Source organism: Acinetobacter sp. CIP 64.2 (assembly GCF_000369645.1).
In the GTDB taxonomy this organism is placed as follows: domain Bacteria; phylum Pseudomonadota; class Gammaproteobacteria; order Pseudomonadales; family Moraxellaceae; genus Acinetobacter.
The window spans coordinates 1,298,956-1,356,626 of record NZ_KB850122.1; the positions used below are offsets into that span (position 1 = coordinate 1,298,956).

Below are 57,671 nucleotides of genomic sequence, written 5' to 3' on the forward strand. Positions count from 1 at the left end.
GTCAATGAGGTTCATGCACGTGTAGCAGTCCTCAACAGATTTACGGAATTAGGTCGACCACTTACCCAAGTTACGCCTTAAATTTGGCTCAATTAGGGGCGCTTTGCCTTTCAAATCTTTGTGCAACAAAGCCTTGCGAAACTAAAACACCAAATGGATTATTGCAGCTAGATTATGGCCATTTAAGTAAAAATGGCTCTATTTATATTGTAAAAAAATATATAAAAAATTTAATATAATTCTTTATCAATATCTAAAAAGGCAATTTTTTCTTTAAAATTGTCCTTTTTTTACATTTATCTTTTAAATATCTCTTCTAAATTAATTTTCTACTCACAACTTCTGACGGCGACTAGCCTTAATTTAAAACTTCATATGGTTAATTAAAATCATCTAGTATCAATGGATAACATTTTCTACATATATAAACTCAATAAAGCATCGGATCCTCTTTTTTATTAGATATAGTATTTAATTTTTAGATGTAAATTTATGTGGTATAGCCATATAGTTTTACAGCATGTTCTACACACTCATAAATAAAAAAAGACCTATAAGCCGCTGATTCGCTTATAAGCCTTTGATAAATCTTGGTAGGTATATCCAGACTCGAACTGGAGACCTCTACGATGTCAACGTAGCGCTCTAACCAACTGAGCTATACACCTAGAATGAGAAGCATAATATTCATTTTTTATGAGCTTCACAAGTTTTTTTACGACTGTTTTAATGCAATCGCACAGTCTTTAAGCAAGCGCTTAAATTCTTGAATATTTCCGCTATCTTTTTGCTCTAAAAAAACAATTTGTTGATATAACACAATCGTTTGTTCAAATACCTGTTTGTCTTGAACCTGATCTGCTAAACGCTGCATCCAGACCTGAAAAGTCTCTGCGGGTTGTTTATGCAAATGTTTAGGCAACTGCTTTTGAAACTTAAATACCGCTCTTTGATAATCTGCCTGCTGTCGCGTTTGTCTCCACCAATACCCCCCCACATAGATCACTAAAATCGTACCAGTGCCTGCAATCAAAACAATTACATAAGTATAACTTGAATCCAAACCGAGTCGGGACAACCAGTTTTTCTGCTTCTCTACATCGTAGCCTACGACTTTGCTTTGCCATTGATAGCTTAAGTAGTCACTCCAAACCCGCATATTTTTTAAAAACTTAAACTGTTGTAAACGCCAAGCCTTGCTTTCATTTCCCCATACCGTCTGGTCTTGTGCCAGATAATTTTGCATGCCTGTATCAATTCGTTGCGGCGCAATCATTGCGGTGGGGTCAATTCTTTTCCATTTACCATCAAGATAAACCTCACTCCATGCATGTGCATCTAACTGGCGTACTTCCCAACTCTGCCCATCAAGTGCTAATTGCCCACCTTGATAACCAATTACCACTCTTGCTGGAATGCCAGCGTAACGCATTAGCATGACAAAACTTGAGGCGTAGTGTTCACAAAAACCTTTGCGACTGGAAAACAAAAACTGATCAATACGATCGCCACCTAAAGTACCTGGTGTTAAGGTATACACAAAGCCACTTTTTCGGTACCAAGAAAGCACAGATTGTAGATATTTTTCAGGTTGCTTTTGGCTCTGTTCAAAAAGCTGATGTGCCAATTGCTGTGCTTTTTCATCACGATTCGAGTCAAATTTGAGATTTAACTCAAGTTGACGTGATTGTAGGGAAATTGCTTCCCCCGAGTTAGGTCCTAACCACAACATTTGTATCGGTACATTGCGCTTAACCAATTTAGTCGGGCGAATACTATTGTCTTGATACAACTGCAAATAGTGTTCCTGTGGAATCGAGTATTCCAACCCCATAATCCAGTTGGCTTGCTCATCTGCCGATAAATATTGATAAGGCACACTCCGTGGTGCGGACTGCACATTTTTAATCTGTTGATTAAAGTCACTACTGGTCCATGTACTGCCATCATATTGATCCAACACCAAAGCTCGCCAGTACAGCTCAGATCGATTTGGAAATTGCGACATATTAGCTACAATCCGAAAGGCCAAAGCCGAAGACTGTGATAATTGAGCAATATCTCCTGGTGACATGCGATCACTCATCCCTGTAGTGGCTTGATTACCTTGAATTGGAACCGCCCAGAGTGGTGGTAAACGAGGAAAAAAGATAAATAGAATTAGAAAGAAAGGAATTGCGATTCCAACAAATTTAAGAATTTGTTTAACATCTTGCTTCAGTTGACTGGATGACAATTTATTTTGATTAAATAATCCCGTCTGGATTCGATACAAGCCGACTAAACACATCACAAATGTAGCAAAGACAATCATAGCCATCCAAAATGCTTGGCTATGTAACAGCAAACTCGCACTGACGAATAAGGCAAAATTAAAGATGATTAATAAATCACGTGTGTTTTTCGCTTCTAAACATTTGGCAAATAAACAGGTGCTTAAAAAGGCGACGCCCGCTTCAACCCCAAAGATTGTTTGATAATTGATATAAACGACACCTAAACACAATAGAATAAAGATCATCAAAAACCATTTAGGAAAAGGTGCCCAGCTCTGTTTACGATATCTCCGAACCAATAGCAGCCAGATCACCGCCCATAATCCAGTTAAAGCAGCAGGTGCGAAAGCAGTCTGCCCAAGCAACGCCAGCGCCAAGACAGCTAAGACACAGAAATAGATTTGTTGCGTCATCATTAAGCCTGCGCCAATAAAAGTTTTGCTTTAATCAACTGAACCTGCCCTTGCCCACTTTCCAAACGTGCATGCGGTAAAATCAAGGCATAATCATCACCCAATTGTTCGCATTGTTCGACCAAGCCCATCATAAAACTTAATTTTTCTTCATGACCTTGTGCTGGAATCTGTTGATAATCAATTTCTAAATGTTGATGACTGGCCTGAGCCTCAAACATTTTGATCAAAAAACCCTGCCCACGCGCCACCTGTTTCCAAGCCACATTCTGATAAGAATCGCCTTGTTGAAAGCCTCTGAGCTCCTTAAATTCATCCAGACGATCATGTGCTGAAGTTGGTTGGCTTTTATGTTCTTTTTGCCAATCATAAGCTTTGGGTGCAATCCATATTTTTTGTTTTGGCGATAAATAAGTCCAAGCCCGCACTAAGCCCAAAGGGTAAGTCGAATAAATTTTAATGGTCTCAAATTCATAGTATCCACGTACCGCAACAACAACAGGCAGTTCAATACTGTGTTGAGTCTGGTCTAGATAAACAAGTTGCTCTTGAGTTTGCCACTGGATTCTCAAATAACGTGCTGAACTGACAGGCTGCTTAAATACGAGCTTTAAAATGAGTGTTTGATCGACTTGCCCAACCTCAGGTATCACAACATCGATTTGCAAAGCATGTAATTGTTTAAAGGTCAGATAAAAACTGATACACAAAATGGCGCTGATTAAAAAACAAAATCCTAAAATCAGGTTATTGGCATAGTTAATCCCTGCAATAAAGGTAATCAGAATCAGGATTAAATATAAAAAGCCTTGCTTATAGATAAAAACCAATACATCTTTTTGTCGTAGCGTTTTACTGACACCCACCTGAAAGCGTCTGGCAATCCATTGGCTAAGCTGCTGTTTGAATCCAGTTTGCATATGCCTATTACTCGCTTACAATGCTTCAACCGACTGCAAAAGTTGTTGTACCTCGGCTTCGCCCAAACTAATACGATGCGCCGTAACAGCGACAAATACGGTTTGCACATCATCAGTCGTGACAAAACTGCGCCCCTCAACCAAGGCATAGGCTTGCGCTGCAGCCTTCAGTGCAAGTACACCACGTGTAGACAGCCCATGACGTTGCTTACGTGTTTCCGCAGCGAGATCCAGAATATAGTTGAGTACTGCATCACTGAGGAAAACCTGCTTTGCTAACTCACGTAAATGTAAGATATCAGCTTGATTAAACACGGCATCTAATTGATGAATCAGCACTTGGCGAGAGCTTTGCTGCAACAGTAACTTTTCTGCCTGACGAGATGGATAGCCCAGTGACAAACGCATCAGGAAACGGTCAAGTTGAGACTCTGGCAATGCATAGGTTCCACTTTGAAACAGTGGGTTTTGCGTTGCCAGCACCCAGAAAGGTTGTGGTAACGCATAATGTAGCCCATCTACAGTCACCGCACCTTCTTCCATCGCTTCGAGTAACGCACTTTGGGTCTTAGGACTACAGCGGTTAATTTCATCCGCAAGTAAGATCTGAGTAAACACCGGTCCCTGCTTAAACTCAAACACATGTTCTTTTTGATTAAAAATATTGATGCCGATGACATCACTGGCCAACATATCATTGGTGAATTGAATCCGTTGAAAATGCAATCCTGCCAGACGTGCCAGAGCACTGGCCAAAGTGGTTTTACCCAATCCTGGTAGATCCTCAAACAGTACATGCCCACCTGCCAATAGACAGGTCAAAGCCAATTTAGTTTGCTGAGGTTTATCTAAAATCAGCTGATTCACTTCAATTAAAAAGTGCTCAATCTTCTGTGCAAAACTTTTAATATCTTGTTCTAATGACTGATTTTGCTGTTTTTTGTCCTGAACCGAAGTCTGACCCATGCCCCACATCATATTCTCCCCAAAATAAAACAGTGCATGCTTCAACATACACTGTTTTGCTTTTTTTTCAACGAAATCAATTGATTTCTAGCAAGGACATTTTTTCATATTGCCGCCCGCTGAAGGATAACGCGCATCGATACAATGACGATAAAAAGTCTTGGCATCCATGGGGGTTAGATCAGGATGATGTGCTTTCATATGCGCGACATAGGTTTCATAATCAGGCACACCAACCATGAGACGAAAACTTTGCTGTAAACGTTGCCACAGTACGGCGATACGTGACCAATTCTTCGGTGACAATAGCAAATGCTTCTGTGACATGATGGTGAATTTAATGATCTTCACAATCACTGAACCACCTTGTCGGGCAATTTTAAAGTCCATACTTACTCTCCTTTGATGCTATTCGCAGTCATCGGTGTTTCTGAATAAACTGCAGGCGCTTCATTGGCAGTAGGCGTTGGACTTGCCAAAGCACGGCGTACGATGCCAATCGAAGCAATCACCATCACGATTGCAACAATCATAAAGAACCCACACAACGCAGCGTTGATCTGGTTCGACATCACAATGGTCTGCATTTCAGCCACGGTTTTGGCTGGTGCAAGCACTTCACCACGCGCAATCGCATCCGAGAAACGGTTTGCTTGTGCCAAAAAGCCAATCTTCGGATTTTCATGGAAAATCTTCTGCCAGCCTGCAGTCATTGAGGTAATGAACAAGAAAATAGTCGGGACAATGGTGACCCACACATACTTCTCTTTCTTCATCTTAAATAGAATAACTGTCCCCAAAATCAACGCCATAGAGGCAAGAATCTGGTTACCGATACCGAATAATGGCCACAAGGAGTTAATCCCGCCTAATGGATCAACAACACCTTGATAGACAAAGAAACCCCAACCTGCAACGGCCACAAACGTTCCAATCAAATTACCCACAAATGAACTAGATTGTTTTACCGCTGGTACCACAATACCGACTGTATCTTGAACCATGAAACGACAGGCACGTGTTCCTGCATCTACCGCAGTTAAAATGAATAAGGCTTCAAATAGAATGGCAAAGTGATACCAGAATGCCATCATTGAACGGCTATTGAAAATTTCCGAAATGATGTGCGCCATACCAATCGCGAAAGTTGGTGCACCACCTGTGCGTGATAGAATTGAGCTCTCGCCCACTTCTTGCGCCAACAAGGTCAGCATTTCAGGACTAACGACAAAACCAAGGTTACGTACTGCTTCCGCAGCAGTATCAACCGTTGTGCCCAGAACTGCCGCAGGTGCATTAATCGCAAAATAGACACCTGGATCAAGTACCGTTGCACAGATCATGGCCATGATCCCGACAAAGGATTCCATCAACATCCCACCATAACCAATCATACGAATATTGACTTCGTTATCGACCAGTTTTGGCGTTGTCCCTGAAGCCACCAAGGCATGGAAGCCCGAGATGGCACCACAGGCAATGGTAATAAATAAGAAAGGAAATAAACTACCTGCAAATACAGGCCCTGTGCCATCAATGAAATGCGTCACCGCTGGCATTTTCAAATCAGGCATCGCAAAGATAATCCCGATCGCCAAACCTGCAATTACACCGATTTTTAGGAAAGTGGAAAGATAATCACGTGGTGCTAATAACAACCAAACAGGTAAAACTGACGCGATAAAACCATAAATAATCAAGGCCCATGTCAACTGGGTACCACTCAGGGTAAATAACTGGCCCCAATATGGATCTTTTGCAACATCACCCCCATAGACAATTGCAGCCATCATTAGTACAAAACCAATGATCGATACCTCTGCAATTTTTCCAGGGCGCAAATAACGCATGTAAATGCCCATGAATAGCGCGATTGGAATGGTAGCTGCAATACTAAATACCCCCCATGGGCTATGTGCCAGTGCCTTGACCACAACCAATGCAAGCACTGCAAGGATAATGATCATCACACCCAATGTACCAAGCATGACAATCACACCCGCAAAGGTACCTAGTTCCTGCTTAGCCATTTCTCCCAAAGAACGACCATCACGTCGTGTTGAAATAAATAGAACCAGAAAATCCTGCACCGCACCAGCAATCACCACCCCGACCAAAAGCCAGATCGTCCCGGGTAAATAACCCATTTGCGCTGCTAGAATCGGCCCAACCAAAGGACCAGCACCTGCAATCGCAGCAAAGTGATGTCCAAATAAAACGTATTTATTGGTTGGAACATAATCCAGACCATCGGCAAGACGATGAGCTGGTGTTAACCGTTTGGGATTTAATTCAAAAACTTTGTTTGCAATAAATAAACTATAGAACCGATATGCAATGCTATATACACAGACCGCAGCAAGGACTAACCAGACCGCATTAACATGCTCACCACGACTAACTGCCAAAATCCCAAATGAAATTGCCCCAACAATGGCAACCAAACTCCATAGGAGTTTTGAGGGAAGTGATGACTTTGCTTGTGTTGTCTCCATTCAAAAAACCTCTCAATACATAACGCGTGGCTAGGGTCTGTTGATATTTCACAGATGCATGCGACAGAGGACATTTTATAGATGGCACAAGGCATGTTTTATGCAATTTAGCTATTCTAAATAAATAAAATATAACGTAGTGGCATCAAAAAATGTCCCTGTCCCGTAGGGTTATGGCTAAAACTTCCCTAAACTGCGTTATGAAACTTGACAAGGGTATCACCATTGCCTGCGTTTCATGCCTTGTTTATCTCGTTTTAGCCGATAACGCATGCATGGTTGAAATGTCAACAAACCCTATTAGATTTCCCTTTCCATATTTTCTGTAGAAGAAATATCTTTGTAAGTTTACCTTCTAGCTACAATTATTTATCTAATACTTTGGCATAAAAAAAGGGATGATTGTTTAATCATCCCTTCGATAATTGTATATCTTGAGTAGCTCGGCCACTCATTCACAATTATGCACGCTCTAGGTAATCACCCGTACGCGTGTCTACACGAACACTTTCTTCTTGCTGTACGAATAATGGAACACGTACCACAGCACCTGTTTCAAGTTTCGCAGGCTTACCGCCACCGCCAGAAGTATCACCACGCACACCTGGATCAGTCTCAACAATTTTGAGTACAACGAAGTTCGGTGGGCTTACAGTTAAAGGTACGCCATTGAACAACATAATCGTACATTTTTCATTAGAATCATCTTTTAACCATTTCGCAGCATCACCCATTGCTGTTTTATCAGCAGCGATTTGCTCGAAAGATACAGGATCCATGAAGTTCCACATTTCGCCATCGTTGTAGAGGTAATCCATTTCAACTTCTACAATATCAGCTGCTTCTAAAGAGTCACCTGATTTAAATGTTTTTTCTAATACTTTACCAGAGCGAAGGTTACGTAATTTCACACGGTTAAATGCTTGACCTTTACCTGGTTTTACATATTCATTTTCCATGATTGAACATGGGTTACCATCAAGCATAACCTTAAGGCCTGCTTTAAAATCATTTGTAGAATAATAGGCCATGAAAGGCGCACTCCAAACTTAAAACTCAAATCTATTAATGCTAGACTAGGCACACAGCTGCGGCTAACACTATTTTTACGTATGGCATGATAAACTATTTACATCAAGAGCAAAACTGGCAATCACAACTCAGTGATCTAATTACCGATCCTTTAGAGCTGTTAAATCTGCTTGAGTTATCTACCGATCAGCTATTATCAGGTGCAATCCTCGCCTCTGAACAGTTTAAATTGCGCGTACCGCGTGCATTCGTCGGAAAAATGAGCACTGGCGATCCGCTTGACCCTTTATTGCTACAAGTATTACCACACCATCTGGAGCTGGAACAACATCCCGAGTTTGTCACCGACCCGCTCGGCGAAGAAGCGGCCAATCAAATGGCTGGGGTTTTACACAAGTATCAATCACGTTTTTTACTGACTTTAACCGGTGCATGTGCAATTCACTGCCGTTATTGTTTCCGCCGTCATTTTCCATATCAGGAGAATTTGCCTAAAAATGACGACTGGATCAACATCAAGCAATATATTGAGCAAAATCCACAAATCAATGAAGTGATTTTAAGTGGTGGTGATCCACTCACTTTGAATAATCGAAAAATTTCTTTATGGTTAGAACGTCTAGCATCTCTCCCTCAGATTAAGATATTGAGAATTCATTCACGCGTTCCGATTGTGATCCCGAATCGTATTGATGAAGAGCTAATTTCTATATTAAAAAACAGTAGGCTGCGCATTGTAGTAGTGGTACACTCAAATCACGCAGCTGAACTCGATGATTTCACCTGCTCGAAGTTATTGCAGTTATCACTTCACCATATAACCGTGCTGAATCAGGCGGTTCTACTCAAAGGTGTGAATGATTCTGCAGAAACGCTCAATGCCTTGAGTCTCCGTTTATTTGAAGCACGAGTAATGCCCTATTACCTTCATGTTTTAGATAAAGTCAAAGGTGCTCAGCATTTTGATTTAAGATCTTCAGAGATAGATCAGATATACAGTGATGTATTAGCGAGTTTACCTGGATATTTAGTTCCTAAACTTGTCAGGGAAATTGCGGGCGAAAAAAATAAAACACCGCTTTTTGGGGTTCAAACGTTCTGAGATTGATTACACAATGATGAATAATGCTTTTTCGGATATTTTTCAAATTCCAACAGTTTTGAGACGGGACAAACTCAGTTTCTGTGATACCAATTCAAAAAGTCTGAATGAATGGGTCTCAAACCTGTCGATTATGCAGTTAGGTGATACTTCGAAGGCTTTATTTGCCGCCTTATTGGAACTTAGTGAATTAGAATGTTCAGAAACCCTGCGCTTTGATTTAGTGCAGGTTCTACACCCGACTATTGAAAATGTTCTGGGCAGTCTGGAAAAAAACTTTTTTAATCAGGGTGTGATCAGTTCAGACCGTAATGAGCACATCATCGAGTTGGCGATGTTATTGCGTTGTTATTTTGCCGCCATCTATATCAATATTGTGCGCCGTAGTAACGATCAACTCGATCAGCAAAAGTTTTCTATTTTTGCTCTAAATCAAAAGAAGAACCTGCAAACGGCAAGAACACTTGCCACCTTTCAATCGCTGCAACAATTAACACAGCTACTCTATCAACAACATATGTTGTATAGCGAGCCTGTTGCAGGGCAATGGCTAATTGCACATCAACTCTATGATGCAGCAGTCATGCATAAATACCAGCATACCAACCTCGATCAAGCTCAGGGCAAACCAAGCGCGATTAGCAACATTAGCCAAGCTTATGCCCAATTGATTTTGATGGATATTTTTAATACCAATCAAATCCGTCAATCTGAAATTCAGGCTTTATTCCAGTGTAGTTTTGACTGGGCTAAAATGGTTCAAGTGTTATCTAAAGAAACAGATTTAACCAAATATGTCGTAGATACTACGAAAGACCATCCACCAATTTATAATAAAAAGCAAAGCTCAGGCTTTAATCCAAACATATTTATCAGTACCCATAGCCTGTTGGATCATGTCACGGCGACACTGCATAAAAATGCGGAATACATTTCCAAGAATGAAAAAATTTATTTAACTCCTGCACTAAAGTTCCATGTGCAAACTATTTTAGGTACAACCGCGGAACGCCGTCATGAACGTTATGAGTATTCCGCGCAACTGCATATCTGCTTTGGCTTGCTTACAGCGCATTTTTATCTTTCAAAAGCCAAAAACTTTTCAGAAACTTTATTGCTAGATCATAGCTACGGTCTGCAAAATGAATCGAAGTTTATGTCCGCATGGGACAAAAAAAGCACATCAGACAACCAGGAATCAGCAATTCAACGTCTAAGCCGCGAAAGTAAAGCAGTATATCAGGCTGACATTCTGGATATCAGCGTCAATGGTTATCGTATTAAATGGTCAGGAGAAGCACCAAAAAATCTTAGAACAGGCGAGTATATTTTAGTTAAAGAAACATCACATGGGCATTGGCGTGGAGGAGTAATTCGTTGGCTCAAACAATCAACCGAAAAAAGTTTAGAACTCGGTTTGGAAGTATTGGCACAGGAGATTTTTCCTTGTGCAGTTCGTTTACAAGCAGATCGACATATCAGCAATTATCATCCAACACTTTTATTAAAAAATCAAAATCTGGATGAAACAAAAACTACATTAATTTTGCCAGGTTCACAGATTTTTAGAGAACACCAAGCTGTTCATTTAAGATTGGGGAAAGAGGAAGTCAAAGTGTATTTATTAAACGCACAATTAATTACCCAGAGTTTTGTTCAATTTGAGTTTGAACTGTTAAATGAAGAAGAACTTCCTGTTCTGCAAAAATATATGGCTCAAAAAAATATGGACACAATTGATCAAGATTTATGGGAAGCATTGAAGTGAGAAATTCTTTACTCTCTAAAAAACTAAAACGCACTGAAACACGCTTACTGATTATTGACGACAACCAGCTTCGTTATAATCAAATTGCGACAATTTTTAAAGCACAAGATCATCAAATTAAAGCCACTTTGCTAGATGATCTTAAGACATTTGAAAAGCAGCTCAATCTACCTTGGGATATTGTGATTTTTGGTCGTGCCTATGACCTAAAAATCGAGCAAACGCTTTCCTTAATACAGGCATCATCCCAACCCAGTTTACCAGTTTTACTATTTGAACCAGATGACTTTGATACTGATCAATACCAGAGCTATATTCATAAAGGAATCTATGATGTAGTGAATTTAAAAACACCTGAAACGTTTTATATCAATATGATCCGTGCCCTGTCTTATAGTCGTTTGGTGCAGGCCGAGCACCGCTTGCTCAATGAGTTGGAAGCCGCTCAATCGCAAGCACAATCTTTGGTTGCAGAAACACATAAAGCAGTTGCCATTTTGCAGGAAGGTATTCATATCAGTGCCAATACTGAATATGCCAACCTATTTGGTTTTAGTAATGTAGATGAATTGATTGGCTTGCCAATTCTTGATGTGTTACAACCCGAAGATTTAGGGCAATTTAAGCTCCGCTTTAAAAAGATCTCTCAAGGACAATTTGAGCAAGGGCGCTTTGAACTTCGCACTCAAAACTCAACCGTAAAGAATAATCCATTACACCTAGAGTTTCTGCCTTCAGGCAATGAAGAGGAAATTCAACTCAATATTGAGTGCCCTACATCTGCTCAGGTGATAACTCAAGCGCCAGCAGCGACTGTTTCATCTGAAAAAGTCTCGACTCTAGGCACAGCTTTACAACAGCTCAATCGACAACTGACCAATCATCCAGCCAACGCCAATGCGATTGTGCTATTTAGTCTCAGTAGCTGCCCAAATGAAGTTTTCCAAAATGATTGGCGCGGAACAAAAGCATATTTTGCCAATATCCAAAACTTTATCAAAGAACAAGTTAGTGTTCCTGTCTATCAAGTCGATAGCACACTCTTCGTTGCATTGTTTCAAGCTGAATCTAAGAATGTTTTAAATTCACTGCTGATCGGTTTAAATAGCTTGCAAAAACCCCAACTTTTAGCGACAGCAAATTACACCTTCCCTTTACACCTAAAATTGGGATATTGCGAACTTGCACAAGCCATTCCAGATGAGGCCATGTTTGAGCAAGTTCTCAGCAAAGCATTCTCTACAGCTTTACCCGTATTCAACAGTCCAAAAATTGATACCGATTTTGGTTTGACAACCGAACATATTCCAACAAAAGTACAGTTAAGCTTGCTACAAGAGCTTAAACAAAAACTGGATGCGGGTGATATCCATCTTAAATATCAGCAACTTTATGATAAACAAGATCAGCACACGCATACCTATGAAGTTTCTGGTGGCTTTATCTATAACAATCAATGGCAAGACCTAAGTGATCTGGCTGATCTTAAAGATGATGCTGAGCTTTCTGTTCAACTTGATCGCTGGGTTTTGGTTGAAGCATGCAAACAATTGCACAATTTTATTACCCAATACCCTAAGGCAAAACTGATTGTTAACCTGAATCACCAGGTACTATTAAATGATAAGCAACTGCCTGAGCTGGTTGCAAAACTACTCACCATTATTGGTAGTAAACAAGCACATCCACTGATCTTGCAATTCTCAGAGCAGGCACTGCAACAGAATCTTTCTCAAGCACAGCCACAGATTGCCTTACTACGCCAACATGGTGCCGAAATTTCAATTCGTGGTTTTGGCGACTCGCTGTACAGCGACAGCATGCTACAGCAAATTGATGTACAGTACCTCAATTTACATAGCAAGCTCACCAAAATGCTGAGTTCAGATAAAGACATCTCAACCCTACAAGAGAAAATCCTACATTTTATCGGTCAAAAACCCGTGGAAATTTTCTTGATGGAACTGAATGACATGAATTTATTTGCAAATGCATGGAATGTTGAGGCTCGCTTCCTGCAAGGTAACTATTTCCAGAAGAAACTCGATCGTCTCACGGACGTTCAAGATCAATAAAAAATCCTTCTTATGGAGCTTTATAGCTCCTCACCTTTTCAAAAGAAGGAAAATTAACAGGCACAAAAAAACGGGCATATTGCCCGTTTTTTTCTTTCTTAGTATTAACGTTTGATAGAACGTGACATACCAGAGAAACGTTGTTTGAATTTGTCGATACGACCGCCTGTATCCACATTCTTTTGTTTACCAGTATAGAATGGGTGGCAAGCTGAACATACGTCAAGGTAAATTGTTTCTTTACCAAGAGCAGAACGAGTTTCGATTACGTTACCACATGAACAAGTAGCAACTAATTTTTCATATTTAGGGTGAATATCGGCGCGCATGGTCGATGCTCCTATTAAGTAAGAAAGGCTTAAGCTGTTATCGCAATTGATCACTCTCAATTTGAGGAAAGCAAAGTGTTTTCACACTTGCAGATCAACACCACAACAGACCATTTCTTTTGACTCACCGAGACTCTATGGTCAGAGCAAAGCCAACAAGTGGCGAGTATTATACGCCAAAGAATTCACTTTTGCGAACTATTCCTGATTTGATTTTGACCAATGATTCGCAATCATGCCACAGACCATTAACTGAATTTGATGAAAAATCATAATTGGCAGTACTATCATCCCTAATGGCTGTCCAATGAACAGGATTTGTGCCATTGGCACCCCGCTCGCCAAGGTTTTCTTGGAGCTACAGAAGAAGATCGTGACTTGATCAGCATGATTAAAGCCCAGCCATTTAGGTAAATACAAAGCCAATAGCATGACTATGGTTAACAGCAGCGAACATGCCAGCACCAAATATAATAACGTTAGACCACTGACCTGATGCCAAAGCCCCGCAATTACAGCACTACTAAATGCACCATATACCACCATTAAGATCGAACCCTGATCGAAAGCTTTAACGACACTTGGGACTTTAACCATATAAGGAAACACATAAGGACGCAGTAACTGCCCCAGAACAAAAGGCACCAGCAGCAGCAATGTAATCTGGATAATAGATTTAGTCGGATCAAAACCATGTTGGCTTTGTCCCAAAATGAAGTAGCTCACCAAAATTGGAGTAATAAACATTCCGATAATATTTGAGAAAGAAGCACTACAAACAGCAGCAGCAACATTGCCTTTAGCCATCGAGGTAAATGCAATCGAAGATTGCACTGTCGATGGCAAGAAGCACATAAACAGAAAACCCCAATACAATTGTTGCCCTAAAAGCGGTTCTAACACAGGTTTCGCCAACAATCCGATTGCAGGGAAAATTAGAAAAGTAAAAGCAAAAACGAGCGCATGCATTTTCCAATGCAGCATACCTTCAATCACAGCTTCACGTGATAACTTGGCGCCATGTAAAAAGAATAATACGGCAATCGCAACCGTGGTTAGCATATTAAAATAATGCGCAGCCTGTCCAGAGACAGGTAAAAAAGTCGCCAGTACGACCATTGCAATTAATAATATTGTAAAGCGATCCACTGCCAATAGCTTCAACATAACCTATCCTTATCTACTCACGAATAACTATAAAGCCCAATATGATGTTGTTGACCATTTGATCGACTCATCATACTGGGCTCTACAAATAAAGCTAGGGCTTTAGATCAGAAATCTTGGACTGACCAGACCAAAGCCTAATTATTACGTGCGTTTTGATCCTGTTGAATCAATTCAACTTTATAACCATCTGGATCTTCAACAAAAGCAATTACCGTAACACCACCTTTCATTGGGCCTGCTTCACGCACGACTTTACCGCCACGTGCCTTGATTTCTTCACATGCTTTATAAGCATCTTCCACACCAATCGCAATATGGCCATAAGCGTTGCCAAGATCATAACTCTCGGTATCCCAGTTATGGGTTAACTCAAGTACCGTGTTATTTTCTTCATCACCATAACCCACAAAAGCTAGCGTAAAACGCCCTTCTTCATAATCACGCTGGCGTAGCAATTTCATACCAAGCACCTCAGTGTAGAACTTTAAAGATTGTTCTAAATTACCTACTCGTAGCATCGTATGTAACATGCGCATAGTTATTCACCTGTCTGTTGTGTTGTTCGGTTTTCATGGTCACGTAATAATTTCGCGACCCAAACCACGAGAAATAAAATTGGAATCCCAATTAAAGTCGTCATTAAAAAGAAATTCGGATAACCAATATTACTAACAATAGTTCCAGAGTATCCACCCAATAACTTAGGTGTGAGTGTCATCAGAGAACTGAAAATTGCATATTGAACTGCCGTAAATGACACACTGGTTAAACTAGATAAAAAGGCAATAAAAGCAGCACCTGCCAGACCTGAAGCCAGGTTATCGATAATAATTGCAAAGTACAGCCATAAAGAGCTATAACTTTTAATTACCTTTCCAGAAAGCTCTACAGTGCCTGACTGGGCTGGATCAAGTACAGCCACAGGCTGAATATCAATATCTAAAACGTCCGCATGAGCAGCAGAATTGATACGATATTGTCGCATTGCTAACACTTCTTTCCCGGTATGAGATTTTAAGTTAGCCATAGCTTGGACTGTTTTAGTCGGAGAAGCGTGTAATAACTTTCCATCGATAGCCCCTGTAAACAAGCCCTTTTGGTCAATTTTTGCGGTAAACTCCTGCCCATCCAACTTTAAAATCACAGGACGTTCTGCATCTAACTCTTCCGCTTTCACCCCTGCGAGCTGACCTTTGATCACTAAACTTTGTTTAAGTTCTTTCAGTGTTAATTGATCATCATTGTTAATCGGCAATATTTGAATCTCAGGTTGTTGCTTATGAGTTAAATATGGCACTTCTAACTGAATTTTAGACGCTGCCTGATTCTGATATTGGGTGCTCACCTGTACTTGGTGTGCTTTTAATAAGACTTCGTTAGGTACTTGCAGCTTCCAATACCCAACCTCATCCGGCTGTACCTTATAGTGCTGATCTCCGACCTGAACTTCAACCTGATCAAGTGGTTTGCCCGATTTGACTAGACCAATAAAAATCAAATTGGTTGAACTAGCTAAAACCGCACCGACAAACATCAATTTCATAATGTTCATACGCTGCGCCAGCAAACCGCCCAGGAAACCACCAACCAGACTAAAAAGTACACCGTAAATTTTAACCGCTTCAGCAATCTGCTCTTTACTAAAATTCAGATCTTGATAGAACACATTGGAAATTACCCCTGCAATAATGTCAGAGATACGGAAAAATCCAATCAACAGCAATAAAACTAAAGCCAGTTTTACCCCATAGCGTTTAAAGAAATCTAAAATCGGCGCAACCCATGTTTCTTTCGCCATCTGCTGATTGACCACCCCCATCTTGACCAGTCCAAAACCAGCCAATAAGGCAATTGTGGTGGCCGTTAAAAAGCGTAATGCTTCTAAACCAAACAAGGTTGCAGTGTCTTTGATTGCTGCTGATTTTGCGATTGCATCGGTCACATTACCTGAATAGATATAGCTGAGCACAAAAGTTACAACGGCAATAAAGAATACAAATACCAAACGGTAATAGTCTGTAGTTTTATACTGCTTATAAACACGATTTACTTGGGGTTCACGTACACATAAGGTCGTGATAATACCGACCACCATCACTGCTGCCATGGTTAAATAAGTATATTTCCAAGCTTCGTAAATATAATTGCCTTTTGCTGTGCCTAAATAGGCTGCCAAGAACAAAGCACCTGCCCCTGCAACGATCATCCCAATCCGATAACCGGCATTGTAAGTCGAAGCTAAAACCGTTTGCATTTCCGTCTCAGCCAGCTCAATACGGTAAGCATCAATCACAATATCTTGTGTAGCTGCAGAGAAACCCAATAAGACTGCACCTGCCGCCATCTGAACCAGATAACTTTTTCCAAGCGCTGGATCAGAAAAGGCCATGATACAAATCGCACAAATAATTAAACACTGCGCAATTAACAACCAGGCGCGACGTCGACCTAAACTTTTGGTCAAAAAGGGTACAGGCAGCTCATCAATGAGTGGTGCCCACACAAATTTAAAGGAATAACCGAGTGCTGCCCAACTAAAAAAAGTGACTGCACTTTTATCAATACCAGCCTCACCTAGCCATAATGACAAGCTAGAAAAAATCAATAAAATTGGAATCCCTGCCGAGAAACCAAGAAATAACATAATCAGCGCACGGCGATCTAAAAATGCTTTAAATGCCGACGCCCAACCAGAGGCTTGAGTGGTCATTGGTTATTATTTTCCATGAACATGCGTGAATGTGCTTATTCAATCGTTTCTTGCTCTCTCTTGCAAGTTGCTTTATGCAATCATTCTTTTGTTTTGTCGATAAAAAACACAAGTTCGCTTGATCTTTAGGGTTAAAACTGTATACCTTTAATTACTCAACTTTAGTTTATTTGTTGGATAGCAACAGTGACCCAAAAACTCGATCAAATGACTGCAACAACTTTATCTTTAACACCAACAAACACTATTAACGCAAATATAAACTCTTTACCAAGTGCCTTTGAGCAGACGGAAATACAAGCAACACTGATTAAAACCGCTTTACGTGCCGATCAACTGACGCATATTCCAGACCTCGCAGAAATTCCGAGTTCAACTAAACGAATCAAACCACTGAATAATTTTTTAGGGCAAGACCGCGCACGTGCTTCTGTTGAAGCTGGTATTTCTCTACCATACTCAGGCTACAACATTTTTGCGGTTGGGACTGCAGGATTAGGTAAACGTACCATGATCAAACGTTTACTCCAGCAACACGCGAAAACCATGCCAACACCGAATGATTGGGTATATGTCAACAACTTCAAAAATCCAAGACAACCGATTGCATTACGCTTTCCCGCAGGACAAGGCACTAAATTTCAAAATGCTTTGCAACAAGCATGGCAAATCATTTTAAAGCAACTAGAGCGTCGTTTTAGCGCTGAAAGTTATCACAATCGCATTGAACGTATCCGTCAGGATACTGGTGATGTACAGCAAAAGGCTTTAGTCGAGTTAACCAAAGAAGGCGAAGAACTCGATTTGAAACTGGTTTCTCGTAATGACAAACATACATTCATCCCGATGCAACTCCGCAACGATGAATATCACGAGTTAAGTCAAAATGAACTGAATGCACTTGGCAGTAAAGAACGCGCTGAAATCAATGCCAATGTTCGTTATATGGAGAAAAAACTCGAACGCCTGGGTCTGCATCTGGGTGATTTAGAAGATGACGCACGGGATCAGGTTTCAAGTTTAAATCGCGACATCGCTACTCAGGTCGTCATGCCACGTGTAGAATCGATCCTAAATAAAAACAAAGACGTCAAAGGTCTCGACTTATATTTAAAACATTATGCTGAAGATATCATTGAAAATGTAGAGCTGATTCTAGAACAAGAAGAAGATGACTTTACCCCTGCTTTGTTTAACCGTGTTCCTTCACGCTATCAGGCCAATGTGATTGTTGCCAACAAACCCAATAGCGGTGCGCCAGTTATTTTTGAAGATTTCCCGACGCATTACAACCTATTGGGCCATGTTGAACAACTCACGCATAACGGAACCATCACCACCGACTTTACTTTGATTCGCCCTGGTTCTTTACATCAAGCCAACGGGGGCTTTTTAATGCTTGAAGCAGAGCAACTGCTTGAACAGCCTTATGCCTGGCAAGGTCTAAAACGCGCTTTAAAATCGGGACAACTCAAACTATCATCACTCGAACACATGCTGACCTTAACAGGTAGCATTTCTATTGAACCAGCATCCGTTCCACTTGATATTAAAGTGGTTTTACTTGCAGAACCTGAAATTTATTATGAAATTCTGGAAGTTGAACCAGAATTAGGCAGTGTCTTTAAAATTCGCGCCGACTTCACCGACACATTACAACGTAATGACAGTAATGAGCAGGCCTATATGCAGCTGATTGCAGATTATGTTCAAGCTGACAAGTTGCTTCCCTTTGATCGTTCTGCACTCGCAGCTTTGTTAACTGATTCCAGCCGTCAGGCGGAAGATCAAAGTTCATTGTCGCTACATGCATCAACCTTAGGTGATCTTATTCGTGAAGCACACCATCATGCATTTAAAGCAGATGACAAGATCGTCACTGACCAGCATGTCAATCAAGCATTACATCACCGTCAATATCGCTTAGGCTATTTAAGAGAACTGTATTGGCAGGATCTTTCTCGCGGAACTCAATTAATTGAAACCTCAGGACACCGTCTCGGTCAAATCAATGCCCTATCCGTGATTCATTACGCTGATGTTGAATTTGGCCTACCGTCTCGCCTGACTGCATCAGTGTATCAAGGCGGTGGTGATATTCTGGATATTGAACGCAGTGTTGAGCTTGGCGGTTCCCTACATGCCAAAGGCGTGTTATTGATGTCGAGCTTTTTAAAGGCTCACTTTGGTCGTGAACAAATCCTGCACTTCTCCGCCGCTTTAGCTTTTGAACAAAGTTACGGACAAGTCGATGGCGATAGTGCAACTGTTGCAGAACTTTCAGCCCTGATCTCTGCAATCTGTCAAATTCCGATTGATCAATCCTGGGCAATTACAGGCTCGATGAATCAATTGGGCCAAGTACAGCCGATTGGTGGCGTCAATGCAAAAATTGAAGGCTTTTACGATGCATGTAAGCTTCAAGGCTTAACAGGCAAACAAGGCGTTATCATTCCACGTCAAAATATGCAGCACTTAATGCTACGCCAAGATGTGAGCGATGCAGTACAAACTGGTCAATTCCATGTCCATGCGATTGATACCATTGACCAAGCTTTAGAAATTCTGATGGCACGCCCAGTCGGGACGCTCGATAAGAAAGGCCGCTATACCAAAAACTCGATCTATGCTGCTGTGATGGAACAGCTTGAATACTGGCAAGCAATCGAAGATGGCGAGGCAGTTGAAGATGAGGAACCCAAGAAAAAGAAAAAGCGTAAGAAGACCAAAAAAGATGAGCTTGCAGCGAAAAACACTGAAGAAACAGTAGCTGAAGCAAAAAGCTTAAAGCCAATCAACTCAAAAAAACGGAAAAAGAAATAAAGAAAAAGCCATGTTCCTTGGGGAACATGGCTTTTTTATGAATCAGGCTACGCCCTGCAAGGAACGTCCACCAGGTAACTGAGCAAAATATTGCTTCAGCGCATCAATACAGCGATGTACTTTCATTGGGTATTGTTCACGTTTCGATGTTAACGCATGTAAGGTATATGCAGGTAACTGCCAATCTGGTAACACTTCAACCAAAGAGCCACTCACCAATTCCTTTTGAATATCCATATATAAAATACGGGCAATTCCGTGTCCTTGTTGGCATAATGACTTAGCAACAAAGACATTATTGGTTCCTAAACGTGACTTCATATCGACATTCACCACTTCACCACTGGTTCCATGTCGGAATCCAAAATGCTGATAATTCTGCATGAGCGTAATTGGAAGTAATTCATGGTGACGTAGATCTTCAGGACGCGTAATCGGTTGAGCTTGATTCAAATAACTTGGGGAAGCAACCAATACCTGATCAACCCTCGCCAAAGGCACAGCCGTCAGTTGATGGTCATCCACTTTGAGACTCATTCGAATCGCAATATCAATGCGCTCTTCAATGAGATCGATATAGCGATGATCCGCTTCAAAATGAATGGCTAAGCCCTTATGTGCTGACATCCAATGAGAAAGCGCAGGAATAATATGCAATGCGCCAAGTTCTGGTGTGGTCGCAATACGCAGATCTCCAACAAGATCATCACGTAATTCATTAATTCGGATTTTGCCGCGTTCAGCCGCAGCTAACATTTCTTGGCAACTTAAAAAGAATGCTTGCCCAGCCTCTGTAAGGCTCAGTTTTCGAGTTGAGCGATGAAGTAAGGTAACATCCATTTCTTGCTCTAAAGAACGGATTTGTTGGCTAACTGCGCTGGTTGTGATTCCTAACTCTCGTGCTGCACCACTGAAAGAGCTTCTTTCCACAACACAGGCGAAAACCCCCATTGCACGCAATTGATCTAGCATAGACTTCCCTCTTACCTTAATTTATTAATATGCTTATTGTTCTAATGAAAGCAATCTCAATTCAGTATACAAGGAAGTCTATTTATGCACTAGAGGATTATTAATAAATTATTGAATGATTATTAATAATCTTAACGTTAATTTGGTAAAACTGTGACAGGATTCACAGGTTTACCATCTAAACGAACTTGAAACTCTAACATGACACGTGATGCACCTGATGATCCCATTTCTGCGATTTTCTGTCCCGCAGTCACTGTATCGCCACTCTTCACTAACATTTTACTGTTATGCGCATAGGCGGTGATGTAACCATCAATATGCTTTACCAAAACCAGATTACCATATTCTTTAAGCCCATCCGCGGCGTATACAACTTGTCCATTTGCTGCAGCAAAAACTGGATCACCTTCATTCCCACCGTAACGCGTCCCTTTCACATTACTCGCTAAATTAAAGGTTTGAATGATTGGACCATTCGATGGTTTAACCCAACGTAGACTTGAAGCCAAAGTTGTTGATGGATTAACTGGGACAGCAGGAACAACGGGTCTCGGTATAACAGGTTGTGTTTTTGGCACAACTGGCTGCTGAGTTGGCAAATTAATACTTTGACGTTGAATAGGTGCCGTTTGTGTCATGGCTTGTGTAGAGGTTGTACGCTGCGCCACAGAACCTTTTAAACGTAAAGACTGATTGACATAAATTCGATAAGGCGGTGCAATTCCATTCAGTGCAGCAACATCCAAATAGTTCAGACCATAACGGTTTGAGATTGCACTTAGTGTATCACCCGAGCGTACAGTATAATAATTCGGTGCTTGCACATAACGTGTTCCACTATTTACTTGCGGTTTAGATGCACAACCTGTCATAACTGCCACTGTAGCAACCGCCATAGACAAAACGATTGTTTTAATCATCTTCTGTGATAGAAAAACCGAGACATGGTTTAAGTGCATCTTCGCCCTCATCGAAAAAACCTTATTTACTTTGCGCCTAAGAGTATCAAAAAAGTGAGAAAAAACGAGTTCTCACTTTCTATATTCACAAACTTATAACATTCATAGGGCTAACCATTTACATGAGCATGTAAATTTTCAAGTACCGCATAGTTGGTTGCGTCCATCTGGATCGGTGTAATACTGACATAGCCATTTGAAACAGCAAAAAAATCGGACTGGATTTCACTTGATCCTGCTTGTGGGTCAGTAATTGCCTCTCCAGCTAAACCAATCCAATACACTTGACGTCCACGTGGGTCGACATGACTACTAATCGGCTTTGATTGTGCACGGCGACCCTGATAGGTGACTTGTGCCCCTTTAATCTGCTCAATATCCGGAATATTAATATTGAAGATGTGACGTGGTGGCAGCACGGGCAGACCTTTAGCAATAAAGTCATGGACCCATTTCGCCGCTACTGCATAGTGCTGCGGATGTTCATAAGCACGAACATTAGAGCCCGCCAATGACACGGCAATTGCAGGATGTTTCATTAACCGTCCTTCAAAAGCGGCTCCGACCGTACCTGAATATAGAACATCATCGCCCAGATTTGCCCCGCTGTTGATGCCACTGACCACCAGATCGAATTCAAAATCAAAAAGACCGTTCATTGATAAATAAACACAGTCCGCAGGTGTTCCATTAACTGCCCAGACATCTTCAGAAATCTGGATAGGACGTAAGGGACGGTCTAAGGTCAAAGCACTCGAGTAACCGCTTCGCTCACTTTCAGGAGCGACCACAACCACTCGGCCTAATGGCTTTAACGCTTGCGCTAAAGCCTGTAATCCTGGTGCAAACACACCATCATCATTCGCGATCAAAATATTCACTAAAATCAAATCTCTTCAATGTTACTAGGCAGTTTTTTCAATTGAATTATTCCTTGAATTATATATATTTATGGCTTCATAGTATTAGAAATTTATACAGCCATGAGACATTTATCTAATTTTATTCGAATTTTTGGGGTAAGTTTCACACTTTTAACAGCACCCGCTGTTTTTGCAGACGAAGCAGTTTCAGCAAAAGAAGCGGATGCATTAATTAAAGATGACATTGCCAATGCACAAGTCCTTATTGAAATGTGCCCTAATCTGATTGGCAAGAATGCTAAATTTGACCAGAACATCAAAAAAATGCTGGGGTCATATTTAAGTAATTACTCAGACAAATCTGCATCTTTAGACAGTCTACAAAAAGATGGAGAATTTAAAAGCCTACTTAAAGAAGCACGCGAAGCCGCCTCTGAAGTGGACAAGGCTGAACAAAAATCAGTATGTGAAGACGTACTTAATTTCGAAAGCTAAACTGTTTTCAAGATTTTGCTGTGGTTTTACACAGAACTGTTTAAAACCACACAAGCTGTATAACGCATCTAATAGCCCCTCAATCGCCCTGCACATTTTTTTCAAATTTAAGCAATATAAATTATTACCAAGCATTGGGTTCTCGAACCATATGAATAATATTGGCTGGGCTTGTAATCCACCCTCCTCGAAATCCTTCTGGCAAAGGTTCAATTGCATCACAACGGGTCACCCCTTGTGTATTTAAATATTGAGCAGCCTCAGGAAAATTATCCGTAAACAATTCCAGCCAAAGCTCAGCTTGACTCATTTCTGGCGCTGGCGCTAGCCACAATTTGACTGGACCAAGTTCAAAGCCAATATCAGGTGCTTTTTCTGTAATTTGTTTAAGCCCAATTACGTCACGATAAAATATAACCGTGGCTTCAAATTGGTGTGGTGGAAGTTTAAGGGCGATATCAACACCACCAGTGAATTTTGCCTTCATTTTCCAGCTCCTTTTCCATGTAATTTTTTATTTTCTCGTACTTTTATTTACCCTGCTCATTTTTGCTACTGCTCAAGCGACTTTAAGCATACCACTAGCCACACTCGGGCCAATCACTTTAGCTTATTTTTTAAGCATGTTATGTACAAACAAGGATGTCAAGCCAAAGGGGTATCTCTCCTTATCACACTAACCAAATTTTATATTTTGAAGATTGAAAGCCACACTTTCTCTACGCTTCCTACAGCAAACATACATTTTTTAACATGCTTTTATGCTATAAGTTATTCAAATTCTTTAAGTCTTGTTTTGAGTTTGATTTCTTATGAAGAAAAATGTTTTTAAAACACTAGGTTTATCATTGCTCATCGCTTCGAGCGCTTTAGCTCCTACAGCCTTTGCAGCAGATAAAAAAGCCGCTGAAGCAGAAAAGATTGAAGTAACACCTACCTCTGATAGTGTGACCAAGCAAGAACTTGCGGCAATCTATGTCCTATCTGAAATTTGCCCAAGTTTAATTGGCAAAGATTTAAAATTTAATAAAGCCTATGACAATTTAGTCAAAGCCTATTTAAATAACGATGCTAAAGCTGTCGAAACCCTAAACAAGCGTGTGAAAGGCAAAGATTTCCAAGAAGCCTTAAAAGAAGCGCGTGCTGATGCCAAAGCTGCTTCTGACAATGACAACCGTCAAATTTGCGATGATGTTCGTAATTATTATTCGAAATAATCCTACCAATTAAGCGTCAGGTTACAATACTGTATGAAAAAGCCGATTTCTCCCGTAGAAGTCGGCTTTGCTTTGTCCTAAAATGCTAGGCTCGTCTGCTTCATACAAGATATTGGAACCACCTAGAATGACTCACAAAAGCGCTCTTGCTGCATTACTCTTTTTGCCAAGCTTTTCATATGCAGCAACTGTCCTATCCGCTCCACCAGAATTAAATAATAAATCCTATGTACTTATGGATTACGAGACCGGACAGATTCTCGCTGCAAAAAATGAAAATGAAAAACTTGCACCTGCTTCAATGACAAAAATGATGACAAGCTACATCATTGAGCAGAAGCTTTTAAAAGGTGAATTGACTGAAAACGAACAAGTCCGCATGAACGAATCTGCGTGGTGTCGTGGCAGCAGTTCTGAATCATGTATGTATGTTCCATTAAATGGCACAGCGACAGTTTTGGAAATGCTACGTGGTATCATTATCCAATCAGGCAATGATGCATCAAAAGCAATGGCAGAACACGTTGCGGGCAACGAAGGCACTTTTGCTCACATGATGAATCAAGAAGCAAAACGTGTGGGTATGGTAAATACACATTTTATCAACTCAACAGGTATGCCAGCTGAAGGTCATTATTCAACTGCAAAAGATATGGCAATTCTTGCCCAGCACATCATTAAAGACAGCTCGAAGTACTACCCAATCTATTCTGAAAAAGAATTTACCTTTAACGGGATTAAACAAGGTAACCGTAATGCCCTGCTTTATACCGATCCAAGTGTTGATGGCTTAAAAACAGGTCATACCAATGAAGCTGGTTTCTGCTTAACCACCTCAAGTAAACGTGGTCCAATGCGTTTAATCTCGGTGATCTTTGGTACACCAAGCATGAATGAACGTGCCAGCCAAAGCCGTACTTTATTGGCTTGGGGCTTTGCCAACTTTGAAACGGCAAACGTTCAACCTGCCAACCAAGTACTTGCTAAAGCAAAAGTATGGTTTGGTAAACAAGATGAAGTTCAAATTGGCTTAGCTGAAAACTTCAACGTCACTATGCCTAAAGGCCAAGCTGACAAAATCAAGACTCAGCTTGTAGTTCAACCGAAACTCAATGCACCTTTAGCCAAAGGTCAAGTGGTTGGTAAATTAGTCGCAAGCCTTGATGGTAAAGTGATTGCTGAAAAACCACTTGTGGCATTAAAACCTGTTGAAGAAGCTGGTTTCTTTGCACGTATCTTTGATCATATCAAAATGTTTTTCAGTAACTTATTTTAATTTTAAACTAAGTTAATTCAGCATTCATGCCCTTGGGTATGAATGCTTTTTTATTTTATAATGGCCTTAAATTTTCGATTGAAAGCAACTATGCCAAATAACATTCGCCCTTATCTAGACCAAAAACCTGATGTTGATCCAAGCTGCTACGTCGATGGCATGTCAGTGGTCATTGGTGATGTCAAATTAGCAGAGAATGTTTCAGTTTGGCCTTTTGCGGTGATTCGTGGTGATGTGAATTCAATTCAAATTGGTAAAAACAGCAATGTACAAGATCATTGTATGTTGCATGTCAGCCATAAAAATCAATCTAAACCGAATGGCTCTCCACTGGTGATTGGTGAAGATGTGACAGTTGGGCATCATGTGACTTTACATGGCTGTAGCATTGGCAATCGTGTCTTAATCGGGATTAATACCGTGGTATTAGATGATGTGATAATTGAAGATGATGTGATGATTGGCGCAGGCAGTCTGGTTCCTCCACGCAAAGTGTTAAAAAGTGGTTATCTCTATGTCGGTAGTCCAGTTCAGCAAGTTCGCGCATTGACCGAAAAAGAAATGGAATTTTTACCTTACTCAGCACGTCATTATGTGAAAGTGAAGGATAATTATAAGAATAGCGAAGCCTAGCTTCGTTATTCCCTCAGATTGTTTAAGGAATAAATAATAATGAAAACCCTAAATGAATTATTGGATATAGAAGAAACAGGTTGGAATAGAATAAAAGAAGAGCTAAAAAATGCTAGCAACCATTATGAAATATTAACTAAAGATTCAACCCGTGCTAATAACGAGTTACTTAACTCACAAATAACGACACACTCAAGAATTGGAGCGATTATCTATGAAACAGGTGGCATATTAATTGATCATGGTTGGTTACGAATTCTAGGGTCTGGTAATGAAAAACTTAATCGTGGGCTAATCGAATGGAATCAAGGAAAAACGATTCTTCACTTAGATGAACCACCATCATATCTCCTTATAGCAGATGATGTCATAGGCGGTTTTTTTGCGATAAATAATGGTGGATTAGGAGTAAATATTGGCGATATCTATTATTTTTCTCCAGATACATTAGAGTGGGAAGATTTAGAAGTTGATTATTCACAGTTCTTAGCGTGGGGATTCAGTGGAGATATTAATCAATTTTATGATTCATTGAGGTGGAAAACTTGGGCTGTTGATCTCCAACAACTACAAGGTGATCAATGTTTTTCTTTTTTCCCTTTTTTGTGGACTAAGGAAGGGAAAGATATTGAGAATGTAGATAGAAAGATTATTACGATTGATGAAAATTATTGGGTCACTATTTCATTTTATAAACAACTCAATCAAGAACTATAAAAATTTGGAATATCATTTTTATGCTGCATGATCACAATTGCCCTACTCTTACAAAATGGCATATCTCTCCTACTTTTAAAGTGTAGAAGCTCAAAGCTCACACAAAGAACAATTCACACCTCGGCAGTTATGCAACACTGAAGTCCGAGCACTTTTTTTGCTGGTCCCAGGTCCTCCAACCAAGGGTCCTGCCAATTGCTCGGCGCTGGATGAGGGTCGCCATTTATTTTTGACTGAAATCTTTTGGTGTCCCGTTATCATCGGCCTTAATAACATGGCATGCTGGCAATATGGGCAGGACGTATGATCTCTTGCAATACTGGCCATCGGGACATTCTTCTCAAAAATCCCTTCACAATGTTCACATCTAAAATCATATAGTGGCATCTTAAAATCCTTATTAAACGATTAACTCTACATTCCCCTAGAACTAACGATGTCCCCAGAACTTGTTTTCGTTTAAGGCGCCCTGCGGCAAAATATTTTTCTCAAAAATAGACGTTGGCAAAGAAATGGTACATGCACAGTTTGGAATATCCACAATACCACCGATACGCCCTTCAACAGGTGCAGCAGTCAGTAACATATACGCTTGGGATCCGGTGAATCCAAAATTCTCAAGATATTTAATCGCTTTTAAACAGGCCTGACGATAGGCAACCGTGGCATCCAAATAATGATTTACCCCGTTTTCAACACTAATCCCTTCAAAGGTTAACCACTGATCATAATTAGGTCTGACATTACTTGGGACAAATATAGGCGAATCAATATTATATTTTTGCATACCCCCTTTGATCAGATCAAAACCAACACGGGTTACCCCATCCATTTCAATCGCACCACAGAATCCGATTTCTCCATCACCTTGTGAGAAATGTAGATCACCCATCGAGAAACCAGCACCTTTCTGGTAGACAGGGAAATAAATACGACTGCCTGCTGCAAGATCTTTAATATCGGTATTCCCCCCATGTTCACGTGGGGGCACTGTACGTGCGGCCTCTACCGCCATCCGGTCAAACTCGGCACCGGTCACACCGCGTAACACAGCTGTTCTTGGATCAGGTGGATTTGCCTGTCCTTTCGCGACCAATAATGCTTCCCTACGATTCCATTCTTTGAGCAGCTCATGCGAAGGAAGTGTCCCCATCAAACCTGGATGCTTTAAACCCGCAATACGAACACCTGGGATATGACGTGACGTTGCAAATAATCCTTTTAAATCCCAGATTGCCTTATCCGCTTCAGGAAAATAATCGGCTAAAAAACCACCGCCATTTTCTTTCGCAAAAACCCCAGAGAAACCAACGGCTGAAATCGGCTGAATATCGAGAAGATCAATCACCAGCAAATCCCCTGGCTCAGCGCCTTCAACATAGAATGGTCCTGTCAGGGGATGTGCTCGAGTAAGATCCACATTTTTAACATCGGAGACATCATCGGTATCTTTGATTTGAGCATCTAAAAAATCAAGACTTTCAATCAGAATCTCTTCGCCTGGTTTTACCGATGTTAAAAATGGAATATCTGGATGCCAGCGATTATGGCCAATCTCTGCTTGTTCTGCTAAAGCGACACCAGGTTTAATTTTAATATGTTGCATAATACTTCAACTCCGTGTGCTGTCTATCAATCTAATAAATTATCTGTTCTACTTCTAAATTATTGAAAGGCCATCACAACTATGACTTTTCTTGGCGGGGATTATTATTTTTACCTTGCGGTCAAAAAACACACTAGCACATTCTGTTTTTTTGAATCAAATTATTTTCGATTGATACGATTTCAATCAGGTGTAAATATTTTATTTATCAATAAGATGAGTACATAAATCAATTCACAGTTAAAGTAAGCGGGCCTTAATCCAGCTATACAACTCTATGAATCGGTTCAAGGAATTCTCATCCATTAACACAGGGTTATCAAGTTCTTGTAGTAGGAAATAGAGATGTTGTTTCTGCTGAGGATAAGCCTGCATAGTTTGTTCAATTGTATCGTTTAAACTTAATGGCCATTCGCCAATCTCATTCAACGTTAAAGGCAACAACCGGATCACTCTTTTAATTAAAGATTTTTTTAGATGGAGCATTTCCTTTTCAGTCCCCTGGTTTAAGTTTAAAAGTGCAAAATATGTCTGTATTTCCTCATCATAGCCTTGATTGATTGCTCGGATGGCCTCTCTATCAATCATTATCTCTTTGAAAAAATGCGTTAAATCTCGCCCATAAATATTGGTACAAAAAAATTTAAGCCATGCTCCCCAGCGCTTCTTATTTTTCTCATCCAAAACCTCTTTTAAATAACCGATATCCACATCGATTTTTGGAATATATGGATAACGAACAATAAGGCTTCGTTTAATTTCAGCAATTTTTTGATCCAGACTCTGAATATCATGTTTAAAAACCACACATATATCCAAATCAGATTGACCGACGACCGCATTACCTTTCGCGACACTGCCATAAACATAAAGGCTATCAAGCTCTATCGTGAATTCTCTAGCAAAAACTGAGATCAGATCTTTTAAAATTGGCTGATATGCCTTTTGAATCATATCTCTGTCTCTTCGCAGGCATCTATTAAAAAGACCATCACACTCTATTTTGATTGAACACATACCTTGTTTTAGTATGAGTAACTTTAAGCATCGCCCCACCGCTCATCTAAAATCTTTAATTCATTAAAGGCTTGTTCAAATTGTGCAAACTGAAATGTTAACTCTGGCGTAGTTTTAGGGAACTCCCAAATAACTGAAGTCACTATATCCTGAAGATTTCCAAAGGCTTGCCCAAATCTAACCCATTTGACTTCTGTCGCCGTAACAACTTGTTCAACCACAACGACACTGCATATTAAATCGAGATCATCTGGACAGACGAGAAGTGGAACAACGGTTGAAATTGGTCCATATTTACAATAATTCGGCTTTAAGAGCGCCCAAGCATTACTTAATGCAAGCTCATCATTAAATTCGTAAAGCCATCCTTGAGCGGGAACCAGATTATCTGTTCGTTCAAAGATATTCGTATTCTCATTTATCCATAAATTCAAAGGGATATTGTCTATTGCAAGAATCGGAAAAGGCTTTAAATTATTGCTTGCGTCATGTATGCATCCATGAATTGGATGCTCTTGTAAAAAAATAGCTGAAACTGAATGCATATATTTATAAAAAAGGAACTTTATAAGATTTATATGAAACATTACTTGAATCATGCATGAATTTACAACAAAAACTTAACTTTGGTACATCTAAGAAAATTGCTCGACCACTTCAACTAGCCACCGCGTCTCAAATTTTGTAGAATACATTTTTTAAAACCATGGTGCTTTCTATGACCGCTTGGACACCTCATGTCACAGTCGCCACTGTAGTCGAAAAAGACGGACGTTTTCTGTTTGTTGAAGAACACAGCGAAGGCTTTGTACATACCGTGTTTAATCAACCTGCAGGTCATGTTGAATGTGGTGAAACCATTGTGCAGGCAGCGATCCGTGAGACCTTAGAAGAAACAGGCCATCACGTTGAAATCGATCATCTGCTTGGGATCTATACCTATACCCCGCCGATGTTTCCAGATCGTACCTACTACCGTTTTTGTTTCCTGGCGCATGTGACGTCAGTTGAAGAAAATGCGCAACTTGATACAGGTATTGTTGCTGCAGTCTGGATGAATCTGGATGAACTACAAGAATCAGCACGTGCGCGCAGTCCACTGGTTTTAAAAGCTGTTGAAGATGCCCTTGCTGGCAAGAAATATCCTTTATCGCTTATTTATGAGCACCCTTTCTCTCCCTCATTAACTTCTCATTTGGACGCTTAATTAGATGCAACAACGTGTCATCGTCGGTATGTCTGGTGGTGTAGATTCCTCTGTTTCTGCCGCACTGTTACTTCAACAAGGATATCAGGTTGAAGGTCTTTTCATGAAAAACTGGGAAGAAGATGATGGTACGGAATACTGCACAGCACTTGAAGATCTGGCAGATGCTCAAGCCGTTGCAGATAAGATCGGCATCAAATTACATACTGCCAACTTTGCCATGGAATATTGGGATCGTGTCTTTGAGCACTTTCTGGCCGAATATGCTGCAGGTCGTACCCCCAATCCGGATATTCTCTGTAATAAAGAAATTAAATTCCGTGCGTTCCTCGACCATGCCATGACCTTGGGTGCAGACTTTATTGCCACAGGTCACTATGCACGCCGTGGTGCAAGCACACAAAACTCACGCGGCGAAACTTACGCACCCTTACTCCGTGGTGTCGATAACAATAAAGACCAGACTTATTTCTTACATGCAGTGCATGGTCGTGAAATTAACAAGACCCTGTTCCCTGTCGGTGAAATCGAAAAACCAGAAGTTCGTCGTATCGCAGAACAACTGGATCTCGCAACTGCCAAGAAAAAAGACTCAACAGGTATCTGTTTTATTGGCGAACGTCGTTTTACCGATTTCTTAAAACAGTATTTACCTGCGCAAGCTGGAAAAATTGTTTTGGAATCAGGTAAAGAAGTTGGTGAACATCACGGCTTGATGTACTATACGCTGGGTCAACGTGGTGGTATCGGTATCGGTGGGATGAAAGGTGTACAAGAAGGTGCATGGTTCGTACTCCATAAAGATATTGCCAATAACCGACTGGTGATTGGACAAGGACATGAACATCCGTTGATGCAAAGCACACAGCTCTGGAGCGAAACGATTGACTGGGTGGCTGGCGAACAGGACATCCCGAGTACAGGTTTCCGTTGCACAGCAAAAACCCGTTATCGTCAACCTGATCAGGCCTGTACAATTTACCGCGATGAACACACTGAAAATGGTGTGCGTGTTGAATTTGATGAACCGCAACGCGCTGTAACACCAGGGCAAAGTGTGGTGTTCTACTCAGGAGAGGTTTGCTTAGGCGGTGGTGTGATTCACCATACCAATGCACCTGAACCGGATTTTATTTAAGGAAATTGGAAGCGAAGCATGGTCGAGTTACCCTTTCAGCACACGCAAGCGTTGAATGTCAGACAAAACCGTGCTTTGGCATTGGCAGCGGTCTTTCAGGCAACCCAGCTGACGCATATGACGGCGATGGCTGGGCAGCAAAGTATTGGCGATAGTGGTAACTTTTATTTCGAACTACTCATCAAGGCCAGTCTGAATATTCGCCCGACGGCCAATAATGCCACGCAAACCCTCGATTTCTTTAATCAGCTGGCCGATATTTCTCTTGGCTTAAAAACATTAGAAGGCTGCATTACCCAGCCCTTTAATACGGCACCCAAATCCCGTGTTCCCAAAATGTCGACAGCTAAACTTCCAATGTCCTATGCAATGGCCTTATTGCAGCTGGAAAAGAAAGTCTACGGTAATCCTGAATACGTTAAAATCATTGAAACAGCCCAACAAAAAATCCTAAAACAACTCTCCTTTTTTGATAATAATTATTTGCATCCCAGCATTATTGCCAATCTCGCACAAACCTATGTCGAAACTGCAGGACAAATTAATCCTCGTATTTTAGTCCGTGGCAATGCCGAAGCCTTTAAAGATATTAATCATACTAACCGTATTCGAGCTTGCCTGTTTACAGGCTTACAGCTGGCCCATTTATGGAAACAATCCGGCGGCAGCTCGTGGAGTATGATCTTTAGTAAACGCAAGTTATTGCAAGATATTCAAGCTCTCGCTCGTTTGCAGTATCAGGTGGTATAGCCGATATGCCAACGATTTTATTTTTATACCGTTTTACAACCTCTCTAAATCTCTCCTGAGGAACGACTAAAGTTCCGCAAGGGAGAGCTAAACTTTAAGGAATCTGTATGAATGCTTTAACCGCACTCTCGCCACTTGATGGACGTTACGCTAGCAAATGCGATGCCCTACGCCCTTTTTTGTCTGAGTTTGGTTTAATCCACGCTCGTGTCACGGTTGAAGTGCGTTGGTTACAAGCACTTGCAAATCGTGCAGAAATCATCGAAGTTGCGCCATTTTCAAATGAAACCAATGCTGCTTTAGATGCGATTGTTGCAGATTTCTCTGAACAAGATGCAAACCGCATTAAAGAAATTGAACGCACCACTAACCACGATGTAAAAGCAGTTGAATACTTCCTTAAAGAAAAAATTGCCAACATCGATGAATTACAGAATGCAGGTGAATTTATTCACTTTGCTTGTACCTCTGAAGACATCAATAACTTGTCTCATGCGCTTATGTTGAAAAATGGTCGTGAGGTTCTCGTTTCAAGCATGAAACAAATTCTCAATGCGATCTCAGCTTTGGCGATTACACATGCCGACCAACCGATGTTGTCTCGTACACACGGTCAAACTGCAAGCCCAACCACTTTGGGTAAAGAGATGGCAAACGTTGCTTATCGTTTAGCGCGCCAGATCAAACAATTTGAAAATGTTGAGTTATTGGGCAAGATTAATGGTGCTGTCGGTAACTATAACGCCCACCTTTCTGCCTACCCAGAAATTGACTGGGCTGCACATGCACAAGCATTCGTTGAGTCTTTAGGTTTAAGCTTCAACCCGTACACCACACAAATCGAGCCACATGACTATATGGCTGAATTGTTTGATGCTTTACGCCGTTACAACACCATCTTGATCGACTTTAACCGTGATGTTTGGGGTTATATCTCTCTCGGTTACTTCAAACAAAAGTTAAAAGATGGCGAAGTGGGTTCTTCAACTATGCCACACAAAGTAAACCCGATCGACTTTGAAAACTCTGAAGGTAACTTGGGTATTGCCAATGCTGTCTTGGGTCACCTTGGTGAAAAACTTCCAGTTTCGCGCTGGCAGCGTGACTTAACCGACTCAACTGTATTACGTAATATGGGTGTTGGTTTTGCGCAAAGCTTGATTGCGTTTGATGCCTGCTTAAAAGGGATTGGTAAACTTGAATTGAATGCTGCACGTTTAGACGAAGATTTAAACCAAGCACAAGAAGTTCTTGCTGAACCAATTCAAACGGTTATGCGTCGTTATAACGTTGAAAAGCCATACGAAAAATTAAAAGCGCTTACCCGTGGTCAGGCTATGACACGCGACATGATGGTAAACTTCGTGAAAGGTGATGAACTTGCGCAAGTGCCAGAAGATGAACGTACTCGTTTAGCTGAGCTTACTCCTGCAACTTATACAGGTAATGCCGCTGAACAAGCAAAACAAATCAATGATTTGATTAGCAAGATCTAAAACTGATTGACTTAAAAAAGCAGAGCTTCGGCTCTGCTTTTTTATAATTGAGAAAGTTATTTTCTAAAAGTTTAATTTACAATAAATTTGTAGGTTTTACTAAACTCATCATCACCAGCCCCATAAAAACCCATAGAAATACTAATATCATAGGCTCCCTTATATTTGGGGACTCCTTCTACCCTTAATTTATTATACGCACTTATATCATTTATATTAATAGGCTTTACTTCAACTCCCATATCACTTGGGAAGTTTGTTTTTACTTCAAAACTTCTTTCTACAACTCTGCCACCTGTAATCATAATATCCTGACTATAATTTTCATTAATATGAGCAATAGGTAATTCACTAGGTTGTGCTTGATAGCTTTGGCTACAACTAATTAAAGCTAAACATAAAGTAAAGATAAGTGTGAAGTTCATACCAAAACCATAAAGTAGTATTATTCAATTACTCTTGAACGATAAAAGTGTATTTTTTGTCTATTTCAGCATCTCCTTCAGCATAAAAACCAGCTAAAATATGAACGGTAAATGTACCTTTATACTTTGGATTTCCCTTAACTTCTATCATGTTATATCCATCTAAGTCATTAATAGGTTGCGACTCCTTTAAAACTTGGTAGTATTGGTTCCCCAGACATAGTCTGCTTGATGAAATGAGTGCTGAACACAATGATCGGGTGCTAAATGAGCACTATATTTATCTAACAGCTCTTCAGCATATTGAATCAGCCCCTCCCATAACTTTACCGTTTCATCGTAATAGTCATAAGAAATAAATTGTTCAATTGCATAGAGCTCTTGCGGAAATAACTCTAGTTTCTTTAAATCAATCATTTAAATGATATAAATCTCAAAAGTTTTAAATGCCCCGAAGGGCATATTAGTTATTCTTCACCATCCCAGTACCAATAGACCTCGCCCCAATCTGTTTCTGGCAGCGTTGGCAATATTTCACCTTGGGTAAAATAACATCTTGTATCAGGTTGTGCAGGAGTAGACCAATAACCTGCTTTCGTTACTTTTTCTCCACCTTTTTGAGATATTCTTTCTTCATTAAGTGTCGAACTACCGTCGCCATCCTCAACTACTTTTTCCACCAGTATCCATGTCGTTTCTACTTCTTCTGAATTTTCAATTGTGTCTGGTGTTGTAAAAAGGTCTGGATTGGTTTTAAAACACTGAACCGCTGGAGCTAATTTCCAGTCTTCAGGATGCTTGGCAGACATTTTTGTTTCATGCATCAGAAACTTACACGCTGAATATGGTTCAGTAGAACGATAAAAACCTGTCACCATAATTGGTTCATCTGTTTTTACGCTTATATTAGGATTTAAATAATATTTAGGTAATATTGAAGGGTACTCTATACCCACATCTCTTTTATATACATCATTTTTTAATAGATCTTTATAATCCCATTGCGAGTCATAGTAATCACTTGCAACAAAGGTATTATTTGCTCTTATAAAAACAATATCTTGCTTAGCCTTATACTCAATAACTGCTCCTTTCTCTACTTGTTCCATCCAATCATAGTGATAATCTCTCCCTTGAGCAATCAAATCATTTTTTATACTACTCATTCTCCTTAATATTGGTAAAAAACCATGTTGTAAGTCTTCAAGACCATCTATTAAATGATGTAGTGTACTCTTAAAATTTGGTAATACGATTGCTCCCCAGACATAATCGGCTTGATGAGATGGATGTTGGGCACGATGGTCGGGTGCTAAATGAGCACTATATTTGTCTAATAGTTCTTCAGCATATTGAATCTGTTTCTCCCACAATTTTACCGTTTCATAATAATAGTCATAAGAAAGAAATTGCTCTAATAAATAGATTTCTCTTGGGAATAGCTCTAGTTTATTTAAATCAATCATTTAAATAATATAAATCTCAAAATTTTAAATGCCCCGAAGGACATATTAATTATTCTTCACCATCAAAGACCCAATATTCTTCACCCCAGTCTTTATTATATTTGGGAATTAATGTTCCTTTGGTAAAGTACAAACGCTTCTCCTTTTGGCTAGATAAAATCCAATAACCTGTTCTTGGACATAATTCTCCACCTATAACTTTTAAATCAGGTGTAGCAAACGTATCTACATCCTCAACCCCAATATCTTCAAACTCACCATCAACCAATTCAACAAAGTACCAACTACAGTCAAAGCCAGTAAATGCATTTCTTGCAATCAACTCTGGGGCTAATCTTAATTGAGTGTCATAATCAAACTTTACATAACCAAAATCGTCATCTATTTTTTTCTTTTTAATATTTTCAATTGCAAATGTTCTTAGTTCTTCAGATGGAGTCCATGCTGTATATTCATTAAACTTAGAAAATAACTGCTTACCTAAAGCATTTAATGTTTCACATTCTTCCAATTTCCCCCCCTCAAAACCATTTTCATCACGGTAAGTCCAAGCAAATTGTGGTGTACCCAATTGATCGCCTACAGGGATATATACGCCTGTCCTATAAATAGATTCCTCACTATTTATACGTATATCTGTATGAACTCTAAGCTTTGGGACTTTATGATCAAAAACTCCAAGCTCTTTAATTACTTCAAATAAACTATATAAAGTCCATGATCTTGGAGGCTTAACACAAGAATCATAATAACTACATAATTTATATAATTCATCAAAGCGCATTTTAAAATCAGATTCTTCTTCTTCTGACATCCAATTAGGTCGAAACTCACCCAACATACGTGCTGTATTATATGCAGGTGTCCAACCATATTCATCTAATTTTGTTTCTTCAATTATTCTAATTAACCCTATTCTAAAATCGAGTAAAGATGGGTAAGCATAGGTACTCCAATTGGCTGAGGTATCCCCCATTCCCCAACCTTCTTGCAATAGAACACGGTCACGATACTGCTGATCAGCCAAATCAATTACACCACCAGTATACTGAATCAAATCTTCCAGTTTGGTCAGCAATATTTCCAAATAAGGCCGTGAAGTAAAATAATATAACAAAGCAATTGATTGCTTTTGAAAACGAGTCAATTGCTGTTCTGTATTCTGCATTATAACGATCTCTTAATTTTATCTATTAATAACTTGTCCAGATATATTTGGAAGACCAATTCTGACATCTTTTAACTGATCATCAAAATCCGTCATGCCCCAATTTGTATCATAAGGACCATGAAGATTAGGTTCTTTTATTTTGCTTCGAACTGCCTGATATTTCGCTTTCTCGGCTGGAGATAAACTATTATAAGCATCTCGACTTTTTGGGGATTTAAGCGATAAACGTCCGTAACTATCTATAGGGTAGTAGAAGGTATCATCATACTCTCCCTTTCTAAAAATAATCTGCTCCCAGCCCCCCTCCAAATGATAGGTTTCTTTTCTTAAAGCATCTTTTGTCTGACTTGAAGCTGGGCCTCGCCATACTTTAATAGATTGACCAGCGGGAATATCATAAATTACAAACTGCCCATTCGCATTCCAGTCTGGCCAAACCGCTAAATATTTTCGCCAAGCCGCTTTCGGATCAGGACTATTCTTAATTTTAACGAAGACCTCTTCTGTAACCCAACACTCACCAAACGCACCATTTGCAGGTGAAGTTACCCGGTATAATCTGGCTGGTCCTGAAATAATATCTGCAGATATTTTACTAAAAGATTCAATATTATAGTCAGCTAAAGAAGGATATCCTTCTTTGACTTTTTTATCTATATCACTTCTATAGTCACTAGGTCTCAATGGCTTATTTTTCATACTTCCTTTGCTTAACCAAGTTGGACGTGGCTTTTTAGTACGCATTAAAGTAATGGCATGCGCTTCTGGTAATGTACCTCTAAAGTGAACATTAGTAGTATTTCTCACTGCTGTTCTTTGTAGATATGATTCCATATCTAATCTATAAATAACTCTTGCTAAGGCATCATTAAGTGGCGCCAAAGCTTTTGCCAATGGGGCATCTGCAGCATTTCGAATTTTTCTAACAATGGCGACAGTATTTCTAATTTTATCTTTTAAACCAGGAATATATTTGGCCTTATTCGTTAAGTTATCTAATAACTGAATCCCTCGATCAAAAGCAGCCAATAACTCCTTTGCACTAAGCTTATTTTTTACTTTTATAATTTCATTCTTTAAATAAACGAGAATATCCACGTTCGGTAGATATTTTTTAATATAATCTTGTACTTGTTTTTTTCTTAAAAAAGTAATAACCCATGTCATAGCTGAATCAACAGCTTTAACAACGGCTTTTCCTCCGCTTCGTCTTACAAATAAGAAGAAGATTTTTAGAACCCCTTTAACCAAACTCCCTAGGCTTGGAAATAGACCAATTAAAGTAAGGGCCAATGCGACCCAAGCCCACTGATCCGAAATATCTTCATTTAGCTTCTTACAATTTGCCACCAAATCGCGAACATCACATATCTGATCCACAAATGGGATCATGGAAATTGCAGCATCAAATACAATTTGCCCTGTACTACGATTATCATTGAAGTCTCCTTCAATGGCCTCTACCATCCACTCCCATATACTTTTTTCCTCTTGAATATCTTTTTGCTCACCAGTCATCCAAGCCAATGCATCTCTAGCTTGCGTAGCATTAGGAATATTATTTGCCATTATTTACATCCCCATAACTACGGATTGATGAGTCGTCTTCAATTTCTAATAACTCTTCTAATCGATTGGCAATTTTTTCTTTACCTTCTTGAGGTTCATATACTACTTTTTTTATGGTTTCAGGTGGTACATTTTCATGCCTAGCAAATCCATTAGCATCTAGTTTTCCTGCTAATGTTGTTCCATTTTTAAAGAAAATTTTATAACCATTATTTGCAATACCCTTTCTTGTTTCAGGGTCACGATAATCCAATTCAATCCAATTCTTTATATCAGTGCCTGGTAAAGTTATTGGTGTTAACTGAACATTCGCCCCACCCATAAACAAATGCTGCCCCGCCTTCACCTCAAACTTGCCACTGGTCACAGGAAAAATACCTGAACCATTAATTTTAATTTGAGCGTCTTTAGTCGTAATTAAAATTTCTTTAGGACTGGTAATCTCGATCCGATCTTCAGTCGAAATAATCTGAATGCCTTGCTTAGCAAGCAAGTCCATACCATCCCCTTGAGCATGCACTTCAAACTTACCTTTCGCTGCGACTTGTTTAATGCCACTTTGTGCTGCAAACACACTGATTCTGTTTTGCGCATGTGTAATCAGGTTTTTTTGTGTACTTAGATTGATACTATCGTCTGCAAACTGGTTAATCTGTCCATCGGCAGAGAGATGAATATCTTCATTGCTACTTAGGCCAATCCCTGCTGGTGAATTCAGCAATAGCAATGATTTTTTAAACTGGGCGATTTTTTCTTGAATTTGCTCCGCAAACTCTTTCAGTTGATCCAACGATTCTATTTCATCGGTTTGCTGATTCTTGGCAACTTCGCTCAGTGCCTTGGCATTGCTTTGATTGCCTTCTAGCTGCTGTTTAGCAGGTTGGGCATCAAGGTGTTCACCTTGCGCCTGATCTTGTTTATGTGTGGAAAGCAATAAACCTTCGCCTGCACGTACAGCTCCCCATTGGTCGGTACGTAGCTCAAAACCTTCGCCTCGGTCTTCACTTTCGGCTTTATCTTTAGGATGACTCAGTTTACCCAGATTCAGTTGACTGGCAGCATGACTGCTTTGCAACTGGGCACTGATCTGACCTGTGGTGTCATCAAAGCGTAACTGGTTAAAGCCTTCACCTTGGTATTCTTTGGACTTGATCCCTGCCAGTTTCTTGGTGTCTGGCAGCTTGCCTGCATTGTCAAACTTGGTCAGGCTACGATGACCTTCATGGATACGTCCCACTACAAATGGACGGTCAATATTGCCATCAAAGAAGTCGATGACAACAATCTCACCAATCCTCGGTAACAAGCGTGCACCATAGCCTTCACCAGCCCAAGGCGTGAGTACATCAACCCAAGCTGAATCGGTATCGTTGTCATTGGCACCTGCACCACCATCATGGCTGTGATCATCGTTACGGGTAAACAGGAAACGGACTTTAATCCGTCCCCATTCATCCACATGGATTTCTTCACCACTTGGCCCAACCACTTTGGCGCGTTGCGGTGAAGCAGTTGGACGGTGTTGTAATGGGTTAAATTCGGGTACGGTTTTAATGCTGCGGCGTTGTAAGGTCAGTTGATTGGCTTGGCGTTCTTGATTGTTGGTTTGGGTTGGCTGCCAATTACTCTGTGCTAATAATTGATTGATCTGTTGATGTAGATCTTTGGGTAAATTATTTTGGTTATAAAAGTTTTTACCTGTAATCAGGAATTCTTTGTCTGCGCCATCGTGTTGATCGATTTCAGGATGCTCAGCCAATTCAAACCAGTAACCCACATGGGTGTCTCGAACAGTGCTATCGGCAGTAAATTGTTTGGATTGTAGGTCGTAATATTGACCTAAGTTTTGATTGAGTTTTTCAATCTGTGCATTGCCCGATGCGGTTGCACCATCTTCCCCATTCAGGTCTTGCATCCAAGCCGGTGAAAAGTGCCATGCCTGTTCCAGACCTAAACTGGCATTGTCGTATTGAGCACTGTGTTTATGCGTGCTTTGGACACTGCCTGCACCATCTTCCTGTTCCAGTGCATCGGCTTGCCAACGCTGTACATGCACGCTACTCGGTTGTAAGCTGCGTTGCCCCACCAAACTGGTCATGCTGTCGTATTGTTCGGTGGCACTGCTGCGGTGGTAACGAATCTGTCGACGATCGAGCGCTTGGTATTGGCTATTGTCATCAATCAGGCGTAATTTTTGTGGTTGGATTTGTTCATTGATACTACTTACCTTAAGCTGAGCTTCGTCAATTAGCCAGTTAATCCCTTCGCTACGCATCAAGGATGTCAAAAATGCTTCATCTGATTGATTATATTGCATAATAAAAGGACGAATATCGTAGTCTTGACTGAGTCCGCTTAAATCCAAAGTCAAACTGGAAGCGAATAGGAGACTCTTTTGCTGCCACTCCTTGAAGACAATTTGCACCACATCAGGCACGCTCTTGTTCATAAATACGCGACTGTTACGGCGTTGTTTCCACAGTGCGGTTGGGTCTTCTAAAGTCAGCTTATATACCGTGAGGCTACCATCCGATTGCCCTTGCAGGGCTTGGGTGATAATGCCTGTGACACGAGTCAACTGACCTTGATCAGTGACAGTATCAATTGCGGCTTGGCTACCAATAAATTGTTTTAGCGGAATAGTAGCATTGGTCGACAGGCAAATTAATTCTGCTTTAAAGCCTGCATTCAGTTGATGCTGCCCATCAATCCGTTGCAGGAACACTTGAGTATTTAAATTGTGATTGGAAAACTGAATATGGATCGCACGTCTCTGTGCAGTAAGGCCCAAACTTTCCAAGGCCTGATAGATATTGTTCAACATTTTATAGATTTTTTTGCTTAAATTTACGGCATTGTAACGATATTAATCCGCCTCTGTCTATACAACATGGTCTGTTTATGACGTTTTTTGTCACTCCTTATGGATTGGCTTGAAAGAATCCTTTTTATTCATACAGATAGGTCTGCACTCAAATCAATGTTTTTAGCATTGAAATAAAAAAGCAGAGCCCTTACTCTGCTTGCGTATTTAAAAGCCAACAATCTATGATGACAACGGATCAACTTAACTTAAACATAATCAACCGCTCTTGCTTTTAACAGATCCAGTTGCAGCATTTTTTTCTTTTTACGACGATATGCAATCAGCAAGCCGATGAACCACACGGGCGAAAAAGCCAGCGCAATCAGTGTATCGTGATCTAAAGCCAAGATCACAATGGTAAACACCAAAAATGACATAGTGAACCATGCCATAACCAAGCCACCTGGCATTTTAAATTTAGACTGTTGATGCAACTCTGGGAATTTTTTCCGATAGCAGATATAAGACAAAATTATCAACATAAAAGTAAAAATACATAGAATCGACGTCAGAGCTGAAATAATGGTAAACGCCGTCATGACATTCGGTACAATAAATAAAATCGAGGTTCCAATGGTGACACAAGTCATTGAAAAAACCAGACCGCAAATCGGCACCTTTCTTTTCGACAATTTACTAAAACTTTTTGGTGCATCATTGTCCAAAGCCAGACCGTAAAGCATTCGACTGGTCGCAAAAATACCGCTATTCGCTGAAGAAAGTGCTGAAGTCGCCACCACAAAATTGACCAACCCTGCTGCAATCGGCAATCCAATCAAGGAAAACATTTCTACAAATGGGCTTTTCTCTGGTGAAATTTTTGCCCACGATGTAACTGCGATAATACAAACCAATGCACCGACATAGAAAAGTAAAATACGCAATGGAATCGAGTTAATCGCTTTAGGTAATGACTTATGTGGGTCTTTGGTTTCAGCCGCTGTGGTTCCAACCAATTCAATACCAACAAAGGCAAAAATCGCAATCTGGAAACCAGCTAAAAAGCCAGTAACCCCATAGGGGAACATCGACTGAGTTTCAAATACATGACTCATCGACGCTTTGACACCACTCGGCGAAGTAAAACCAGTACTGATTAAATAAATCCCTGCCAGAATAAACATAATAATGGCGGCGATTTTGATCAATGAGAACCAAAACTCCAACTCACCAAACATGCGAACCGCAACAAAATTCAGAATCGTAAGAATAGCTAAGGAGGTAAAAGCAGGAATCCAGACAGGAACATCGGGATACCAGAACTGCATATATCCTCCTATCACAATCACATCTGCAATTGCGGTAATAATCCAGTTGCACCAATACGACCATCCGAGAAAAAAGCCAGCCCACGGACCGATATACGCTGTTGCAAAATCAGCAAAAGTCTTAAAATTGGTATTTGCCAGCAACAGTTCACCCATCGCCCGCATCACAAAGAAAAAGAAAAAGCCAATAATTAAATAAGTTAAAATAATGGAGGTACCCGAAACACTTAGGGTCTTACCAGAGCCCATAAATAGTCCCGTACCAATTGCACCGCCAATGGCAATCATCTGAATATGACGATTGGTTAAAGAGCGTTGTAATTTTTCTTCATCCTGCTGAGTCATATGTTGACTACCAAGCAGATCTCCTTCCAGAAGCTGCTTATCTTTATCCTGACTCATGTAATCCTTACTCCAATGTATAACAGCCGTTATAATTGCCTAATAAAATTAAAATATTTTTAAAATGCCTGAATATCAAAATTCCATTTTGCTCAATAAAATTATTTTTAAATTTAGTGCTTAACTCAGCCACCTCGCTTATCTGTTATTTTCCATAAAGTCCTTATATGCACCCTAAAACCTGTTGTTATTGGTCAAAAGTTATTTGGGCGAAAGCATCATATCTCATTCCTCAAACACTGTAAGATCATGCCGTGCTTTTCCGTTCAATTTACCAGCAATTAAACGTGAAATATATTCAATTAACAATGTGAATATTTTGTGCAAATTAAGACTGGATTAATTTGCTCACACGGCATGCAAACAAATCAAAATAGGTCTAATTAGCGCATAAAATTACGAGATAAGTAGATGAATTATATCCTCATCCTTGTTCTCATTTTCAACCGACAATGCCTCAATTTTTCTTTGGAATATTGATATTGAGCATCCGTGCCGATGCTCCTTCTTTCACATGTAACTGATGAGCCTGCTCAGGATCTAATTTCACTTGGTTTGTATCTGGCTGGCTGTAAATGAGGAGAGCGCGAAAATTTTTATAATCGTCATTGGCAATGATATAAGGATCATTACCTAGAATGATGTGATCAGATGGCTCAATCTTTACCGTCACCGCATGGCTGTCTTTGATCGCTCTTAAATTTTCAATATCGGCTTGCAAAGTTGCACCTGCATCAAAGATATCAACATAGCCCTTATAACGCAGACCTTCTTCAATCAAAAGATTATAGGCAGGTACCGTATTGGGATGGACTGCAGCAATCACCGCTTTGGCTTCATCGGGCAGCATATCGACATAAAGTGGATGCCGCGGCATCAGCTCTGCGATGAAGGCCTTTTTACCTGTACCACTCAGATAATCTGCCTTACTAAACTCCATATCAAAGAATTTATGCCCGACTGCATCCCAAAAGGGTGAACGGCCATTTTCATCCGAAAAGCCCCGCATCTCCGCCACAATCGTTTCTTCAAAATATTGTCTAAAGGCCGAAAGAAACAAGAACCGAACCTTGGATAAAAATTTGCCATTCTTATTTAAACGATAATCAGGGTCTAAAAATAAAGTACATAACTCACTACAGTTGGTGTGGTTATTACTTAAATATAAGGTCGGTAATGATTTATAGACATTTAATGGCTCTGAAGAGTGCACTTGCGTACCGACGTGAAAGTTATACCAAGGCTCTTTTAAACCTAAGGCCACTTCGATTCCACATACGCCGACCACTTTATGCAGTGTGGTATCTTCTAAGGCAAATAAATAGCCCTGCTCCGACTTGTCCAATTTGCCTTCGACCGTCTTAATTGCTCGGTCTATTCGTGCAGCCAGTATTTCCATATCGGGTTGCAAAGAGGTTAAACCAAAACCTGCTTTTTGCGCCAGTTGATAAAGATCATGGATATCTTTTTGCTGGATATAACGAATCAGCATCATATGACTTACCCCCTTTTTTGAATCACAATCAAGCCACGGCTGCTTGGATGATTTTGTGGGCTAAGGCCATCTAAATTACTTTTTCTATGCTGAACCATGCACAATACAGACATTGCCTCTTCCTTAATTATTCAATTTTCCCTAGTACAACCTATTCAAGGCTGAGCTGGCTTTATTTATGTCAGTCTTTTTTAACGTCTTTCATCAAGCTGAAATCAAATTTGAATACGTTAAAATGCTCAACAACCAAGCTGATCACTCTATTATTCAAAAACTAATTGGCACAAAAAATTTAAAATTAAGCAAAAAATGAGCTGTTTTTTAGCATTTTATTTATTGACAGTGACAATGTGAAAAATTATTTCTCTACTTTTGAAAGATAAAAGCAGCTAGCTATCCTCAACTTTAAACAAATCACTCAACAAATAGATTAATACAACCAAATAGAATGAATGCAAAAGTATAATTAAAGCGATATAGATCCAAAACTTCAGACAATAAAAAAGCCCTTGTTTTCACAAGGGCTTTTTTATTGATTTGGCAGAGGATCAAGGACTCGAACCTTGACGAACGGTTTTGGAGACCGTCATGCTACCATTACACCAATCCTCTATAACAGCATAATGAAAGTCCTTCAGACTTCATCATAAAGAAAGTCGGAAACTCTCTTAAATATGGTGGGGGCGAAGAGACTCGAACTCTTACACCTTGCGGCGCTGGAACCTAAATCCAGTGCGTCTACCAATTTCGCCACGCCCCCGATGGGTATGCATATTAGTGAGAAAGATGCAGCATGACAAGTCTTTCGTATAAAAAAATCAATCAACTGAACACATAATATTCAAATCACGTATTGATGTTTATTTTTACGGCAAATCAAGGTTGTTTAGACAGTTTTTTGCCGCTAAGACTGAATTAAAACGTTGTTTAACATGCTTTTGGGTTAACCCTTTCAATAAAGGAAGAAAAACCTCAAATTCAGTTGGAAGCTGAATATGTAGCTGTTGGCAATGCAAAACGGCCCAGTCGTGATAAGTCTTTGCCTTTAATCGTGATTGAGCCAACCATTCATACACAATGATACCCAAAGCATAAAGATCACTTTGAATGCTTTTGCCTGCCCCGTGAAAAAGCTCTGGTGCCATATAATGTGGCGTTGCATCTAAAGTCTGGATGGGTTGTTCCGCTCTAAAAGATTGCTCAAAATCAATCAACCGGCATGTGTCTTCATATAAACGGAAATGTTCAGTCTTCAAGTCAGCATGAATCCAGCCTGCTTGGTGCAAGGCATCTAATGCATCTAATGCACTTATAATCTTTTGTTTTACTACTTCAATATCATTGATTACCGTGATATTACTAAAAAACGCATCTGAATTGACAGTTAACAGCCCCTGCTCAGCTCCTCCAAGATCTAAGCCTGTTGCAATATTGCTTAATTGAATCACTTGATAGGGCAATAAAAACAATTGTAGCGCCTGAGCAAATTGCTGATAGAACACGAGTTCCCGTAGAAAGGCCTGTTCTAAAAGCGGATGAGTCCCCAGCTTATGAAATTTAAGCCAATAACGTTCTTGATTGATTTGAAAAATATAGACACGCCGCCCAAAGGCATAGCTTTGCGCTTTTGTTGTTAAACTTAAATCTTCAAGTTGAATGTTGGGATTAAAGATACACGTAGTAAAACTCATTCTGCTGCTTTTCGTCCTGCTTTCGCAATGATGTTAAACAATGCTCAATCGTTTTACCAATCCGTGCATGGATTTCAATCGAGGCAATTTTCGGCCAAGTTGCCCGTTCGCCTTCTTGTTGCAATACTTTAAACAGTTTCGGGCGCGGATTTTTTAGCATATAGCTATAGTGTCGTAGCCCATATCTGGCAATAATATTGACATCGCCATAGTAGCGTTGCCCTAAAATCCCATAGCCATGATCGAGCATACGGCGAATCGGGAAAAAACTCCCCATATAGCTGCGGGTTAAATCCATGACATCCATCGCAATGGTTTTACCTTGATGGCGAATAATTCTTTCTGGCCAACTCAATACATCTCGACGAAATCTTTCCGAATCACTCTGCATAAACGGCACGATATGTGGATTCACCTGACTGGCAATGGTGTAATTAATATTATATAGCCGAGCCATTTTCTCCTGCGGAAAATCACTACGCATACTGCCATCCACCCATTTGGTATTGGCGAGATACGGCGTATGCTGTCCATCATAGCGCTTACTGGTCAAATGCACAGGTGGAAATAATACAGGCACCGCACAAGAAGCCAATACTGCACTCCAGACCAATACATTCGGTGCAGTTAATGCATTCATAATGCGTGGGTTTTGTGCGGTGTTGTAAGGCGCAATCACAATATTAATATGGCGTTTCGACTGTTTGTATGCTTCGGCAAAGGTGACATCACCCAAGTTCTGCATCAGGAATTTTTTTAAATACATCACATCTGCAACACCGCCACGGCCCCGAACCAGTTCACTGATTTTTCTGAACTTAAATGCATCACTAAAAAAATGTTCACCTTGCAGCAATTCAGGCACTTTATCGGGTGTGGAAACCCCCAGCATACCGGTCATGATCGCCCCTGCACTTGAGCCAGATAAAACTTGCGGCATCAGGTCTTGCTCTAAAAGTGCCTTACAGACCCCAGTATGAAATAAACCCAAAGTGGCACCACCAGAAAACATTAAAGCAGGTTGGCCATAGGCTTTTTGGCATTCCTCAAAAAACTGAATTTTCTCTTTTAACTGGAACGTAATACATTCACTCGAAGCCAAGTAACGTAAACAGTCACTCATTTCTTCAACATAATTTTCAATAATTTTCTTCGTGCCAAAATAGGTTTCGGCAAATAGCATCGGATGTCCAATATTAGCAAAGTCATAAGACAGCCCTTCTCTTAATACATAGATCAGATCAAGCGTCCGATGCTGGGTTCGATATTTTTTTAATAGGTTATAGCGTTTAGAGAGTATTTCTGCATCAAAATAAGGCGATTCATTGTCATATTTCCAGGCCTCTTTGCCCGACTCTTCATCCAGTTTTAGTGCAATGTCTTTCCATTCATCATATGAGCTGGTATGTCGTAAGCGTTCTTGCAACACATCAACTCTATACGACTGATATGTATTCTTTTTTTCCTGAACTCTATTGAACATTTGCAATCCCGATTTTCAGCTTATTTTTTGTATTCTTGCACCTATACAATGCAAAAAGCCGCAGCAACAATCAAGGGTAAAATCGATTTATTTCGATATTTCTGATGATATTTTCTTTATTTCCGTAATAGCAGTGATAGTATCCCTATTCATCATTGAGTTTGGTTTATATTTATGGCTATCCTTGATTTACCCGAGTCTATTCTTCAATCTTTATCCAGCGTATTAACACAGCTGCAGCAAACGCTGCCTGCACTAAAACAACCCACTGATTTTTCCGCAATTGCTTTCCGTTGGGAAAATCAACAGTTGGTTGCAATACAGCAGCCCAAAGAAATGCACCTTGAAGATCTAAAAGGAATTGACCGCCAAAAAGACAAAATCATTCAAAATACACTGCAGTTTCTGAATGGTTTACCAGCCAATGATGTATTACTGACAGGTTCTCGCGGTACAGGGAAATCATCGATTGTACGTGCCCTACTGACTCAATATTCAGCCCAAGGTCTACGTTTGATTGAGATTGAACGCGATGATTTGTCGGATTTACCCAAGATTCAAAAGCTGATTGAACATCGTCCTGAAAAATTCATCGTCTATTGTGATGATCTGGCTTTTAATGCCGAAGATGAAAATTACCGCAGCTTGAAAAGTGTGCTGGATGGTTCTCTACAATCAGGTTCAAGTAACTTCATTATCTATGCCACCAGTAACCGCCGCCACCTGCTACCTGAGTTTATGCACGAAAATACCCCTGTACGTAAAGTCGATGTACCGCAATATACCGAGCTGCATCCACAGGAAGCGATTGAGGAAAAAATTTCACTTTCAGATCGTTTTGGCTTATGGCTGTCTTTCTATCCAATGGATCAGCAACTCTATCTGGAAATCGTTGAACACTATATTGTGAAGGCCAATTTGGACTATAACGATCTGGTTCGTGGTGAAAGTTTGAAGTGGTGTCAGGCACGTGGACAACGCTCTGGTCGTGCTGCTTATCAGTTCTCAAAACATTGGATTGGTTCACAAAATCTAGAAAAACTACCCCATAAAATAAGTCAGTAATTGTCCTCAAAAGCTGTGGTTTTGTCCTCATTTCAGCTTAGCACTGGCAATTGTTTTTCATACCCTAGCTTTCACAGCATGGATTGAGTCTAGGAAACCAGATGAAGAAACAATTGCCGCCAACCTCTCTGACCAGCAAAATCATGGGCAAAAGCTTATTGCTTGCACAAGGTACGCTCGATAAAGCCGTCAAATATTCTACCCTTCCGTTTTCGGAACCTGAAATTATCCGCCCACGTACAGAAGAAAAATTTTATACCTGGACGCATTATGGAGTTTTCTTTCCACTCCTCCCAGAACCTCATCGTTATTTAAATATTATGATTTTGTTGGGTACGCCTGGCGCATTGGCTTTTGACCATGATGACATTACTGTGGGTGACCCGAGAAAAACCGCAACTTTCTTTTCTAGCACGGCTGCTGTAGATGAACATCTGTTAAAAGCCTACATCATTCCAGAAGAAACCAATATCCAAGACAATGGCACATTGATCGAACTGGGCGAAGAAGTTTCTATTCAAGGTACTTTACCAAATATTCATCTCAAAGGTCGCTATCATGGGCTCAGCTTTGAGTTTGATTTGGATGTCACAGACCAGATTTCATGGTTTATTAAAACACCTATCTATGATCATTTTAGTCTATTGGCGAACTTTAAAGGTCAGCTTGAGTATCAAGGTAAAACCACCCCTGCCGAAGGCTTATGTACTTATGAATATGCCCGTGCAGCAGGTGCACATGGCGTGGTGAAAAAACTCCTGCCTGAACCCTATAAATTGCCTTTAGACTTTTTCACTTATCAAATTATTAATTTAACCGAGACCACCCAGTTACTGCTCACCAAAGCCGATATTCTGGGGCAACCTGCGGCCTATAGTCTGCACGTCCGTCATACCGACCAACCAGCAGAACTCTATACCAAGGTCGAATTTAAAGTGATTGCCCATCAAGTTGATGATTATGTTTCCCCGAGCGGCAAGAAAATGCGTTTACCGCAACTGTTCTCTTGGTCAGTCAAAGATGATGCTGATCAAAAGGTTCTCGAGATCACTGCGGAAATTGATAGTCCATTCCGTTATGGTCATGGTGTTGGTTATGCCAGTGCTTATACCTTCACGGGGGAATATTTAAATAAACCCGTTCAAGGTCGTGGTTATATTGAATATGTGGATATAGAAGATCAGAACGCATTTAAACAATAAAAAGCAGTAAGCCTTTGGTACTTGATCAAAGGTTTACTGTTATACGATAAGAATAATAGTACGAACAACATTTAATCTGCTGTTGGATTAAATGCATCGATCATTTGCTGAATCGATGCCTTGATCTGCGCTGCTACGTTTGCATCATAACCTTCCACCAAAAAGCGACTAATCAATCCTTCAATTAAGGTATAGCTTACTTCAATCAACATCTCTGCCTTTGGATAAGCATGCAGATATACTGTGATTAAGTTTCTAATCCAAACTTTGTGTTGTTTTGACACGGAGATGATCTCTTGATCGTCCAAATGCGACTCAGCGACCGCTCTTACAAACAAGCAACCTTTAAAGTTATCTTCTTGAAACCATAATAAATGCCAATCGATCAGCCTGCTCAACGCCTCTCGTCCTGTTGCATCCGCAACATAATCCAGCAGGCTGTTTCTAAACTTTTCATCCCGCGCCTTTAAGACGGATTTCACCAATTGATTTTTATTTTTAAAATAGGTGTACATGGTGGTTTTTGAACAACCAGACTCGTCTCGAATCAGGTCAACCCCCACTCCAACAAAACTATTTTCATAAAATAATTTTTCTGCGGTATGCAAAATTTTATTGGCTGACTTTGACATAAAAATTTACCCAATCAAAATAGTACAGATCTGTACTATTTATGATTTTAGTTTTATTATCGCCGTAAAGCAACCCCACAGAGAGATCACCATGTTATCTTTATTCAACGGTAGAGAACATCTCGCCCCCATGCCCCAATCCATTGATGTCATAAGAAGTCTCATCGGTGGAACATTGAGTATCTTGATCTTAATTTTCCTTAGTAAGCTCACCCACAATCTATTTATCATGGCACCATTCGGTGCAACCTGCGTTATTCTCTATGCGGTATCACAATCGCCTTTAGCACAACCTCGTAATGTGATTTTGGGGCATTTTGTCTCGGCTTTTATTGGCCTACTGTTTCTTAAAGTGTTTGGTGTCTCGACACTGAGCATTGCGCTGTCTGTTGGCTGTGCCATCGCAGCCATGCAAATTTTGCGCTGTGTGCATCCACCCGCTGGCGCAAATCCATTGGTAATTTTACTCACGGCAGATACCATTCAATATCATTGGAATTTCTTATTCTTCCCTGTGCTCTTAGGCTCAATTGCATTGGTGCTGGTTGCATGGCTGGTCAACAATCTAAAATCCGAGAAGAAATGGCCTGTGTATGGATTGGCTTTTATCCACAGTAAAAAGAATCTTCAATAAATCCTGATCGATTAAAGCCTGACCCATACGCTTTAATCGATTTCCTTTTATCAATCCAACTTAAATAAATAGAACGCATAAACTTTTGCTTGCAAATAATTTACTTTCCCATAAAATTAGGTAGGTCGGTATACATAAATATATTTTCTTATGAGCTCAAAATCAGCAAAACAAAAAATCCTGGATGCAGCATCCACCTTATTTTATAACGATGGCATCAGTAATACAGGCATCAATAGCATTACAGAGAAAGCCAATGTTGCCAAAATGTCGCTGTACAATAACTTTGCGACTAAATCAGACTTAATCACCTGTTATATCGAAGCCCGTCATCAGGAATGGCTGTATTTGTATGAAAAAAGAAAAGTGCAAATCCAAACCCCAATTGAGGGTATTTTGGCGGTTTTTGATGCTTATCAAGATCATGCCGAATTTGCCTATGAAAAAGGCTTCCGTGGTTGTGGCTTACTCAATGCAGCTGCCGAATTTCCCGCACATAGTCCTGAACGTTTGGCGGTTAAACAGCATAAAGATGAAATTGAAGCGATTTTAGCGGGTCATTTGCAGCAACTCAGTATCACCCCACAACGGGTAAAAGAACTGGCACTGCTACTTTCTTTTATTTTGGAAGGTTCGATTGCTCGTGCTGGTTTAGAAAGCGCCAGTGATAAAGTATTTGCCGCTAAACACATGGTTCACAACCTCTTAGAACAAGAGGTTGCAAAGTGAAGAGTACTTCTGTCAATCTCAGTTCTCATTCTGGCTTTATTGCAGTTTTAGTCGCTTCTATTTTATGGGGTACTACAGGCACAGCCGCCTCTTATGCGCCCAATTTAAGCCCCTTAGCCATTGGTGCAATCGCCATGGGTGGTGGTGGGTTATTACAGGCCTTATTGGCCTATAAAAATATCCGCAGCCATTTACCGCAAATTCGCTCTTACTACCCTTTGCTGCTGATTGGCATGGTCTCAGTTGCGATTTACCCATTGGCATTCTATTCGTCAATGCGTATGGCAGGGATTACCATTGGTACGGTGGTTTCAATTGGTTCAGCCCCTTTATTTACTGCATTACTAGAAAAATTCTTTGATAAAAAAGCCCTCTCTAAAAAGTGGTTTTTTAGCTTTATTTTCGGGGTTGCTGGTGTCCTCTTGCTCTCGATTGGTGAATCGCACTCGCAAGCAACGGCACAAACGATTGCAACAGAGCAGAAAACCCTTGGGATTATTCTTGGACTGATCGCGGCACTGACTTACTCACTATACTCTTGGGCTGCCAAAAAGATGATTGATCGTGGCGTCGACTCGAAAGCATCTATGGGATTAATTTTTGGTTTTGGTGCTTTAATTTTATTACCGACACTATTTTTTACGGGTTCGAACTTATTTGACGAACCTGTGAATCTGTATGTTGTCACCTATATGATGCTGATTCCAATGTTTCTCGGTTATGTGTTATTTGGTTATGCCCTAAAAACGATTTCAGCCAGTACGGCAACGACACTGACGCTATTTGAACCTTTGGTTGCAGCTTTATTTGCAGTTCTCTTGGTAGGTGAGCAATTAGCACTCATTGGCTGGGTCGGTATGGCCCTGATTTTTGTGTGTCTGGCCTTACTCTCTAAAGCAGATCGTTCACAGCAAATGACTTAGTAATTCGTCTAAGCCATTAAAATCAAAAGTAGTAACATTGCAGTTGTAAAGCTAAAAACAATCATTTTCCCATTAAAACGTAGTGCCTCTTTGGCTGATTTTTTAATGGGTTCTTGTTTTTTTAATCCAATGATTGACAAAATGATGCCGATAAAATTACAGATCACCGAGATGATTAATACCAAGAAAAAGAATAGATGGACAGGTGGCATTTCACAAATCCGATCAGAGGCACATGGGATACTGAGAACATAAATAGAAAACACTGCTGCCACAGCAATAATAATGATACTGAACCATGCAATTATCGTTGCTGCTTTAGCCGACCACATTATTTTACCTTTTTATTTATTATTGAGAATACAAACTAAAATTTGATGCTAACCCACCATTATTAATTATTCTAGGTGCAGAAAAATCGATTTCTCTGCACCGACAGAGCGTTTAAAGATTAATACTCTTTTGCTAACTTCTCTAAGGTTGTGAGCATTTTTCTCACCACACTTCTTTTATGATGCAGCATATTCTTAATATTGCTTGGATTAAAGCCTGTCAATTTTGCGATACCACGACTGGTCATATACTCACCGGTTTTCGCAAAGTGCTTTTCACTTAACTCGGTTTTCGCATTTGAGAATCGAACTGCCAGCTTATAATCACTAAACTCAGACCATGCACCTGTCTTATATTCGTCCGCATCAAAGCTACCCTTCTGCTGAGTAGGTTTTTCGCGCAGAATATTACTCAAGCGGTTAATCACAATCTTTTCTTCACTTTGCTCAATCAATTGATAAAGCTCAGTTTCTTCAAATGGTCGCCCCAAAGCGATATCTTTTCTATATTGTTCAATGACTTTTTCTTTTGATGCAACCTTCTCCTCACCTTTTTGAGTGAGGCAGAGAATCTTAAATAAAGACTCTAATCGGCCACATGTAAAAATATAAGAAATTTTCAACTTACTACTCCATTATGAACGACTGTTCATAAAAATATTTTCAAAAAAATTTTTGACCTATAAATTCACTATAGAGTTCATTTAAAGGCAACTCAAAGTCAGCAACTAACTGCCTTCTTGTCGTTTGTGTAATTTCACCAGTTTTCGGATTCAGCCCCGTTTTTTCAACGTCTTTCCAATAAACACCGGTACCACGCTTTTGCCATGCAGGGAGTTCATTAAAATTAATCTGTTGTGAAAAGAGTAAATCATGCTTTTCTTGACGATTTAATCCTTTCACTTGTTTCGTTGCTTCACCTACGGCATGACCCGATTTTCTTAACATCCAATAGCAGTGAGCATTTAATGCATTTCGATGAGCATCCTCTTGTCTCCAACGGAAATAGTCATCTACTAATTGCGAATTGGGAAAAATACAAACTCGAGCATCAAAAGTAGCAATTTGGCCATGCAGAACAGAGAACTTTGCGCTGGCCTCACCCGCTAAGATAGAAAGGATTTTTCGTTCCATACGGTTAAAACTTTCATCGCGATAATGGAATAAAAGAGAAATTTCATCACTCTGAGTATAACCATAGACGATATTAAAACCACACTGTAATAAATGGGTTGTGGTTTCTACCATTAAATCTCTAAAATGTACATCAAATGGCGCTTCAAATTGCCAGATCTCTTTGGTCAGCCGTGTAAACCCACGACCATCTAGCCTGACCACGATATAATTTTCAGGCGGAATACAGAAATCGTAAGCCGTCTCATATTTTCTTAATCTTGTATCTAAATCTTCAAATCTCATTATTGTTCTCTTTGATACAGCAAGCTCACATTAAAGCCATTTTCTTGATCAATTGAAACGCTGTAAATTTCATCAAAACCCTCATTAAGCTCAGGTATTTCTAACTTTTTAAAAGTTGAAATAACCCCAACTCGAGGAATTTTTGCTTTTCCTTCTCGCTGTTCATTTCGTAGTAGTAAATCATCTAAACAACTATCAAAATAGTATGCAATCACTTTAAAGTGGGCATTTTTTGCTTCTTGAACATATATCTTTCGATCTAGTTTGCTCGGATTGGTATTATCAATCACAACTTTCTGTTTTGCTTCTAAACAGGCATTAAACAATATTTTCTCACGATGTCTGGTTTTCAACATATCAAGATTGAGACGAATATGTGTATCAGAGAAATATTGCTTAAAAAATGTTGATTTACCTGAAGCTTGTCCACCGACAAAAATGATAAGTTCCATTTTAGGTCGGCTGTAACTCAGTCATTGGCCATCTTGGTGTTGTCGTCACCGCCAAACCATCATGTTGCCCAGCTTTTAAACGTTGATATCCAGCAAAGGCAATCATGGCGCCGTTGTCTGTACACAATGCAGGCTCGGCATAATAAACTTGAGCCTTGATCTTTGCCAGTGACGTTTCTAATTGCTCGCGCAATCTTAGATTAGCACTCACGCCGCCTGCAATGACCAACCGTTTTAAACCTGTTTGCTTTAAGGCCTTCACTGATTTTTTAACCAGTGTATCAACAACCGCCTCTTGAAAAGAAGCTGCCACATCGGCATCGCGATTTTCTTCACCTAACTTTTTCAGTTGTACAGAAACCGCTGTTTTAAGGCCACTAAAAGAAAAATCCAAACCTTGATGCAAGATTGGTCTCGGGAATTCAAATGCTTTGGCATCGCCCTGTAACGCCAATTTCGCAATATTCGGTCCACCTGGATAAGGTAAATTCATCATTTTTGCGACTTTATCAAAGGCTTCACCTGCCGCATCATCAATGGACTCACCCAATAACTCATATTGACCAATGCCATAGGCAGCCATTAATTGAGTATGCCCACCAGAGACTAATAAAGCCACAAACGGAAATTCCGGTGGAGTTTCCGAAAGTAATGGAGCAAGCATATGACCTTCCATATGATGCACACCAATCGCAGGTTTATTAAATGCAAATGCCAAAGTGCGTCCAAATAAAGCACCTGTCATCAGTGCACCCATCAGTCCAGGACCACGGGTATAGGCAACTGCATCAATCTCTTGTTTTTTAACACCACTTTGCTCAAGCAGTTGATTAATCAAAGGAATCATCTTTCGAACATGATCGCGTGATGCCAACTCAGGGACAACGCCGCCATATTCCGCATGCAATTTAATCTGGCTATATAAAACCTGTCCACGTAAGCCGAGCTCGCTATCATAGAGTGCTAACCCAGTTTCATCACACGAAGTTTCTAAGCCCAAAACAATCATTAAACTGCCTTTACAACGATCAAAAATAATATCGAAGCTATTATAGACTTGTGATCTGAGTTGTAAATGAGTAAAATACTGACCTTCACTTGCGATCTAGTGCAATCGTGCGTTAGATCTTATCCATAATCTTAGAGGATTTTACATGCCACAAGTTAAGTTGAAAGAAGGCGAACCAGTAGACGTAGCTATCCGTCGTTTCAAACGTTCATGCGAAAAAGCGGGTGTTTTAGCTGACGTTCGTAAGCGCGAATTCTATGAGAAACCAACTCAAGAACGTAAGCGTAAAAAAGCTGCTGCAGTTAAGCGTTATCAAAAGAAATTGACTCGCGAATCTGTACGTACTACTCGCCTTTACTAATTAATTTGTGATTGACTGCTGAAGAGACTATGAATACTTTAAAAAACCAGATTACTGACGTGTTAAAAAACTCAATGCGTGCCAAAGATATGGCAACAGTAACGGTTATTCGTGGTGTACAGGCAGCAATTAAGCAAATCGAAGTCGATGAGCGCAAAGAGCTTGACGATGCTCAGGTTCTTGCGGTCATTGAAAAGCAAATTAAACAACGTAAAGAATCGATCAAGGCCTTTTCTGGCGCTGGTCGAGATGATTTAGCTAGTAAAGAACAAGCCGAAGTTGAGATTATATCTCAATTTCTACCAGCAGCTATGACTGAGGAAGAACTTGATTCTATCATTGAGCAAACGATTGCTGCTCAAGAAGCTACTAGCATGAAAGATATGGGTAAGGTGATGAATTCTCTACGTCCGATCATAGCCGGGCGTGCCGATCCTGCACAAGTATCTGCTAAAATTAAAGCAAAATTAAGCTAATCCGCTTAACTCCTTTATATTCCCCTATTTTTTAAATTGGATTCATTTTAACAATGAACCCAAAGTATTTTTATTATTTAAAATCACACTGAACATTATATTTTGCAAGCATTTGCATTTCTTTTGACTCAACCACCTGCTTGATTACATCTTGTTTAGTCATGCTGGCATAT

The 57,671-nt window shown here is 40.1% G+C and carries 56 protein-coding genes and 3 tRNA genes (1 of these 59 running past the window's edge); 20 read left to right on the forward strand and 39 right to left on the reverse strand.

What is annotated here, in order from left to right; translation table 11 throughout:
* Positions 1 to 591: 591 nt before the first annotated feature.
* The 7 genes from F895_RS04930 to efp form a co-directional block, all read right to left on the reverse strand.
* A tRNA-Val gene (locus F895_RS04930) sits at positions 592 to 668 on the reverse strand.
* A gap of 47 nt (positions 669 to 715) precedes the next feature.
* Positions 716 to 2,689, reverse strand: coding sequence for a transglutaminase TgpA family protein (locus F895_RS04925; RefSeq protein ID WP_005242977.1), 1,974 nt, complete (start codon positions 2,687 to 2,689; stop codon positions 716 to 718).
* A 2-nt stretch (positions 2,690 to 2,691) separates the two neighbouring features.
* Positions 2,692 to 3,609, reverse strand: coding sequence for a DUF58 domain-containing protein (locus F895_RS04920; protein WP_005242979.1), 918 nt, complete (start codon positions 3,607 to 3,609; stop codon positions 2,692 to 2,694).
* Positions 3,610 to 3,624: 15 nt separating this feature from the next.
* Positions 3,625 to 4,584, reverse strand: a complete 960-nt coding sequence (locus F895_RS04915; RefSeq protein ID WP_005242981.1) for an AAA family ATPase — start codon at positions 4,582 to 4,584, stop codon at positions 3,625 to 3,627.
* 78 nt (positions 4,585 to 4,662) lie between these two features.
* Positions 4,663 to 4,965, reverse strand: a complete 303-nt coding sequence (locus tag F895_RS04910; RefSeq protein WP_005242983.1) for a YbdD/YjiX family protein — start codon at positions 4,963 to 4,965, stop codon at positions 4,663 to 4,665.
* Between the two features lie 2 nt (positions 4,966 to 4,967).
* Positions 4,968 to 7,070 (reverse strand): carbon starvation CstA family protein, encoded by a 2,103-nt coding sequence (locus tag F895_RS04905; protein WP_005242984.1) that lies wholly within the window; start codon positions 7,068 to 7,070, stop codon positions 4,968 to 4,970.
* Between the two features lie 461 nt (positions 7,071 to 7,531).
* Positions 7,532 to 8,101 (reverse strand): elongation factor P, encoded by a 570-nt coding sequence (gene efp, locus F895_RS04900; protein ID WP_004652839.1) that lies wholly within the window; start codon positions 8,099 to 8,101, stop codon positions 7,532 to 7,534.
* 86 nt (positions 8,102 to 8,187) lie between these two features.
* Between efp and epmB the strand changes: the two genes are divergently transcribed.
* From epmB to F895_RS04885, 3 genes are read left to right on the forward strand one after another with little or no spacing between them, the layout of a single operon-like run.
* Positions 8,188 to 9,204 (forward strand): EF-P beta-lysylation protein EpmB, encoded by a 1,017-nt coding sequence (epmB, locus tag F895_RS04895; protein WP_005242986.1) that lies wholly within the window; start codon positions 8,188 to 8,190, stop codon positions 9,202 to 9,204.
* Positions 9,205 to 9,217: 13 nt separating this feature from the next.
* The gene (locus F895_RS04890; RefSeq protein ID WP_005242987.1) at positions 9,218 to 10,972 is read left to right on the forward strand and encodes a hypothetical protein; all 1,755 of its coding nucleotides are present in this window, start codon (positions 9,218 to 9,220) and stop codon (positions 10,970 to 10,972) included.
* Positions 10,954 to 13,047 carry an EAL domain-containing protein gene (locus F895_RS04885; protein ID WP_005242988.1) on the forward strand — a complete coding sequence of 698 codons (2,094 nt, stop codon included), beginning with the start codon at positions 10,954 to 10,956 and terminating at the stop codon, positions 13,045 to 13,047. Before F895_RS04890 ends, F895_RS04885 begins: the two co-directional genes overlap by 19 nt.
* 104 nt (positions 13,048 to 13,151) lie before the next feature.
* Here F895_RS04885 and rpmE read toward each other — a convergent pair whose 3' ends face one another.
* The 4 genes from rpmE to F895_RS04865 form a co-directional block, all read right to left on the reverse strand.
* Positions 13,152 to 13,376: a 50S ribosomal protein L31 gene (gene rpmE / locus F895_RS04880; RefSeq protein WP_004652835.1), complete on the reverse strand. Its 225-nt coding sequence runs from the start codon at positions 13,374 to 13,376 to the stop codon at positions 13,152 to 13,154.
* Between the two features lie 198 nt (positions 13,377 to 13,574).
* On the reverse strand, positions 13,575 to 14,543 hold the full coding sequence (locus F895_RS04875) for a bile acid:sodium symporter family protein (RefSeq protein ID WP_005242989.1): 969 nt from the start codon (positions 14,541 to 14,543) through the stop codon (positions 13,575 to 13,577).
* A 137-nt stretch (positions 14,544 to 14,680) separates the two neighbouring features.
* Positions 14,681 to 15,082 carry a lactoylglutathione lyase gene (gene gloA, locus F895_RS04870; RefSeq protein WP_005242991.1) on the reverse strand — a complete coding sequence of 134 codons (402 nt, stop codon included), beginning with the start codon at positions 15,080 to 15,082 and terminating at the stop codon, positions 14,681 to 14,683.
* A gap of 2 nt (positions 15,083 to 15,084) precedes the next feature.
* Positions 15,085 to 17,256, reverse strand: coding sequence for an AmpG family muropeptide MFS transporter (locus F895_RS04865; RefSeq protein WP_005242992.1), 2,172 nt, complete (start codon positions 17,254 to 17,256; stop codon positions 15,085 to 15,087).
* A 186-nt stretch (positions 17,257 to 17,442) separates the two neighbouring features.
* Between F895_RS04865 and F895_RS04860 the strand changes: the two genes are divergently transcribed.
* Positions 17,443 to 20,079, forward strand: a complete 2,637-nt coding sequence (locus tag F895_RS04860; RefSeq protein ID WP_005242994.1) for a Lon protease family protein — start codon at positions 17,443 to 17,445, stop codon at positions 20,077 to 20,079.
* A gap of 42 nt (positions 20,080 to 20,121) precedes the next feature.
* On the opposite strand, the gene F895_RS04855 is transcribed toward F895_RS04860, so the two are convergent.
* From F895_RS04855 to surE, 3 genes are all read right to left on the reverse strand, one after another.
* Positions 20,122 to 21,051: a LysR family transcriptional regulator gene (locus tag F895_RS04855; protein ID WP_005242995.1), complete on the reverse strand. Its 930-nt coding sequence runs from the start codon at positions 21,049 to 21,051 to the stop codon at positions 20,122 to 20,124.
* A gap of 137 nt (positions 21,052 to 21,188) precedes the next feature.
* Positions 21,189 to 22,013 carry a peptidoglycan DD-metalloendopeptidase family protein gene (locus F895_RS04850; RefSeq protein ID WP_005242996.1) on the reverse strand — a complete coding sequence of 275 codons (825 nt, stop codon included), beginning with the start codon at positions 22,011 to 22,013 and terminating at the stop codon, positions 21,189 to 21,191.
* A gap of 110 nt (positions 22,014 to 22,123) precedes the next feature.
* On the reverse strand, positions 22,124 to 22,894 hold the full coding sequence (surE, locus tag F895_RS04845; protein WP_005242997.1) for a 5'/3'-nucleotidase SurE: 771 nt from the start codon (positions 22,892 to 22,894) through the stop codon (positions 22,124 to 22,126).
* A 102-nt stretch (positions 22,895 to 22,996) separates the two neighbouring features.
* Here surE and F895_RS04840 point away from each other — a divergent pair, with 102 nt between their 5' ends.
* Positions 22,997 to 23,371: an MCR_0457 family protein gene (locus F895_RS04840; protein ID WP_005242998.1), complete on the forward strand. Its 375-nt coding sequence runs from the start codon at positions 22,997 to 22,999 to the stop codon at positions 23,369 to 23,371.
* Between the two features lie 124 nt (positions 23,372 to 23,495).
* Here F895_RS04840 and F895_RS04835 read toward each other — a convergent pair whose 3' ends face one another.
* Positions 23,496 to 23,858 carry a VOC family protein gene (locus tag F895_RS04835; protein ID WP_005243000.1) on the reverse strand — a complete coding sequence of 121 codons (363 nt, stop codon included), beginning with the start codon at positions 23,856 to 23,858 and terminating at the stop codon, positions 23,496 to 23,498.
* Positions 23,859 to 24,183: 325 nt separating this feature from the next.
* Here F895_RS04835 and F895_RS04830 point away from each other — a divergent pair, with 325 nt between their 5' ends.
* The 4 genes from F895_RS04830 (at position 24,184) to F895_RS04815 (ending at position 27,214) form a co-directional block, all read left to right on the forward strand.
* Positions 24,184 to 24,588 carry an MCR_0457 family protein gene (locus F895_RS04830; RefSeq protein ID WP_005243001.1) on the forward strand — a complete coding sequence of 135 codons (405 nt, stop codon included), beginning with the start codon at positions 24,184 to 24,186 and terminating at the stop codon, positions 24,586 to 24,588.
* A gap of 127 nt (positions 24,589 to 24,715) precedes the next feature.
* Entirely contained in the window at positions 24,716 to 25,864 is a 1,149-nt protein-coding gene (gene dacC / locus F895_RS04825) for a D-alanyl-D-alanine carboxypeptidase PBP5/6 (protein ID WP_005243004.1), read from the forward strand.
* A 90-nt stretch (positions 25,865 to 25,954) separates the two neighbouring features.
* A complete protein-coding gene (locus F895_RS04820) occupies positions 25,955 to 26,497 on the forward strand; it encodes a gamma carbonic anhydrase family protein (RefSeq protein WP_005243007.1) in 543 nt (180 codons plus the stop codon).
* 39 nt (positions 26,498 to 26,536) lie between these two features.
* Positions 26,537 to 27,214: a DUF2625 domain-containing protein gene (locus tag F895_RS04815; protein WP_005243012.1), complete on the forward strand. Its 678-nt coding sequence runs from the start codon at positions 26,537 to 26,539 to the stop codon at positions 27,212 to 27,214.
* A 90-nt stretch (positions 27,215 to 27,304) separates the two neighbouring features.
* On the opposite strand, the gene F895_RS19600 is transcribed toward F895_RS04815, so the two are convergent.
* From F895_RS19600 to F895_RS04800, 4 genes are all read right to left on the reverse strand, one after another.
* Complete coding sequence (locus F895_RS19600) at positions 27,305 to 27,601, reverse strand: FmdB family zinc ribbon protein (RefSeq protein ID WP_005243016.1); 297 nt, start codon at positions 27,599 to 27,601, stop codon at positions 27,305 to 27,307.
* 43 nt (positions 27,602 to 27,644) lie between these two features.
* Positions 27,645 to 28,820: a formamidase gene (gene fmdA, locus F895_RS04810; RefSeq protein WP_005243017.1), complete on the reverse strand. Its 1,176-nt coding sequence runs from the start codon at positions 28,818 to 28,820 to the stop codon at positions 27,645 to 27,647.
* Positions 28,821 to 29,060: 240 nt separating this feature from the next.
* Positions 29,061 to 29,774 carry a nucleotidyltransferase family protein gene (locus F895_RS04805; protein WP_005243018.1) on the reverse strand — a complete coding sequence of 238 codons (714 nt, stop codon included), beginning with the start codon at positions 29,772 to 29,774 and terminating at the stop codon, positions 29,061 to 29,063.
* A gap of 86 nt (positions 29,775 to 29,860) precedes the next feature.
* Positions 29,861 to 30,382 carry a hypothetical protein gene (locus F895_RS04800; RefSeq protein ID WP_005243019.1) on the reverse strand — a complete coding sequence of 174 codons (522 nt, stop codon included), beginning with the start codon at positions 30,380 to 30,382 and terminating at the stop codon, positions 29,861 to 29,863.
* Between the two features lie 173 nt (positions 30,383 to 30,555).
* Between F895_RS04800 and F895_RS04795 the strand changes: the two genes are divergently transcribed.
* From F895_RS04795 to purB, 4 genes are all read left to right on the forward strand, one after another.
* Positions 30,556 to 31,044 carry an NUDIX hydrolase gene (locus tag F895_RS04795; RefSeq protein ID WP_005243020.1) on the forward strand — a complete coding sequence of 163 codons (489 nt, stop codon included), beginning with the start codon at positions 30,556 to 30,558 and terminating at the stop codon, positions 31,042 to 31,044.
* A 4-nt stretch (positions 31,045 to 31,048) separates the two neighbouring features.
* The gene (gene mnmA / locus F895_RS04790) at positions 31,049 to 32,182 is read left to right on the forward strand and encodes a tRNA 2-thiouridine(34) synthase MnmA (protein WP_005243021.1); all 1,134 of its coding nucleotides are present in this window, start codon (positions 31,049 to 31,051) and stop codon (positions 32,180 to 32,182) included.
* An 18-nt stretch (positions 32,183 to 32,200) separates the two neighbouring features.
* A complete protein-coding gene (gene hflD / locus F895_RS04785) occupies positions 32,201 to 32,932 on the forward strand; it encodes a high frequency lysogenization protein HflD (RefSeq protein ID WP_005231407.1) in 732 nt (243 codons plus the stop codon).
* A 107-nt stretch (positions 32,933 to 33,039) separates the two neighbouring features.
* A complete protein-coding gene (gene purB, locus F895_RS04780) occupies positions 33,040 to 34,428 on the forward strand; it encodes an adenylosuccinate lyase (protein ID WP_005243024.1) in 1,389 nt (462 codons plus the stop codon).
* 71 nt (positions 34,429 to 34,499) lie between these two features.
* On the opposite strand, the gene F895_RS04775 is transcribed toward purB, so the two are convergent.
* From F895_RS04775 to F895_RS04720, 13 genes are all read right to left on the reverse strand, one after another.
* Positions 34,500 to 34,853 carry a hypothetical protein gene (locus F895_RS04775; RefSeq protein WP_005243025.1) on the reverse strand — a complete coding sequence of 118 codons (354 nt, stop codon included), beginning with the start codon at positions 34,851 to 34,853 and terminating at the stop codon, positions 34,500 to 34,502.
* Between the two features lie 28 nt (positions 34,854 to 34,881).
* A complete protein-coding gene (locus tag F895_RS20395; protein ID WP_005243026.1) occupies positions 34,882 to 35,004 on the reverse strand; it encodes a hypothetical protein in 123 nt (40 codons plus the stop codon).
* A 38-nt stretch (positions 35,005 to 35,042) separates the two neighbouring features.
* Entirely contained in the window at positions 35,043 to 35,270 is a 228-nt protein-coding gene (locus F895_RS04770) for a hypothetical protein (protein ID WP_005243027.1), read from the reverse strand.
* 50 nt (positions 35,271 to 35,320) lie between these two features.
* The gene (locus tag F895_RS04765; RefSeq protein ID WP_005243028.1) at positions 35,321 to 36,319 is read right to left on the reverse strand and encodes a hypothetical protein; all 999 of its coding nucleotides are present in this window, start codon (positions 36,317 to 36,319) and stop codon (positions 35,321 to 35,323) included.
* A gap of 49 nt (positions 36,320 to 36,368) precedes the next feature.
* Positions 36,369 to 37,487: a hypothetical protein gene (locus F895_RS04760; RefSeq protein WP_005243033.1), complete on the reverse strand. Its 1,119-nt coding sequence runs from the start codon at positions 37,485 to 37,487 to the stop codon at positions 36,369 to 36,371.
* An 18-nt stretch (positions 37,488 to 37,505) separates the two neighbouring features.
* Positions 37,506 to 39,059 (reverse strand): hypothetical protein, encoded by a 1,554-nt coding sequence (locus tag F895_RS04755; RefSeq protein WP_005243034.1) that lies wholly within the window; start codon positions 39,057 to 39,059, stop codon positions 37,506 to 37,508.
* A complete protein-coding gene (locus F895_RS04750; RefSeq protein ID WP_005243037.1) occupies positions 39,049 to 41,883 on the reverse strand; it encodes a type VI secretion system Vgr family protein in 2,835 nt (944 codons plus the stop codon). The genes F895_RS04755 and F895_RS04750 overlap by 11 nt, the downstream gene beginning before the upstream one ends.
* Positions 41,884 to 42,131: 248 nt before the next feature.
* Complete coding sequence (locus F895_RS04745) at positions 42,132 to 43,595, reverse strand: amino acid permease (RefSeq protein WP_005243039.1); 1,464 nt, start codon at positions 43,593 to 43,595, stop codon at positions 42,132 to 42,134.
* A 457-nt stretch (positions 43,596 to 44,052) separates the two neighbouring features.
* Entirely contained in the window at positions 44,053 to 45,090 is a 1,038-nt protein-coding gene (astA, locus tag F895_RS04740; protein ID WP_005243041.1) for an arginine N-succinyltransferase, read from the reverse strand.
* 538 nt (positions 45,091 to 45,628) lie between these two features.
* Positions 45,629 to 45,702, reverse strand: a tRNA-Trp gene (locus tag F895_RS04735).
* Positions 45,703 to 45,765: 63 nt separating this feature from the next.
* Positions 45,766 to 45,850, reverse strand: a tRNA-Leu gene (locus tag F895_RS04730).
* A gap of 106 nt (positions 45,851 to 45,956) precedes the next feature.
* Positions 45,957 to 46,781, reverse strand: a complete 825-nt coding sequence (locus F895_RS04725) for a protein kinase domain-containing protein (RefSeq protein WP_005243047.1) — start codon at positions 46,779 to 46,781, stop codon at positions 45,957 to 45,959.
* A complete protein-coding gene (locus F895_RS04720) occupies positions 46,756 to 48,264 on the reverse strand; it encodes a DUF3336 domain-containing protein (RefSeq protein ID WP_005243049.1) in 1,509 nt (502 codons plus the stop codon). Before F895_RS04720 ends, F895_RS04725 begins: the two co-directional genes overlap by 26 nt.
* Before the next feature lie 174 nt (positions 48,265 to 48,438).
* Between F895_RS04720 and F895_RS04715 the strand changes: the two genes are divergently transcribed.
* Both F895_RS04715 and F895_RS04710 read left to right on the forward strand, forming a co-directional pair.
* Positions 48,439 to 49,329: an ATP-binding protein gene (locus F895_RS04715; protein WP_005243051.1), complete on the forward strand. Its 891-nt coding sequence runs from the start codon at positions 48,439 to 48,441 to the stop codon at positions 49,327 to 49,329.
* A gap of 101 nt (positions 49,330 to 49,430) precedes the next feature.
* A complete protein-coding gene (locus F895_RS04710; protein WP_005243053.1) occupies positions 49,431 to 50,531 on the forward strand; it encodes a DUF6670 family protein in 1,101 nt (366 codons plus the stop codon).
* Between the two features lie 71 nt (positions 50,532 to 50,602).
* Here F895_RS04710 and F895_RS04705 read toward each other — a convergent pair whose 3' ends face one another.
* On the reverse strand, positions 50,603 to 51,163 hold the full coding sequence (locus F895_RS04705; protein WP_005243055.1) for a TetR/AcrR family transcriptional regulator: 561 nt from the start codon (positions 51,161 to 51,163) through the stop codon (positions 50,603 to 50,605).
* 91 nt (positions 51,164 to 51,254) lie between these two features.
* Between F895_RS04705 and F895_RS04700 the strand changes: the two genes are divergently transcribed.
* The 3 genes from F895_RS04700 (at position 51,255) to F895_RS04690 (ending at position 53,449) form a co-directional block, all read left to right on the forward strand.
* Positions 51,255 to 51,797 carry an HPP family protein gene (locus F895_RS04700; protein ID WP_005243058.1) on the forward strand — a complete coding sequence of 181 codons (543 nt, stop codon included), beginning with the start codon at positions 51,255 to 51,257 and terminating at the stop codon, positions 51,795 to 51,797.
* Between the two features lie 150 nt (positions 51,798 to 51,947).
* Complete coding sequence (locus F895_RS04695) at positions 51,948 to 52,526, forward strand: TetR/AcrR family transcriptional regulator (RefSeq protein WP_005243059.1); 579 nt, start codon at positions 51,948 to 51,950, stop codon at positions 52,524 to 52,526.
* Positions 52,523 to 53,449 (forward strand): DMT family transporter, encoded by a 927-nt coding sequence (locus F895_RS04690; RefSeq protein WP_005243061.1) that lies wholly within the window; start codon positions 52,523 to 52,525, stop codon positions 53,447 to 53,449. The genes F895_RS04695 and F895_RS04690 overlap by 4 nt, the downstream gene beginning before the upstream one ends.
* An 8-nt stretch (positions 53,450 to 53,457) precedes the next feature.
* Here F895_RS04690 and F895_RS04685 read toward each other — a convergent pair whose 3' ends face one another.
* From F895_RS04685 to tsaD, 5 genes are all read right to left on the reverse strand, one after another.
* Complete coding sequence (locus F895_RS04685; RefSeq protein WP_005243062.1) at positions 53,458 to 53,781, reverse strand: hypothetical protein; 324 nt, start codon at positions 53,779 to 53,781, stop codon at positions 53,458 to 53,460.
* A 119-nt stretch (positions 53,782 to 53,900) separates the two neighbouring features.
* Positions 53,901 to 54,404, reverse strand: a complete 504-nt coding sequence (locus F895_RS04680; protein WP_005243063.1) for a hypothetical protein — start codon at positions 54,402 to 54,404, stop codon at positions 53,901 to 53,903.
* A gap of 40 nt (positions 54,405 to 54,444) precedes the next feature.
* Entirely contained in the window at positions 54,445 to 55,200 is a 756-nt protein-coding gene (locus tag F895_RS04675; protein WP_005243064.1) for a tRNA(His) guanylyltransferase Thg1 family protein, read from the reverse strand.
* A complete protein-coding gene (locus F895_RS04670; RefSeq protein WP_005243065.1) occupies positions 55,200 to 55,652 on the reverse strand; it encodes a bifunctional polynucleotide phosphatase/kinase family protein in 453 nt (150 codons plus the stop codon). The genes F895_RS04675 and F895_RS04670 overlap by 1 nt, the downstream gene beginning before the upstream one ends.
* 1 nt (position 55,653) lies before the next feature.
* On the reverse strand, positions 55,654 to 56,661 hold the full coding sequence (gene tsaD / locus F895_RS04665) for a tRNA (adenosine(37)-N6)-threonylcarbamoyltransferase complex transferase subunit TsaD (protein ID WP_005243066.1): 1,008 nt from the start codon (positions 56,659 to 56,661) through the stop codon (positions 55,654 to 55,656).
* Between the two features lie 145 nt (positions 56,662 to 56,806).
* Here tsaD and rpsU point away from each other — a divergent pair, with 145 nt between their 5' ends.
* Positions 56,807 to 57,022: a 30S ribosomal protein S21 gene (gene rpsU / locus F895_RS04660; protein WP_004652785.1), complete on the forward strand. Its 216-nt coding sequence runs from the start codon at positions 56,807 to 56,809 to the stop codon at positions 57,020 to 57,022.
* 29 nt (positions 57,023 to 57,051) lie between these two features.
* Entirely contained in the window at positions 57,052 to 57,498 is a 447-nt protein-coding gene (locus tag F895_RS04655; RefSeq protein ID WP_005243067.1) for a GatB/YqeY domain-containing protein, read from the forward strand.
* A 73-nt stretch (positions 57,499 to 57,571) separates the two neighbouring features.
* Here the strand turns inward: F895_RS04655 and F895_RS04650 are convergent, their stop codons facing one another.
* Positions 57,572 to 57,671, reverse strand: the 3' end of a protein-coding gene (locus F895_RS04650; protein ID WP_005243069.1) for a hypothetical protein. 260 nt of this gene lie beyond the right edge of the window; the window shows 100 of its 360 coding nt (coding positions 261-360); its start codon lies beyond the right edge, outside the window; its stop codon occupies positions 57,572 to 57,574.

Bases quoted from the DNA above. Each gene is read 5' to 3' on its own strand.
- F895_RS04925 (WP_005242977.1), bottom strand. From the start codon at position 2,689: ATGACGCAACAAATCTATTTCTGTGTCTTAGCTGTCTTGGCGCTGGCG.
- F895_RS04920 (WP_005242979.1), bottom strand. From the start codon at position 3,609: ATGCAAACTGGATTCAAACAGCAGCTTAGCCAATGGATTGCCAGACGC.
- F895_RS04915 (WP_005242981.1), bottom strand. From the start codon at position 4,584: ATGTGGGGCATGGGTCAGACTTCGGTTCAGGACAAAAAACAGCAAAAT.
- F895_RS04910 (WP_005242983.1), bottom strand. From the start codon at position 4,965: ATGGACTTTAAAATTGCCCGACAAGGTGGTTCAGTGATTGTGAAGATC.
- F895_RS04905 (WP_005242984.1), bottom strand. From the start codon at position 7,070: ATGGAGACAACACAAGCAAAGTCATCACTTCCCTCAAAACTCCTATGG.
- efp (WP_004652839.1), bottom strand. From the start codon at position 8,101: ATGGCCTATTATTCTACAAATGATTTTAAAGCAGGCCTTAAGGTTATG.
- epmB (WP_005242986.1), top strand. From the start codon at position 8,188: ATGATAAACTATTTACATCAAGAGCAAAACTGGCAATCACAACTCAGT.
- F895_RS04890 (WP_005242987.1), top strand. From the start codon at position 9,218: ATGATGAATAATGCTTTTTCGGATATTTTTCAAATTCCAACAGTTTTG.
- F895_RS04885 (WP_005242988.1), top strand. From the start codon at position 10,954: ATGGGAAGCATTGAAGTGAGAAATTCTTTACTCTCTAAAAAACTAAAA.
- rpmE (WP_004652835.1), bottom strand. From the start codon at position 13,376: ATGCGCGCCGATATTCACCCTAAATATGAAAAATTAGTTGCTACTTGT.
- F895_RS04875 (WP_005242989.1), bottom strand. From the start codon at position 14,543: ATGTTGAAGCTATTGGCAGTGGATCGCTTTACAATATTATTAATTGCA.
- gloA (WP_005242991.1), bottom strand. From the start codon at position 15,082: ATGCGCATGTTACATACGATGCTACGAGTAGGTAATTTAGAACAATCT.
- F895_RS04865 (WP_005242992.1), bottom strand. From the start codon at position 17,256: ATGACCACTCAAGCCTCTGGTTGGGCGTCGGCATTTAAAGCATTTTTA.
- F895_RS04855 (WP_005242995.1), bottom strand. From the start codon at position 21,051: ATGCTAGATCAATTGCGTGCAATGGGGGTTTTCGCCTGTGTTGTGGAA.
- F895_RS04850 (WP_005242996.1), bottom strand. From the start codon at position 22,013: ATGCACTTAAACCATGTCTCGGTTTTTCTATCACAGAAGATGATTAAA.
- F895_RS04840 (WP_005242998.1), top strand. From the start codon at position 22,997: ATGAGACATTTATCTAATTTTATTCGAATTTTTGGGGTAAGTTTCACA.
- F895_RS04835 (WP_005243000.1), bottom strand. From the start codon at position 23,858: ATGAAGGCAAAATTCACTGGTGGTGTTGATATCGCCCTTAAACTTCCA.
- F895_RS04830 (WP_005243001.1), top strand. From the start codon at position 24,184: ATGAAGAAAAATGTTTTTAAAACACTAGGTTTATCATTGCTCATCGCT.
- dacC (WP_005243004.1), top strand. From the start codon at position 24,716: ATGACTCACAAAAGCGCTCTTGCTGCATTACTCTTTTTGCCAAGCTTT.
- F895_RS04820 (WP_005243007.1), top strand. From the start codon at position 25,955: ATGCCAAATAACATTCGCCCTTATCTAGACCAAAAACCTGATGTTGAT.
- F895_RS04815 (WP_005243012.1), top strand. From the start codon at position 26,537: ATGAAAACCCTAAATGAATTATTGGATATAGAAGAAACAGGTTGGAAT.
- F895_RS19600 (WP_005243016.1), bottom strand. From the start codon at position 27,601: ATGCCACTATATGATTTTAGATGTGAACATTGTGAAGGGATTTTTGAG.
- fmdA (WP_005243017.1), bottom strand. From the start codon at position 28,820: ATGCAACATATTAAAATTAAACCTGGTGTCGCTTTAGCAGAACAAGCA.
- F895_RS04805 (WP_005243018.1), bottom strand. From the start codon at position 29,774: ATGATTCAAAAGGCATATCAGCCAATTTTAAAAGATCTGATCTCAGTT.
- F895_RS04800 (WP_005243019.1), bottom strand. From the start codon at position 30,382: ATGCATTCAGTTTCAGCTATTTTTTTACAAGAGCATCCAATTCATGGA.
- F895_RS04795 (WP_005243020.1), top strand. From the start codon at position 30,556: ATGACCGCTTGGACACCTCATGTCACAGTCGCCACTGTAGTCGAAAAA.
- mnmA (WP_005243021.1), top strand. From the start codon at position 31,049: ATGCAACAACGTGTCATCGTCGGTATGTCTGGTGGTGTAGATTCCTCT.
- hflD (WP_005231407.1), top strand. From the start codon at position 32,201: ATGGTCGAGTTACCCTTTCAGCACACGCAAGCGTTGAATGTCAGACAA.
- purB (WP_005243024.1), top strand. From the start codon at position 33,040: ATGAATGCTTTAACCGCACTCTCGCCACTTGATGGACGTTACGCTAGC.
- F895_RS04775 (WP_005243025.1), bottom strand. From the start codon at position 34,853: ATGAACTTCACACTTATCTTTACTTTATGTTTAGCTTTAATTAGTTGT.
- F895_RS20395 (WP_005243026.1), bottom strand. From the start codon at position 35,004: ATGATAGAAGTTAAGGGAAATCCAAAGTATAAAGGTACATTTACCGTT.
- F895_RS04770 (WP_005243027.1), bottom strand. From the start codon at position 35,270: ATGATTGATTTAAAGAAACTAGAGTTATTTCCGCAAGAGCTCTATGCA.
- F895_RS04765 (WP_005243028.1), bottom strand. From the start codon at position 36,319: ATGATTGATTTAAATAAACTAGAGCTATTCCCAAGAGAAATCTATTTA.
- F895_RS04760 (WP_005243033.1), bottom strand. From the start codon at position 37,487: ATGCAGAATACAGAACAGCAATTGACTCGTTTTCAAAAGCAATCAATT.
- F895_RS04755 (WP_005243034.1), bottom strand. From the start codon at position 39,059: ATGGCAAATAATATTCCTAATGCTACGCAAGCTAGAGATGCATTGGCT.
- F895_RS04750 (WP_005243037.1), bottom strand. From the start codon at position 41,883: ATGTTGAACAATATCTATCAGGCCTTGGAAAGTTTGGGCCTTACTGCA.
- F895_RS04745 (WP_005243039.1), bottom strand. From the start codon at position 43,595: ATGAGTCAGGATAAAGATAAGCAGCTTCTGGAAGGAGATCTGCTTGGT.
- astA (WP_005243041.1), bottom strand. From the start codon at position 45,090: ATGATGCTGATTCGTTATATCCAGCAAAAAGATATCCATGATCTTTAT.
- F895_RS04725 (WP_005243047.1), bottom strand. From the start codon at position 46,781: ATGAGTTTTACTACGTGTATCTTTAATCCCAACATTCAACTTGAAGAT.
- F895_RS04720 (WP_005243049.1), bottom strand. From the start codon at position 48,264: ATGTTCAATAGAGTTCAGGAAAAAAAGAATACATATCAGTCGTATAGA.
- F895_RS04715 (WP_005243051.1), top strand. From the start codon at position 48,439: ATGGCTATCCTTGATTTACCCGAGTCTATTCTTCAATCTTTATCCAGC.
- F895_RS04710 (WP_005243053.1), top strand. From the start codon at position 49,431: ATGAAGAAACAATTGCCGCCAACCTCTCTGACCAGCAAAATCATGGGC.
- F895_RS04705 (WP_005243055.1), bottom strand. From the start codon at position 51,163: ATGTCAAAGTCAGCCAATAAAATTTTGCATACCGCAGAAAAATTATTT.
- F895_RS04700 (WP_005243058.1), top strand. From the start codon at position 51,255: ATGTTATCTTTATTCAACGGTAGAGAACATCTCGCCCCCATGCCCCAA.
- F895_RS04695 (WP_005243059.1), top strand. From the start codon at position 51,948: ATGAGCTCAAAATCAGCAAAACAAAAAATCCTGGATGCAGCATCCACC.
- F895_RS04685 (WP_005243062.1), bottom strand. From the start codon at position 53,781: ATGTGGTCGGCTAAAGCAGCAACGATAATTGCATGGTTCAGTATCATT.
- F895_RS04675 (WP_005243064.1), bottom strand. From the start codon at position 55,200: ATGAGATTTGAAGATTTAGATACAAGATTAAGAAAATATGAGACGGCT.
- F895_RS04670 (WP_005243065.1), bottom strand. From the start codon at position 55,652: ATGGAACTTATCATTTTTGTCGGTGGACAAGCTTCAGGTAAATCAACA.
- tsaD (WP_005243066.1), bottom strand. From the start codon at position 56,661: ATGATTGTTTTGGGCTTAGAAACTTCGTGTGATGAAACTGGGTTAGCA.
- rpsU (WP_004652785.1), top strand. From the start codon at position 56,807: ATGCCACAAGTTAAGTTGAAAGAAGGCGAACCAGTAGACGTAGCTATC.
- F895_RS04655 (WP_005243067.1), top strand. From the start codon at position 57,052: ATGAATACTTTAAAAAACCAGATTACTGACGTGTTAAAAAACTCAATG.